Origin of the sequence: Variovorax sp. J2L1-78, assembly GCF_030317205.1 — a bacterium.
GTDB lineage: Bacteria > Pseudomonadota > Gammaproteobacteria > Burkholderiales > Burkholderiaceae_C > Variovorax > Variovorax arabinosiphilus.
In genome coordinates, this window is record NZ_JASZYB010000003.1 from 451,785 (window position 1) to 507,445 (window position 55,661).

Consider the following 55,661-nt stretch of genomic DNA (forward strand, 5'->3'; position numbering starts at 1 on the left):
GATTTGCATAGACGATTCGTTGTGTGACCTGGCCGTTCGCGTCGTAGACGTACTCGGTCAGACGCCAGGTCCCATCGATTTCTGCGACAAGGCGGCCGGCTTCGTCGTAGAGCATGCCGGTGCGCACGCCGGTGGGATCTACCCGCATGTACGGTCGTCCCAGTGGGTCGTACAAAAAAGTCGTCTCGCCCAGAGAGTTGCCGCCCGGGTCGCGTTGCCAGACGCCGATCAGGCGACCCGCGCTGTCGTAGGCGCTGGTGGTCGCCAGGCCATTGGCAGAGGTCACCGTCGTTCGACCGCCGGCGTCGTCGTAGCTGGTGAGCGTGCTGTTATTCAGGGCATCCCGTGCCGCGATTTGCCGTCCCAGTCCGTCGTAGGCGTACTGCGTGAGGCCGCCGTTCGCATTCACCGTGCTCAGCAACAGGCCCGAGCGGTCGTAGACGTACTCGTTCACACTCTGAGTTCCATCGACGACACCGGTGCCATCGGCATTCAGCCCGGCGTAGGTCGTGGAGCGCTGCAACTGGCCTCGGGCGTCGTAGGCGAAATCGGTACGGCTGCTTTGCGTGCGCTGCGAGGTGCTCGCGGCCCAACTGCTCATCTGGGCCTCGGAGGGCACGGTCGTGCTGTTCAGTGCTGTGGTGTCGTACAGGGCACTGCCGGTGTAGTCGATGGCGCTGGTTTTCTGCCCGTAGCTGTCATAGCGATACTCCGTCACGCGGCCCGACGGACTCACAACAAAGCGCAGGAGATTCCTGGCACTGCCGTCGTACACGTAGCGGGTGGTCTCGGGGGCGCCGGCCTGAGCGCTGCCGGCGCCGTCCGGATCCGCGATCGCGTACACGGTTTCCGTCAGCAGTTGATTGTGCGTGTCGAATGTGCGCGAAATGGTGTTGCCCGCGGCATCCCGCTGCAGCACCTGGTTGCCGTTCGCGTCGTACTGCATCGTGACGGCCTGGCCCTTGCCGTCGATCACCTGGAGCACGTCCCCGTTGCTGTTGTAGCTGAAGGTGGTCGTCGCCGAGACGCCGCCGGTCGCCGGCGCCTTGACCTCGACCAGGCGTCCTTCGGGGTCGTAGGTATACACGGTGACCAGCCCCATGGGGTCGATCACGTTGGTTCGGCGATTCACCGTGTCGTAGTTGTAGTACGTGACGCCGCCCATACCGTCGGTCACCGTGGCCACCCGGTATTGGCCGCCGGTCTGCACGTAGGTGAACTGCAGGCTGGTACCGTCGCTCTGTGTGACCGAGGCAATACGCTTGCTCGTGCCGTCGTAGGTGTAGGCCGTGAGGTAACGGCTGCCGTCGGAAACCGAGTTGTCCTCCGGGCTCAGATCGACACTCACGCTGGAGAGCCGGTTCGCGGCGTCGTAGACGTAGCGCACGCGCGTGAGCGTGGAGCCGCCCGCAGCGACCGTGCGGATCTGGGTGAGGTTTGTACCGGTGTAGTCGAAGTAGGTCACCTCGCCGTTGGCGCTGCTCATGCTTTGCAGCGTGCCGTTGGCGTTGTAGGCATAGCTGACCGTGTTCCCGCTCGGGTCCACCACGGACATCAAGCGGCCTGCACCACTGGTCTCGTATCGCTCGATCAGCCCGCTGCTGCCATCGGTCCAGATCCAGCGACCCGTAGCGGCATCGTGCGCCACGGTGTCGAAAGCGCCAGCACCCGCTGTGCTGACGTACTTGCTGCGGCTGCTGTCCCAGGCGTAGACGGCCTGGGCACCGTCGCGGTCGGTCCTTGTCACCGTGCTGCCTGTCGCGCCCATGGTGCCGGTCAGCAACATGCTTTGACCGAACGCGCCGACATTCCAGTTGTCGCCGTTGTCGTCCGTGAACAGGCCCTGGCTGTTGTACGTGCGGACGGCCGCGATGTCGAGGCCGCGTCCCTCGAGTCGGTCATCGAAGTCCTGAAGGACAAGATTTCCGTTGGCGATGTTGACGAAGGACTGCTCGGCGTTGCGTCCCTGTCCTGCCGTCCCTAGGACGCCACGCTGTCCGAGCGTGCTCAAGGAAGTCAAGCTCAGACCAAGGCTGTTTCCGCTGACGATGGCTGCCATTTTCTTGTCCGTCTCTTCGGTTGAAGCGAACCGTCGTTGACTCAGCCTGCCTTGTGCCCCACCTGCCGGTCGGATCTCAAAGCCCAGGGCCATCCCTGGCGGCCGCCGACCCACCAGCAGTGGTTTGGCGCACGGTTCTGGAAATACATCCATGTCTGCCGGTCTTTGTTTAGCGCCGCTCAATGCCGTCAGCAGTTCGCTAAACGAATCGGACGTCGTGCGGATAGATTGATCGACGGCGTGTTCAGGCCATGCGGGCCGTCGTCCGTTCAGGCATCGCCTCCGGAGGCGGCGACGGTGCAGAAGCATACAAATCAGTCGAATCCAAGCTATGGCTTATCTTCTTGTCACGTTGAATCATTTCAAGGTTGTCCAGTCTTGGGCAAGGAGCGCGGGGGCCCGCGTGAACTTGGATGTCGCGACGTTCGAACTCGAGGTGCGCGCCGGCAATCGCATCTACACGCTCTATCCACAGTTCTTCGCTGTCTTCGAGGGTACGTTCGGGCACTCGCCGGTGCTCTCCGCAGCTGCGGACGGCTTCATCGGGTGGTTGCCTTACAAGCCGCTGCGCTGGGAAATGGCCACTGAGAAGCTGTCTTTCAAGCGCTTCCTCGGAACTCACGACGAGCCCACGCCTGCAAACTGGGTCGGTCCAGACGACACGCCAACGGCCGACTTTCTGCTCAAGAGGTCGCGTGGTTCATTCGGCTATGACCTTTTCGGTCCTTATCACGCCGGGACCGATCTTCGGGCGACGCTGGCTGCGGCCAACGGAAGTCGGCCTGCCGAAAGCACACTGTTCGCTGAGCGCTTCGTACCTGGAACCAATCTCAAGGTTTGGTTCTGGGGCGGGGAGGCCTTCTATGCGCACTTGCACCCGTATCCATTCATTGAAGGAGATGGGGGCAGCACGGTCAGAGCGCTTGTCGACCGCCGCCTGGCACTCGTACGGCGTCGCTTTGATGAGTCCGCCGACATGATGATCATGCGTGCGGCACTCGACTACCAGCGGGTCGGGCTCGATGACGTTCTTCCTGCAGGTCAGAAGGTGTGGCTCGACTATCGGTATGGCCGCCGCTACGCGGTCGATCCGACAACCGCGCAAGAGGACAACGCGCTGGCGCGGCTGACAGTCAGTGCCCGGGAGCAGGTAGCACGCATCGGACAGAAACTTGGTGACGCGATGCTCAATGAGCTTGGTGCGCCGGTGCTCTTTTCAGTTGACGGGGTCGTCGACGACGAGGGAAAGGTGTGGTGGTTGGAGATGAACTCGAACCCTGTGATGCCGCCGCAAGGTTATCCCTGGGTCTTCCGTGATCTTTTTGGCATTCCTGTCCCGGCAGAGTTTCTCCCGTCGTCCAGTGCCCTTGCCCCTGCGGCGACGGTCGTGCGATCCACGAGGCAGACCTCCGCAACGATCGCTTCGCCCGAATTGATGGTGGTCCCTTGATGCAGACAATGATCAAGCAGCCGGAGGCTGTCATGCAGGACAGTCACCAGAGCGGGGAGCGCTTTGCGCAGGCATCGGCAGCCGAGGTTGCCGCCAGCTTGGCCGACCGCGCACGGATCTGTCCGGTGTTAGCAGGCGTCGGGTGGCTGTCCGGGGGACGTCTGCGGCTGCGGTTGGCCGGTGGCGACCTGGAGGTCGTGGCGCCTCACCGTCTTCTCAAGCGCGTGCTTGACGTGTGTGACGGTCAAACCACGTTCGATGAACTGGTGCGGCAGACCACTCCGGAAAAGCGCGATGAGTTCGCTTCATTCCTGGAGTTCCTCTTCGCTCAGGGCGCGTTGATCGACTCGATTCACCTCACGCAGAAGGCGGCCGGCTTCGGCTTTCAGAGCAGTCCGATCGGCGAGTCGGCCTCCGAGGAACTGACGGAGCGCTTGCGCAAGCGTGCGACAGGGGCTGACCGATTCGGCAGTACGCACACATGTTCGGTCCGCGAGACTGCCCTCGACAACTGCTTTTCGCAGCGCACATCCGCCTATACGTTCGATGATGCCGCTGTGTCGGCCGAAATGCTGCACGCTTGGCTCTGGAGTGCGGCAGGTATCGTATCGGCGGTACACCCTCAGATCGGCGAGGGACAGCAGCATCGCACCACGGGCTCTGCTGGTGGTATGTACTTGGTTCGCTTCTTCGTGGCTCTGGTCCGTCAGGTCGGCGCCTACTCGCCTGGCGTTTACGTCGTCGAGTATCCGTCGGAACGTACCGTACGGCTGAGCTTGGTCTCCAGCGATGTTGCCTTGTTCTATCGCTGCTTCTTCAAGCCCTGGCAGTTGACGTTTGCCTGCGGCGCGGTATTCGCTGTCGCCGACGTGGAGACTGCAGCACTGCGTTACCGAAATAGAGCCCTGCAGTACGTTTTACTGGAGGCGGGGGCATCCCTCCAGAATCTGGCGCTGACGGGACCGGGACTCGGGCTGGGCACGGCCACGGTCGGAGGCTACTGTGAGGACCATGTGAGCCAGCTCTGCCAGCTCGAGCGTGAAATGGTGCTCGGCAGCGCGATCTTCGGGGCCCAGGCGACGGTCGAGCAGCAGCGTGCCGTCGCGCACAGCCAGCCCATCGACTTCGTGTGGGGCAACTCACTTAAAGATGAGACCCAGCTTCCTTTCCACGTTGCACGTGCGCGCGTCAGAGGAAAGACGGACAGACTGTTCAATACTTTCGGGAAAGATCGGGACCCCCGGCTGGCCTACATCAAAGCCCATGCGGAGACCATCGAGAGACAGGCGGCACGTGAGCCGAAGGGCGTGCGGCTGGGGCGCATCGACGATGTTTCGGATGCAGTTTCGCCTGAATCACTCGTCGCCTACGCGGATCACCAGTACGCCCAAAGAGGCTTTCCATTCCAGCGCTTCCAGCGTGACGTTGTTCAGCGATGGGTTTCAGGAACGGATCTGCTGTCCGGAGAGAGCGTGAGCGTCCTGGCGGATATGGTCTATCTTCGAAAATATCTGGACACTCACTTTGCGGTGCCGGCGGATCAGTACACAGAGATGAATTCGTCCGGTTGCGCTGCCGGGCCCTCTCGCGAGTTCGCCCTGGAAGCTGCCTTGCTGGAACTGATCGAACGCGACGCATTTATGCGGCATTGGTTGACTCAGACGGCGGGACGCCGAGTGGACCCGAAGCTGCTATCGCGCGCAGTCAATTTGCGTGTCCAGGGGATGACGTCCCTCGGGTGTGACGTGTGGGTTCAGCGAATGGACTCGGTCGCGGCCAATGCGGTTCTCGTATCGGCGACCCATGCCCAGAAGCATTTCACGTGCGTGGCTGCGGCGGCACGCTTCGATCTGAACGAGGCAGTCGATTCAGCGTTGGACGAGCTTCAGACGTCCGTGTACACGAGGCTGACAGGCATGAACTACGCGCCCCAGAGGCCGGAAGAGGTCTCCGATCCCGAGGGCCACACCATGCTCTACGCACAGCGGCGCTTCTTCGAACGTGCTCGTGATGTTCTGCAGCCATCTCGCACACTGGACGGTTACCCGCAGGCACAGGCGTCTGACCTTGAAAGCCTGCTGGATGTCCTCGCCGCGCAGCAGTTGCGGCCATGCTTCGTCGACGTCACACCACAACGCAACTGTCTTGACCAGGGACGTCAACCACTTTCGGTGATACGGGCATTCATCCCGACGCTGATCCCGATCTCTTTCGGTTATGCGAAAGAGCCCCGAGCGATGGTGGACCATGTCCATCCTCGCTCCTTCTTCCCCCACCCCTTCCCCTGAAAAGGATGAGTTATGAAATCGTCGACTGACAAGAAACTTGAGAAATCCGAAAGAACGAAGGATCTTCCGGCGCCTCAGAACAAGCAGACCGCACCTGCATGGCAGGCGGTGTTCAGCAAGCGTCTGCCGCATCGCATTGGCGAGCCACTCTCGAGTAGCGGCGGTGGCGACGGCTGTGGCGGCGGCTGACTGATCAGCCGCACACATGGGCGTTACTTCCCAGGAACTCTCTGGCGCCGTGACGGCGCCGGAGAAGCGCATCTGCGATGTTGGCGGGGCCTTCGCCTGTGCCAACGTCTCGGTGCGCATCTACGATGACTTGGTTCCCCACGGGCTCTTTAGCCGGCTTGTAGGGCTACTTGCCTGGGTGCCGATGTATTGTCTCAAGCGGACGGAGCGCGATGCCGCAGCCCATCCCCTGGATCTCTATTGGTATTACCCGGTACTTACGGTCAACGATCGTTACATCGACGACGCCGAGCCCAGCCTCGAAGAACTACCTGAGAACATGTTTCCGGTGCGCGAATTGTGGGGCGTCGTGCGCGGACTTGTAGGAAGCGCTGTTCGGCTCTACGAGATCGAATACACGGCCAATGCGTTCGGTACCGAGGGGCACCCTCACTACGACTCTCCTCGAGAGACGCTCCGGAGCACGCATGTGACCGCGATCGTCTACTGCAACGAAGAGTGGAGGCCTGAATGGGCGGGCGAGACGGCTGTATTCGACGATCGTCAAGATATACACCGTGCCGTCATTCCCAAGCCTGGTCGAATTTGTCTTATTTTTGGCGACCCATTGCATGCTGCAAGGGGCATCGCGCGTATTTGTCCGCATCCTCGACGCGTGCTCGTCTTCAAGATGTGGCTCTCCCCGCAGCAACAATAGATCGCCTACGAACAGCAGCTCGACGGACGCTGAATGATCGGCGAATAGGGTGCGTGAGGCACTCTGAGCGCCCAATCGTCGAATCTCACGCAAGAATGTTATGGGCCTAATCGATGCCGTCTTAGGACGGCGGATCGGCCTCATGGTTTCCTTTTGTCTTGCGCACATTGACAACGTCGGTCGATGACGCTGCCGGCAGCGATCCGCCGGTCGTGCCAGAGCTCGATCAGGCCCTGGTTCTTCAGCATGGCCAGATGCTTCTCGAGCCTGTCGCGGCAGGCCTCGTCGTCGCGCGAGTGCGAGAAGAAGAGTCGTGCCATGGTCGCTCCAGTTCAATGGTCGTCGAGTGCGCGGTCGGTGGCTTCCACCAGGCCCTTGAGAAAACGGATGGCCTTCTCGAGGTCATCCCGCTTCAGGAGGTGAGGGGCCGGGGGCGTTCCGGGGATCACCGGTCTCGAGCGGTGTACGGCGTCGCCGCGCTTGCCGAGCAGGTCGTCGAGCGTCTTGCGGGCGCTGGCGGGGTCGTGGTATAGCCACTTCCAGCCGGCCGTGACGTCAACTTCGAGGTAGTCCAGGAACAGCTTGCGTGTCTTCTCGGCCGTCGGGTTGTGGAGCCGTCGCAGTTCCTCGCCAAGCCTGCTGCTCACGAACTTGCCGAGCGGGCTGCCGTTGACCGCTTTGAGGCGTGTCGTGACGGCCTCGGTCTCGTGCAGCCTGCGCCACCGCCACGCCTCGCTCCCCATCACCTGCTCCAGTTGAATCCAGCGGCGGGAGTGTGCTCGCCGTTGAGGCGCCCCTCGACCAGGCGGCGGCCGACCAGCGGCAGGCCACCCGGGCGCCGCGGCAGGTCCTTCACGCCGAGCAGGGCGCACAGGTGCCGTGCCTGGGCGTGACGCTGGGTGAGCGGGGCGCAGAGCTCGTCGATCTCAGCCGTCGACAGGAAGGCGGTGCTGACGACGGCCGTCACGGCGCTACCTGCCCGGCGGTGTCGGCCATGCTGCGCGCCTTTCCTACATCCCGACCTGGTGCATGCGCAGTACGGTATTCAGACACACCACCCCGAAGGAATGCCATGAACGATCTGATTCGACCAACTTCGAAGCCTGCGCTGGTGACTGATCCCAACGCCCGAAAGGACGCCGAAGAGCCGGAGCTCGACGACGGCAAACCAGGCGAGGACGAGAACGCCGCCGGCTTCCTCAAGAACGCGATCGACAAGCCGGCCAAGGAGTAGCGCGATGCGACTCTCTCACCTGGCGCTGACCGTGATGGAAGACCCGGATCATGAGGGCGCGTACCACTGGCTACTGCTCGAAGCGCACGGTGATGACGGCGTGCGGGAGCACTCGGCATCCGAAGAAGACTTCCCGTCAGCTGCGGAGGCATTCGAGGCCGGCGCGGTGCGCTGGGAACTGTACATGCGGCAGGAGGACGAAGACGCCGACCCGGTAGGCGACAACGTAAACCCATAGCGGAGAAAGGAAGAGCAACATGCCCACCCCGGACAAACTGAAAGAAGCCTTCGAAGCCTGGCACCGCGCCGTCGACGAACACATCGACATGATGCGTAGCGTTACCGCTGGCCAGCCCATTGACGCCGAGGCGATGACGCAGAAGGTCGGCGAGATCGACACCCTGCATGCCACTTGGATGGAAATGGTCATGCGGCGTGATGAAAGGGCCGTCTGACCATGGCCACGGCCTTCGGCACCCCGTTGGATTCGATGGAGGAGTTTCACCGCAGCGGCTTGACGTTCGTCTGCAGCGCCGAGCAACTTCCAGACGGCCTCTATCACCCCGTGGTGAGGTATCGATGTCCGCCGAGTGACGCACTTCGCACGCTGTCGTTCGAACGTGGCAGGTACTGCAGCCCATCGGAGGCGATTCTGGCTGCGAAAGAGCGCGCTGTGGCATGGGTGATTGAACTGGAAGCCGCAGGCCATAACTCTGTCTGAGCGAAATTGACCCCGCTGGGCCCCCTGCACGGCTGTGGACCTGAAGCTTCTAAAAGGAAAAATCCCATGAGAGCCAAGACACATCGCGGTCGTTTTTACGATGCTAGTTCCAAGGTCGAATCGCCAGACGTGTACCGCGGCGTTTTCGATATCGACAGCTCCAGCCCGGAGGTTTCGGATGGAGTGATCAACGAAGTGACGGCCGACACCTATCCGACGCGGGAGGCCGCCGAGGAAGCCGCTGATGCTGCAGCTGTGTGTTGGATCGACGCGGAGATTGACCGAGTCTGACGCTTGCTTCGGCGTTGTCGGGGCGAACCAGCGTTTTCCGAAGGGGGAGTGACGCGCTCTGCGTCTCGTGCTGCAGATTGGAGGAAAGGACAAACCATGGCTGGATCGAGCGCTGGTTTCATTGAAATCAACGGTTACTTCAGCACGATCAACATCGGCGGTTCCGGGGCGAAATGGACTGCCTGGGTGACTTTCGAGCGGGTGAACGACTTCACCGAAGGAAAAGTGCACGTCGCTGCCATGCGGCACAAGGTGCCAGGCGAGTTCAAGTCGCACGCCGACGCCTTGGACGCGGCCTACGAGTACGCGCGCTCGTGCACCGAGGCTGGCGAGGTTGGCCTGTAGCGCCACGGGTTGATCCTCAGAATCGACACGGCCCGCTCGCAGGGATCCGGGGCAATCATCACCCCGCCCGCCCGTGCGCGATCTGCATCGCGAAGATGCACCAGACGGCGCCGGTGGTGACTGCCGATATCAGAAGTCCACCAGGCTCAACCCGATGCTCAGCACCGTGCGCTTGCGGTTGTAGTCGATCAGCGTGTCACCGTAACCATAGAAGAGTTGCGTGTGGAAGCGCAGATTGCTCGTGACCGGGTCGCCGATGGCCTTGAGCCATTCGAGGCGTACCGAGCCCTTGCCGCTGTCGCGCAGGTTGTTGCGCACGGTCACGCCGAGGGTGTTGTCGCGGTTGTAGTTCCAACGGCCCGCGACTTCGGCGCGTCCGATGTAGTTGGCGATGTCCGGGTTGTCATCGTCCTCGGCGCTTTCCTTCCAACGCTGCCAGACACGCGCGGTGACCTGGAAGCGGTCGTCCAGTTCGGCGCCGGCCATCAGGTAGGTGCGGTTCCAGCTGCGCGACAAGGGCAGGGCCTGTCCGTTGGACTGGTGGACGATGCCGATGCCCGCGTAGCGCCAGCGCCAGCCGCCGGGCAGCTTGAAGTCCGTCGGGTAGACGTACATCAGCTCCGGCTCGTGGTCGGTGGTGCGGAAGGGGCGGGAGAGGTCGCCGTTGAACAGCTGCCACGTCGACTGCTGGGTGTAGCCGAACCAGAGCGAATCCTTCTTCTGCGGGTCGCTCTGCGTCAGCATGCCCTGCGCGATCTTCGTGCGCACCGACAGGCCGATGCGCATCTCGTTGGCCTGGTAGTCGGTCGCCACGCCGTCGTGTCCGGCGGCGGGCGAGGTGGGGGTGTCGGGTTTGTGCGTGGCCGCCGAGGCGCCGACGAACAGGGGTCGGTAACCGCGGAAGCCGAAGGTGCCGCAGTCGGTGCCGTTCTCGAGTTCCCAGAAACGGGAGAGCGTCGAATACTGGCGGTCGCGGCAGCCTTGCTCGGTGGCGACGGCGACCACGCGGGTCGCTGGCATGGCGGCATCGACCGGCGGCGCCGGCGTGGTGGCAAGCACCGGCGGCGCGCTGGGGATGACGGCCGCAGGCAGCGACTGCTGCTGCGACCACCGGTCGAAGCACGCCAGGCGCGCCTCGTTGTTGCCGGCCAGCTTCTGGCATTGCTGCCAAGTGAGATCGGAAGTGGCCAGCGGGCTCGCGGGCTTGTCGGCCGGCTGCGCCTGCGCGCAGACGCCGAGCGCGGCGAGCAAGGCCGCAAGGATCGTGCGGTGCAAAGTCATGGTCCGGTCTTTCGAAGAACGAAGGGTTGGGTGCGGTCGTCGCCCGAGTTTCGCCACGTGCCTCGGAACTCGCGGCCACACGAGCCGGGCTGCAGTTCACCGGCCCACACGGCGCTGATGCTCAGGCCGTCTTGGGACTCGTCGAGGATGAGAAAACCCGCGTCGTCGATGTCGCCCGAGAGCTGGGCGCTTCGGCCGTCGCGAACGATGGTGCCACGCACGCTGCCCGGGTACTCGGGATGTTGGCTCATTCGCACGTCAGCCAGCGCCGGAAGATCGCCGAAGCGCGCCTCCCAGCGGCCGTACAGCGCTTCGACAGGCAGGTCGGTGGCGTCCGTCGCGCACGCCGTGGCCGGCTCGGCGGACACGGCCACCGCAGGCAGGGCGCCGCACAGCAGCAGCGCAAGCAGCCAGGGCCGCGCGCTCATGTGTCGGCCGCGCCGGCGGCGGCCGCCGCCGCTGCGCCGTCCTGCACCTTCCGTGCGAACTCCGCGCGCAGCGCCTTGAGTTTCTCGCGCGGGTCTTCTCGGGTCGTCTTCTTGTCCAGCGCCATCTCGGCGATGAAGCGGCTGGGCTGGGCGGCGATCATCTCGCGGCCCTTCTTGCGGCGCTTGGTCCAGCTCACGGCCAGGCTGCGTTGCGCGCGCGTGATGCCCACGTACATCAGGCGGCGCTCTTCCTGCAGGCGCGTGAGCGTGTCGTCGCTCACCTTCTGCTGGCGGCCGTCGTCGTCGTCGAGCTTGAAGGGCAGCAGGCCTTCGTTCACGCCGACCAGCATCACGTGTGGCCACTCGAGGCCCTTCGATGCATGCAGCGTGGACAGCGTCACGACGTTCTGGTCCTGCTCGCGCTCGCTGATGGTCGACAGCAGCGAGATGGTCTGTGCGACTTCGAGCAGGTTCTTGCGCTCGCTCTCGACGTTGGCGCCCGAGGCGTCGTCGATCTCGCCGCCACAGCGTGCGGCCATCCAGTCGCAGAACTCCAGCACGTTGGTCCAGCGGCTGGCCGCGGCCTGCTCGCTGTCCTCGCCGTCGTACAGGTGCTTCTCGTAGTCGATTTCCTTGAGCCACTCGGCCAGGAAGGCGCGCGCGGCCTCGGCGCCGACCGTCTGCTTGGCGCGGTACTGCAGGTCGTTGATGTAGCGGCCGAACTCGTGCAGGCCTTCGAGCGTGCGCTTGGGCATCACGGCGGGCAGCGACGCACTGAAGAGTGCTTCGAACAGGCTCAGCTTGTACTGGCTCGCGAAGGTGCCCAGCGCGGCCAGCGTGGTGTGGCCGATGCCGCGCTTGGGCGTGGTCACGGCGCGCAGGAAGGCCGGGTCGTCGTCGTTGTTGGTCCACAGGCGAAACCAGCCGCACAGGTCTTTGATCTCGGCGCGGTCGAAGAAGCTCTGGCCGCCCGAGACCTTGTACGGGATCTGCGCCTTGCGCAGCGCCTGTTCGAACACGCGCGCCATGTGGTTGGCGCGGTAGAGGATCGCGAAGTCGCGGAACTCCTTGTGCGGCGAGTCCTGCCGCAGGCTCTGGATGCGCGCGACGGCGCGCTCGGCCTCGTGCGCCTCGTTGTCGGCGTCGACGATGCGCACCGGCTCGCCTTCGCCCAGTTCGCTGAACAGCGTCTTCGGGAACAGCTTCGGGTTGGGGCCGATCACGTTGTTGGCCGCGCGCAGGATGGCGCTGGTCGAGCGGTAGTTCTGCTCCAGCTTGATGACCTGCAACGACGGGTAGTCGACCGGCAGCTTCTTGAGGTTGTCGAGCGTGGCGCCGCGCCAGCCGTAGATCGACTGGTCGTCGTCGCCCACCGCGGTGAAATGGCCGCGCGTGCCGACCAGCGCCTTGAGCACCTCGTACTGCGTGGCGTTGGTGTCCTGGTACTCGTCGACCAGCACGTGGCCGAGCGCGGCCTGCCACTTGGCGCGCACCTCGTCGTGCTCGCGCAAGAGCTTGAGCGGCATGCCGATCAAGTCGTCGAAATCTACGCTCTGGTAGGCCGTCAGACGCTCTTCGTAGCGCGCCATGATCTGCGCCGTGATGCGTTCGTTGTCGTCGGCTGCGGCGGCTTCGGCCTGGGCCGCGTTGAGCCCCATGTTCTTCCACTTGCTGATGGTCCACTGCCAGATGCGCGCCGTCGCCGCGTCGGTGGTGCCGCCCGCGTCCTTCAGGATCTTCGTCACGTCGTCGCTGTCGAGGATGCTGAAGGCCGGCTTCAGGCCGAGCACGGCGCCGTCTTCCCGCATCATGCGCACGCCCAGCGCATGGAAGGTGCACACCACCACGTGCTTGGCGTCGCGGCCGATCAGCCCCTTGGCACGCTCGCGCATTTCGGCGGCGGCCTTGTTCGTGAAGGTGATGGCGGCGATGCGCTTGGGCGCCATGCCGGCCTGGATCAGCCGCGCGATCTTGTGCGTGATCACGCGCGTCTTGCCCGAGCCCGCGCCGGCGAGCACGAGGCACGGGCCGTGCAGGTAATTCACGGCGTCCTGCTGGGCGATGTTCAGACCGGAAGACATTCGGTGATCGGGGTGGCGCAGACGCGGCGCACAAGAAGCGGGGGAGGGCGCGGGGTGGGAGACGGGAAGCGCGCAATGATACCGGCCGGCCTTTTGCAGCGGCCCCACCACGGTCTGGCGACAATCGCGGCCGTGCTCCAGATCTTCGCCGTCACCTTTCCCTTCTTCGCGCTCATCGCGGCCGGCTATCTGGCGGCGCGCCGGCGCATCCTGCCGATCGACGCGATTCCCGGGCTCAACGTCTTCGTCCTGTACTTCGCGCTGCCGTGCATGCTCTACCGCTTCGGCGCGCGCACGCCGATCGACAAGCTGCTCGACGGCAGCGTGGCGCTGGTCTGGGGCGTCGGCGCGTTGCTCGTGGTGGCGCTGACGCTGTGGGCCACGCGGCGCGGCCGCATCGGCTGGAACGACGGCGCCTTCGGTGCGTTGGTCGCGGCCTTCCCCAACACCGGCTTCATGGGGGTGCCGCTGCTCGCGACGCTGCTGGGCAGCCAGGCTGTGGCGCCCGCGATCATCAGCATGATCCTCGACATGGTCGTGACCTCGTCGCTGTGCATCGCGCTCTCGCGGCTCGATGCGGCGGGGGAGTCCGGCGCGCGGCATGCGCTGGGCCAGGCCTTTCGCGGCATGGTGATCAACCCGCTGCCGTGGTCGATTCTTTTCGGCGCGTTGGCCTCCGCGCTGCAGTTCACCCTGCCGGGGCCGCTCGATGTCACGGTCGGCCTGCTGGCGGATGCCGCGTCACCGGCCGCGCTGTTCACGATCGGCGCGGTGCTGGCGCGGTCGGCCCTGCTGTCGAAGGGGCGACGCGCTCCTGCGGGCGACGTGCTGCCGATCGTGGCCGCCAAGCTGCTGCTGCATCCGCTGCTGGTCTATGCGCTGGGGCGCGCCGCGATCGCGCTGGGGCTGCCGCTGACCGACGCCGCGCTGACGGTGATCGTGCTGGTGGCGGCGCTGCCGAGCGCCAGCAATGTGTCGATGCTGGCCGAGCGCTTCGGTGCCGACAGCGGGCGCATCGCGCGCATCATCCTCTGGACGACCGTGGCGGCCTTCGTGACCTTTCCGCTGGCCGTGCGCTGGCTGGTCTGAACGGCCGCGCATCGCGCTGGCTTCGACGGTCCGATCGCGCGACAAGGTCGTGAAAGCGGAAAGACATCACGCAATGCCGTGTCGTGTGAGGCGCTCTTCCATGAAGAGGCCGATGAATGGCGCCAAGCGTGAACTAGTTTGAGTGCTTTGGTACTCAGTCGCTGCTAGAGTCGCCCGCAAAACAGGGGGTCACATGACAGCGACGCAAGTTCGCATCGACGGATGCCGGGCGTTCGGCAGGCACGCGTGCCGGCCGGAGCCGCTCGGCCGCACCGCTATCGGCCGGCGCACGCCCGCCTGGCCCGCAACGCAGCGGCGGGCCACATGAAGCGCGTGGCACGTGCACCGAGCCCGCCGGGCGTCACGCCGGCCGCCGCCGGCGCGCCCCGATGGATCGATCCGCCCACGGTGCTGGGCAACATGGTCGATCTGCCGAGCACCGCACCATCGACGACCCACGACGGGCCGATGCTCGGCAGCTTGCACGTCCTGCCTGAAGGTGCACGACTGCTTGACTACGAGATCGTCGGTCTGATCGGGGAAGGCGGTTTCGGTATCGTCTACCTCGCCTACGACGCCTCGCTCGAGCGCCACGTGGCCATCAAGGAGTACCTGCCCGCGGTGCTCGCCTCGCGCGCCAGCTCGCGGGCCGTGATGGTGAAGTCGGAGCGCCATGCCGACGCGTTTCGCACCGGCCTGCGCAGCTTCGTCAACGAGGCCCGGTTGCTGGCGCGCTTCGACCACCCGTCGCTGGTCAAGGTGCTGCGCTTCTGGGAAGGCAACGGCACCGCCTACATGGTCATGCCTTTCTACGAGGGGCCGACACTCGCCCATGCGCTCCAGAGCCTCGGCCGTGCACCGACCGAACAGGAACTGCTCGGCTGGCTGCGACCACTGCTGCATGCGCTGAGCACCTTGCATGCGGTGCGCTGCTATCACCGCGACATCGCGCCGGACAACATCCTGCTGACGCCGACCGGCCCGCTGCTGCTGGACTTCGGCGCTGCGCGTCGCGTCGTCGGACAGTCGGTGGCGACGCCGACGGTGGTGATCAAACCGGGCTATGCGCCGATCGAGCAGTACGGCGAGGCGCCGACGCTCAAGCAGGGACCGTGGACCGACGTCTATGCGCTCGCTGGCGTCGTCTACGCCGCCATTGCCGGTCAGCCGCCGGTGCCTGCCGTCGAGCGCTGGATCGACGACCACCTGACGCCGTTGTCCCAGATCGCGCGCGGCCAATACAGCGAGCACTTCCTGGCGGCCGTCGATTCGGCGCTGGCCTTGCGGCCGGGGGATCGTCCTGAGAGTGCCGCCGCGTTCTGGGCGCAGCTCAGCGGCCCGGCCGGCAAGGCGATGCCGCTGGCTGGGGCCGCCCCGGCAGCGTTCGCCCTGCCGCCCGACGTCGACATGTCCGAGGCTGCGCAACAGGGCGCCGCCGAGGGCGACCCCGCGGTGGTGGTCGCCTCTTCGGTCGTCTTCGCTTCCCCGACCGACGCTGAAGCCGAAGTCTGGGGCGAGACCGAACTCCTGCCGTACGAAGGCCTCGAGGCGACACCCGCGCGTGACGTGGACCTGCTCTCCAAGCTCGCGCCCGTCCATGACGCAGCACCTGCGCCGGACGCGACCCTCGACGTGCCGCCCGACCCGCCGCTCTCGCTTCACACCGGCGCGGTCGCCGACCTGCCGGAAGCGCGCACGGAGGAGGGCATCGCGCCGGCGGTGCCACCGCCGCTGCCGCCGTCCGTGCCGTCATGGGCAGCGCCGCCGTCCCTGGGCACGGTGGCACAGCCCTGGGAGACGCGCAGGCGGCGGTGGCGCTATGTGCTGCTCGCCCTGCTCCTTGCGGCGCTTCTGGCGGGTGGCTGGGCCTTCAATGCCCTGCGCTCCGGCTCGATACCGCCCGTGACCGCACCGCCACCGGCCGTGCTGCCGCCGCCGCGCGAGGCCCTGCCAAAGCCGGCGCCCGCGGCCGTACCGTCCTCAACGCCGCGCGCCGCACCCGAAGCGCCCAAAGTGGGCGCCGCCCCTGCTGCTGTCGCAGCGACGCCTCCTGTGGCACTGCCACCGCCACCGCCGCAGTCGCCGCCGATCACAGCCAAGCCCGCAGCGAATCCGGCGCCCGCCGCCGACGTGCCGCGGACCGCCGCCGTGCCGAAGGCGCCGCTTGCGCCGCCCAGACCGACCGCCGCCGTGCCTGTCCCAGTGCCCGTGCCCGCGGTGCGCGAGGTGCCCGCCCCGGTGCCGGCCGCCACGGCGGAGACGCGCCGCCGGTGTACCGACATTCTTCAGCGGGCCTCGATCGAACCGCTCCGGCCCGCGGAGCTAGCTTTTCTCAAAAGGGAGTGCCGATGATGATGACAACGATCCACCTGACAAAGCGCCGGTTCCAGGCCGCGCTGTCCTCTGCAGCCCTGCTGCTCACGCTGGCCGTCGCGGGCTGTGCGACGCCACCGGCGCCGAGTGCCACAGAACTGCCGTTCGATGAAGCGGTGCTGCAAGCGACCGATGCGCTGATGGCCCAGACCGGCGGCATGGGCGGCTTCCTCTCGAAGCGCAGCGTCGTCCTCGATCCGATGATCCAGGCCGGCACCGGGCAGCAGAACGTCGCCACGCAGACCCTGCAGCGGCGCGTCGCCGACCGCATGAGCACCAAGCATGAGGCCGTGGAGATCCTGCCGTTCCAGAAGGACAACCTGGCCAAGGCGACCTACCTGCTGACCGGCACGCTCACCCGCCGACCCGTGGGCACCGCGTCGGGGCCGTTGAAGATTCAACTGGCACTCACCGACCTGCGCAGCGGCACGGTGGCGGCTCAGTCCTCCGGTCTGGCGCGTGACCAAGGCGTCGACTACACCCCGCTGGTCTACGACCAGGACAGCCCCGTGCTGGCGCAGGACCGCGTCGTCGAAGGCTATGTGCGCACCACCGCCACGCCGGCGGGTCAGCGTGCCGACGCCTACTACCTCGAGCGGCTGGCCATCGCCCCGGTCATTACCGAGGCGGCCTCTCTGTACAACGCGGCTCGGTACCAGGAAGCGCTGGCGCAGTACAACGCCGCGGCGGCTGTACCGGCGGGCGACCAGTTGCGCGTGCTGAGCGGCATCTACCTGAGTTCGGTGAAACTCGACCGACCCGCCGACGCCGAACAGGCGTTCGCCAAGATCGTCGACTACGGCATCCGCAACAAGCAACTCGGCGTCAAGTTCCTGTTCAACCCGGGCTCGACGGTGTTCTGGTCCGACGCGAAGGTCAGCGGTCCGTACGGCATGTGGCTGCAGCAGATCGCCCGTCTCAGCACGCAGGCCGCCGTCTGCCTCGACGTGGTCGGCCACACCAGCCGCACCGGCAGCGAGCCGGTGAATGATGCCCTGTCGCTCCAGCGCGCGAACGCGATCCGCCAGAAGCTGGTGGCCGAATCGGCGGTCCTGGCCGACCGCACGCGGGCCAGCGGCAGGGGCTTCCGCGAGAACATCATCGGCAGCGGCTCCGACGATGCCGTCGATGCGCTCGACCGGCGCGTCGAGTTCAAGATCGTCGGCTGCGGCGCCTGACCGGACCCGCGCCCGCGTCTGCCGGCCTCAGATCTGCTGCGGATCGACGTCGATCAGCCAGCGGATCACGCCCTTGCCCTCGGGCGTGCGGCGCAAGCCGTGCAGCAGCGGCTGCCACTGCGCCAGCAGGCGCTGCAGCGCGGCCCGCGAGTCGCTCTCCACCAGCATCTGCGCCCGCTCGACGTTGGCCACGCGCTGGATGGCGAGCGGCACGGCCGGGTAGCGCGTTACGCGGTCTGCGCCTTCCAACGCGTCGGCTGCGACGCTTGCGGCATTCAGAAAGGCCTGCGCCGCCTCCTGGGTCTTGGCGTCGGCGCGCAGCAGCGCCTGGTAGGCAAAGGGTGGCATCGCCGCCGCGCGGCGCTCGGTCAGTTCGCCCTGGGCGAAGGCCGGATAGTCGTGGCGCCGCAGCGCGGCGAACAGCGGGTGGTCGCGATGGCTGGTCTGGATCCACATCTCGGCGGTCGCGCCCTGCGCGGCCAGGTAGGCCGCATCGCGCCCGGCCCGGCCGGCCGACTGCATCAGCAGGCTGAAGAGCCGCTCCGGCGCGCGGAAGTCGCTCGAGAACAGCGCCCCGTCGGGGTTCACCGCCGCCACCAGCGTGATCCGCCGGAAGTCGTGCCCCTTGGCGATCATCTGCGTGCCGACCAGCACGTCGACGTCGCCGGCATGCACAGCGGCCAGCTGCGATTCGAGCGCGCCCTGCTTGCGCGTGCTGTCGGCGTCGATCCGGGCGACGCGCACCGGGCTGCCGTCGGGCCGATGCACCGGCGCGAGCAGTTCGGCCAGGTGCTCCTCCAACTGTTCCGTGCCGCGGCCGACCGGCGCGATGTCCGGGTTGCCGCAGGCCGGGCAGGCCCGTGGCACGCGCTCGGCGAAGCCGCAGTGGTGGCAGCGCAGCGTGCGGTCGATCTTGTGGAAGACGCGGTAGGCGCTGCAGTGCGGGCACTCGCTCTTCCAGCCGCAGTCGCCGCAGGCCAGCACCGGCGCATAGCCGCGGCGGTTCAGAAAGACCATGCTCTGCTCGCCGCGGGCGATGCGCTGGCCGATGGCGTCGAGCAGCCCGGCCGACAGCACCGTCTTCGGCGGCTGCAGCGCCATGTCGACCAGGCGCACCGCGGGCAGGGCGCCGGCGCCGACACGGGAAGGCATCGCCAGCCGCACGTAGCGGCCGCCCGGGTCGTCGCCTTCGGCGGGGCGGCTCTGGTGCCAGCTCTCCAGCGAGGGCGTGGCGGAGCCGAGGATCACCTTGGCACCCTCGTTCCGGCCGCGCCACACCGCCAGGTCACGGGCCGAGTAGCGCGCGCCCTCCTGCTGCTTGTAGCTGGGGTCGTGCTCCTCGTCGACCACGATGAGCTGCAGCGTCGGCATCGACGCGAACACCGCCATGCGGGTGCCCAGCACGATGCGCGCCTGGCCGGCATGCGCCGCCAGCCAGCTCGCCAGGCGCTGCGGGTTGGTCATGCCGCTGTGCAGCGACACCACCGCCTCGCTGCCGAAACGGGCGCGAAAGCGCGCCTCCAGCTGCGGCGTGAGGTTGATTTCGGGCACCATCACCAGCGCCTGGGCGTCCGGCGCGCGGGCCAGCAGGCGGCCGACGGCCTGCAGGTAGACCTCGGTCTTGCCGCTGCCGGTGCTGCCGAAGAGCAGAAAGGGGCCGGCCTCGGCCTCGATGCGGCGCAGCGCCTCGGCCTGCTCCGGTGTGGCGTCGGCGGCCGGTGCGGCGGTGGCCGCCGCATCCTCGCTGCCAGTGCGCCGCCGCTTCAACCGTCGCGCCAGCTGCACGCCGCTCAGGTCGCGCAACTGGGGCGGCAGCGCGGCGAGGGCGATCTCGCCCAGCGAGCGCTGGTAGTAGCGGGCGGCGAAGGCGACCAGTTCGCGCCAGGCGCTGCCCAGCGGTGGCAGGTCGTCGAGCGCGGCAGCGACCAGTTTGAGCGCCACGGCACCCTGCTCCGACGAGCCGGCCTCCAGCGGCACGGCATCCCACACCACGCCCAGCACCTCGCGCCGCCCCAGCGGCACGCGCACCAGCGTGCCGGGCGGCAGGGCGGCTGGGGCGGTGTAGCTCAGCCGGTCGTCCAGCGCCGCATGCGCGGGCGTGTGGAGCGCGACTTCGACCCGCCAGGCGCCCGGCGTGGTGGCCGGGAAACCTTTCTCAGTTAAAGCGACTTTGAGCAAAATGCCTTAAGTTGTTGATTTGCTTGCGGTTTGCAATTCGTCCAGAGATTGTGTGGATAACTTTGTTGATATCTATGCTCCACACGCCGCCAGCCCTTGAAAATCAAGGCTCCGACTAGACTGCCCGTAAAAAAAGCAGCGGGGCGATTCGTTATGAATCAACGACTTAGCGGCGCTATCGCTTTGGGAGCGGGGGGCGTGATCCCTCGGATCATTTGGCGCACCGCAGCAAAGGTTTTGTGCATAAGTCAACCGCGCAGGGCCGTTTAGCTTGACAAATCTCGAAACGATACTTTCAGCTTACATGCGCTCGAATCGTGAAAAAGTGCAAGCGAGCGCTCATGCTCGTAACAGCCTCGACTGGGCGTGGACGGCGCTGACCAGCGCGGCCACGTGGTCCGGCGGCGTGAACTGGCTGATGCCATGCCCGAGGTTGAAAATGTGCGTCGGGCCGGGCTGGCTGCGGTCCGCGTGCGGCGTGCCGAAGCTCTGCAGCACCTTGGCCACCTCGGCCTCGATCCGGTCCGGCGGCGCGAACAGCACGTTGGGGTCGATGTTGCCCTGCAGCGCCTTGCCCTGCGCGCCTTCGCCCACCTTCGCGCGCGCGGCGCCCAGGTTGACCGTCCAGTCGAGCCCCAGCACTTCGCAGTCCAGCGCGCGCATGGCATCGAGCCACAGGCCGCCGCCCTTGGTGAAGACGATGCGCGGCACCGGCGTGCCGTCCGCGCCGTCGCGCTTGAGCTGCCCCAGCACCCGCGCCGTGTAGGCCAGGCTGAATTCCTGGAAGGCGCCGTCGGCCAGCACGCCGCCCCAGCTGTCGAACAGCATCACGGCCTGGGCGCCGGCGTCGATCTGCGCGTTCAGGTAGGCGGCCACGGCGTCGGCGTTCACCGCCAGCAGCCGATGCATCAGGTCGGGGCGGCTGTACATCAGCGACTTCACCAGCCGGTAGTCGCTCGAGCCGGCGCCTTCGACCATGTAGCAGGCCAGCGTCCACGGGCTGCCGGAAAAGCCGATCAGTGGCACGCGGCCGTTCAGCGCGCGGCGAATGGACGCGACCGCGTCGAACACGTAGCGCAGCTTGTCGAGGTCGGGCACCGCGAGCGCGGCGATGGCCGCCTCGTCGCGCACCGGGCAGGCGAATCGCGGGCCTTCGCCCGCCTCGAAAGACAGGCCGAGGCCCATGGCGTCGGGCACGGTCAGGATGTCGGAGAACAGGATGGCCGCGTCGAGCGGAAAACGCTCCAGCGGCTGCAGCGTGACCTCGGTCGCGTAGTCCACGTTGGTGGCCAGCCCCATGAAGCTCCCCGCCTTGGCACGCGTCGCGACGTACTCCGGCAGGTAGCGGCCAGCCTGGCGCATCAGCCAGACGGGGGTGTGGTCGGTCGCCTGGCGCCAGCAGGCGCGCAGGAAGGTGTCGTTTTGCAGGGGGGCGAAGGGCATCACCCGATTGTCGCAGCCGGCCCTGGCGCCGAGCCCCCTTGGCGCATTGACCACGCGGAGGCGTTGCACCTACCATCCGGGCGCGGTGCAAGCCGCGCCCGGGCCCGCGGGAAGGGTTGAACCCACTTGCTTTCACACGCTGCTGCGCTGTCGCGCGGCGCCATCCACCAGCTCCTTTGTGCAGCCGGATTTGCGGGTCGTCGGCGCTTCATGCACGGAGGTTCTGTGAAACGCATTCCCGCACGGCCCGATCTCGGGCATCTCAAGAAGCAAGCCAAAGAGTTGCTTGCCGGCCATCGACGCGGCGATCCCGCCGCGCTGGCCCGGTTCTGCCAATCGCTGCCCCTGGCCGCGGGTCAGGACATGGCGGCCATCGCCGGGCTCGGCCTGCGCCTGCACGATGCGCAATCGTGCGTGGCGCGCGAGTACGGCTTCCTGTCGTGGGTCGATCTGCACGGCTTCGTCCTGGCCCGTATCGCGCAGGCGAACGACCCGGCCCGCGCGGTGCTGCTGTGGCTGCGCGCCGCCTATGCCGGCGAGATCGCGGGCGGCAACAACCTGGCCCGGCCCGCGGTGGCCGCGCGCCTGCTCGAGGAAACCCCGGGGCTGTTGGGCGATGACCCGCACCTGGCGTGTGCCATCGGCGACGTCGACCTGCTGCGCCAGGCGATGGCGCGCGACCCGGGCTGGGTCCACCGCGCGGGTGGGCCGCTCCTGGTGCCGCCGCTCCATGCGGTGGTTCATTCCAGCCTGGTGAAGCTGCCGGCCTTTCGGGATCGCCTGCACGCTTGCGCCAAGCTGCTGCTCGAAGCTGGCGCCGATCCGAACCAAGCCATCGGTAGCCGATGGCCGCCTGCATCGCTCGCCGCACCGTCCGAGGGGGTCCGCTTGCCCGTGCTGTACGGCGCGGCGGGACTGAACCGCGATGTGGAGCTCACGCGGCTGCTGCTGGAAGCCGGGGCCGACCCGAACGACGGCGAATCGCTCTACCACTCGCTCGATGACCCCGCCTGCACGCGCCTGCTGCTGGCGGCCGGCGCCCGCGTCGGCGGCACGAACGCGCTCTACCGTGTGCTCGACTTCGACCAGCTCGCGTCGCTGCAGCTGCTGCTCGCCCATGGCGGCGATCCGAACGAAGCTGCGCCCGACGGGGTCGCGAGCGACTGGGGACGCCCGCTGCTGTGGGCCATTCGGCGACGGCGTTCGCCTGCCCACGTGGAGGCGCTGCTGGACGCGGGCGCCGATGCATCGGCGCGCACACCCGAAGGCATCGATGCCCACACCCTGGCGCTGCGCTTCGGCCTGACGGACGTCGCCGGGCTGCTCGCGCGGCGGCTCGGCAGCAATGCGCCACTGCCACCCGGCGAGCAGTTCGCAGCCGCCTGCGCGTGCGGCGACGGGCCTGCGGCCCGGCGCCTGCAGCAAGCGCATCCGCAGTTGCTTTCCAGTTTGTCGCCCGTGCAGCTGCGCCTGTTGCCCGAGCTGGCCGCGCAGCCGGGCTGCGGCGCGGCCGTGCGGCTCATGGTCGAACTCGGCTGGCCGATCACCGTGACCGGTGGCGACTGGGAGGCCTCGGCGCTGAACCAGGCCGTGTTCCGCGGCGACGCTGCGCTCACGCGCTTCCTGCTCGAACACGGGGCCACCTGGACCGAGCGGCACGGCTTCGGCGACGACGTGAGCGGCTCGCTGTCGTGGGCCTCGCTCAACCGGCCCACGGAGGACGGCGACTGGGTGGGCTGTGCCGAGGCGCTGGTCGCGAACGGCTTTCCCGACGCGCAGCCCGACCCGGGCGGCTCCGACGGCGTGATCGTCGAGGGGCGGCTCAAGTGGTTCTCCGACGAGGTGACGGAGTGCCTGCTCGCCCGCCGGCCGTGACGACTCGCTAGCTCTTGTACTTGATCGAGCAGCCGTACGGCCGCGTCGCCGCTGCGCTGACCGGCCGGCCGCCGAAGGCCTCGCCCAGCGCCTGGTTCACGTAGTTGGTGGCGGTCTTGATGTCGTCCGGCCGTGCCGACGGGATGCTGTCGATGCCGCCGGCATACACCAGCGTGCCCTTGGGATCGATGATGAAGATGTGCGGCGTGGTGCGCGCGCCGTAGGCCTGGCCGATGGTGCCGTCCTCGTCCATCAGCACGGCGGTCGGCGCGGCCGACTGCGTCTTCATCCAGCTGTCGAGCGCGGCCGGCTGCAGGTAGTCGCTGGCGGCGCGTTCCGTGGAATTGATGGCGAGCCAGACCACGCCCTTGGCCGTCGCGGCCTTCTGCGTCGCCGGCATGTTGCCGCTGCCGTAGTGCTTGCGCACGAAGGGGCAGCCGGGGTTGGTCCACTCCAGCACGACGTATTTGCCGGCGAAGTCGGAGAGCTGGTGCTGCTTGCCGCGGGTGTCCATGGCGACGAAATCGGGGGCCTTCTGGCCGACGGCGGGCGCGGCATGCGCCGGGGCGCCGATGAGCAGCGTGCTGCCCAGGGCGACCGCGGCGGCCATCACGGCACGGCGGGAGGCGCGGCTGAGGGCGGCACCGGCATCGCGGGCGGCTCGGGCCGAGCGTGAGGCGGACGATGACAGGGATGGCATGGTCTGCAGACTCCTGGAAAAAATCGAATGACGGCCGCAGCTTAGGCCGATTTCCTCACCCGCTTGTGACAAGCCGTAGTGCCGTCATGGGCATCGTCTCGGGCAGGTGTCTCAGAGCTGGGCCAGCGCCGCCTTCAGGTCGCTCTTGCTGAGAATCTCGGTCAGTACCACCGGCGCCTTGCCCGGTGCCTGCAGCACGTACACGGGGACGCCGCTGCGCCCCAGCGCGTTGATCGCGGCGGTGATGGCCGGGTCCTGCCGCGTCCAGTCGGCGCGCAGCAACGCGACCTGGCGGGCGTCGAAGTCGGCCAGCAGGTCGGCGTCGCTCAGCGTGGCCTTCTTGTTGTACTGGCAGGTCACGCACCAGGCGGCGGTGAAATCGACGAAGACCGGCCGGCCGGCCGCGTGCAGCTCGGCCACGCGTGCGGCCGACCACGACTGCCAGCGCGCGCCGCTCGCCGCCACTGCCGGCTCGGCAGGTCGCACGATGTTGCCGCCGATCGCGAGCGCCAGCGCCGCAGTGCCTGCCAGCAGCGCGCTGGCGAGGACGATGCGGGTGCGCCCGCGCAGCGTGAACGACCACACCACCGCGGCCAGGCACACCAGCAGGCCGAGCAGCGCGCCGGCACCGTCGATGCCGCTCTGCTGCCCCAGCACCCAGACCAGCCAGGCGACGGTGGCGAACATCGGGAACGCGAGCACGCGGCGCAGCGTGTCCATCCAGGCGCCCGGTCGGGGCAGCAGGTGCGCGACGGCCGGCACGAAGCCTGCCACCAGATAGGGCAGCGCCAGGCCGAAGCCCAGCACCGCGAACAGCATCAGCGCCTGGGCAGCCGGTAGGCCGATCGCGAAGCCGAGCGACGCGCCCATGAAGGGCGCGGTGCAGGGCGAGGCGATGACCACCGCCAGCACGCCGGAGAGAAAGTCGTTCGCCACCGGATGCTTCACCTGCGCGGCACAGAGCGAGCGCGGCACCAGGAAGCCGAACTCGAACATGCCGGCCAGGTTCAGGCCGATGAGCGTGAACAGCGCCGCCAGCACCGCGACCACCACCGGCGATTGCAGCTGGAAGCCCCAGCCCAATTGCTCGCCGGCCGCGCGCAGTGCCAGCATGGCCGCGCCCAGCGCGAGGAAGGTCACCATCACGCCGGCCGTGTAGGCCAGGCCGGCGCTGCGGTGGCCGCGCCGGTCGCTCGCGTGGTTGGCGAAGCCCAGCACCTTGATCGCCAGCACCGGGAACACGCAGGGCATGAGGTTCAGCAGGAGTCCGCCCAACAGCGCGCCAAGCAAGGCCATCGCGAAGCTGCCCGCCGGTTGCGGCAGCGACACCGCCGTGTTCGCTTCGAGCGCCGCCTGCAGCGCCGGCGACACTTGCGCGGCCGCGGCGGTCGCCGGCCAGGTGCCGCTGACAGGCGCCTCGGCGCGCCAGGCAATCGGGGCGCCGTCACGGCGGTCGGCCTCGGCCAGTGCGAGCACCACCGGCATGGTGGTCGGGCTGGCGCTGCGCTGCTCGGCCAGCGGGATCGTCGCCGTCCAGCTGTCGCCTTGCCAGGCCTGGGTCCAGTCCTTGCCGGAGACGGCGGCGGTGCGGATCACCTCCGCGGTCTCGGGGAAGAACTCGAGCGTCTTGCCGCGTGCCGCCGGCGGCAGGCCGTCGACGCGCACGTTCAGCACCTGGTCGGCCACCGCGATGGTGCCCGGCTGCGCGAGCGGCGCCGGCTGCGCCGCGAGGGCCGCGTCGAAGTCGGCCTTGTGCAGCGCGGTCGAACCTTGCGCCGGCAAGGTCAGCGCGAACTCGCCGTCCTCGGGAATGCATTCCTTGCGGCAGACCAGCCACGAGGCCTTCAGCCGGATGTCGATGCCGCCCGCGCCCACCAGGGCGGGCGCCGGCTTGAAGTCGGGCGCGACCGTGACCGGCACCGGCAGCAGCACGGTGTGCTCGTAGCCGTAGTTCGCCAGATTGCCGATCGGGATCTTCTTGGGCACCGGCCAGGCGATATCGCCGGCGGCCAGCCCGGCGGGCAGGGTCCACGTCAGCTCGGTGGGCAGGCCGGAGTCGCCGGCGTTCTTCCAATAGGTGTGCCACTCGGGCTGGTGCGTGATCTGCAGGCCGACCCAGACGGGGGCGCCAGGCGCCACACCGTCCGGCGCATGCGCGATCAGTTCGGCCCGCACATGCGGCGTGGTGACGACCGGCGAGGCTTTGGGCGGCAGCTGCGCGACGGCTGGCAGCACGGCCGCCAGGGCGAGCGCGGCGACGGAGAGTCTGGAGAGGAGGGTGCGAAGCATGCCGGGAGTCGGAGCGGGAGTCGGTGGGAAGGTTCCTGACGGCGGCTCAGGCCGCCCAGCCCAGCACCACCCTGCGGCTGTTGGCACTCTTTTTTTCGATCTTGGTGACGACCACCGCGCCGATCTCCGCTGTGTTCGCCACGTGCGTGCCCCCGCAGGGCTGGAAGTCGATCTGCGCCTCGGCCTCGCCGCCGATGCGGATCGTGCGCACCGTGCCCGTGCCGCGCGGCGGCTGCACGCTCATGCTCTTGACCAGCGACGGGTTGGCGTCGAGTTCGGCGTCGGTGATGGCCCCGACCGCCAGCGGATGCGCCGCGCCGACCAGCCGCGCCAGACCGGCCGTGAGCGCGTCCTTGTCCAGCGGGTCGGTCATGTGGAAGTCGAGCCGCGCGTAGTCCGGCGTGATCGAGCAGCCGTTGACCGGCTGGGCCACCAGGTGGCACAGCAGGTGCGTGGCGGTGTGGAAGCGCATCAGCCGGTGCCGGCGCTCCCAGTCGATGCGGGCCGTCACGGCGTCGCCCGGCGACAGCGTGGCCAGCAGCGTTTCCTGGCCGGGCGCCGGCACGTGGAGGATCTCGTCGGTCGGCCGGCCCTCGGCGTCCTTGGCCTTGCGCGTGTCGGCGATCGCCAGTGTGCGGCCATCGGCCAGCGCCAGCGTGCCCGTGTCGCCGGCCTGCCCGCCACCCAGCGGGTAGAACACCGTGCGGTCGAGCACGATGCCTGCCTCGTCGAGGCGCACGATGCGCGATTCGCAGGTGCGCAGGTAGGCGTCGGCGCGGAACAGGTCGTCGGTCATGCCGCCGATGGTAGCGGCGCCTCGGTTTTCGAGCCGGACCACGCCCGAAAGCGCCCACAGCCGACAGTCGGTGGAAAGACTGTCGCCCAACATCCGTGCCAACGAATCGCACCCCAAGGAGACCTCATGAACCGCTGGACCCGCCTCTGCCTGATCCCCGTGGCCGCCGCCGCCATCGTCGCCTGCGGCGAGACGGCGCGCCTGCCCTTCGAGGCCGGCGTCGGCCCGACACCGCAGCTGCCCGCGCCCAACAAGACCTTCATTCCCACGGTGAAGGTGTCCGAGGCCGTCGGCTGGACCGAAACGGCTGGCCCCAGCGCGCCGGCCGGCTTCAAGGTTACGGCGCTGGCCCGCCAGCTCGACCACCCGCGCTGGGTCTACACCCTGCCCAACGGCGACGTGCTGGTGGCCGAGAGCAACAAACCGCCCAAGGAGCCGGGCGCGCCCGAAGCCAAGAAGGGCCCGATCGGCATGATCAAGGACTTCGTGCAGGGCAAGGTCATGAAGCGCGCCGGCGCCGAGGTGCCCAGCGCCAACCGCATCACGCTGCTGCGCGACACCGATGGCGACGGCGTGGCCGAGACGCGCAACGTCTTCATCCAGGGCCTGCAGTCGCCCTTTGGCATGGTGCTGGTCGGCAACGAACTGTTCATCGCCAACGCCAATGCGCTGGTGAAGGTGCCGTACACCGAGGGCCAGACGGCCGCCGCGGGCGCGCCGGTGAAGGTGACCGATCTGCCCGCCGGCATCAACCACCACTGGACCAAGAACGTCATTGCGAGCGAGGACGGCAGCAAGCTCTACGTGACGGTCGGCTCCAACAGCAACGTCGGCGAGAACGGCCTGGAGGCCGAAGAGGGCCGTGCCGCCATCTGGGAGGTCGACACCAAGAGCGGCGAGAAGCGCCTGTTCGCGAGCGGCCTGCGCAACCCGAACGGCATGGGCTGGGAGCCCGACACCAAGACGCTGTGGACCGTGGTGAACGAGCGCGACGAGATCGGCAGCGACCTGGTGCCCGACTACCTGACCTCGGTGAAGGACGGCGCCTTCTACGGCTGGCCGTGGAGCTACTTCGGCGGCAACGTCGACATCCGCGTGCAGCCGCAGCAGCCCGACAAGGTGGCCAAGGCCATCGCACCGGACTACGCGCTTGGCACGCACGTCGCACCGCTGGGCCTGGCCTTCTCGAGCCCGCGCGGCATGCCGGCGGAATACGCGACCGGCGCCTTCGTCGGCGAGCACGGCTCGTGGAACCGCCAACCACAGTCGGGCTACAAGGTCGTCTTCGTGCCCTTCATCGGCGGCAAGCCGACAGGGCAGCCGAAGGACTTCCTCACCGGCTTCCTGAACGCCGAGGGCGAGGCGCAGGGCCGGCCGGTCGGCGTGGCGCTCGACAAGGCCGGCGCACTGCTGGTGGCCGACGACGTCGGCAACACCGTCTGGCGGGTGGCGAAGGCACCGGGCAGCTGATCGGCCGGTGCGGGACAGGCTCAGAAGCCCTGCAGCACCACCTTGCCCTGCGCCTTGCCGCTCTCGATGAGTGCATGGGCACGGCGCAGGTTGGCGGCGTTGATGGTGCCGAAGCTCGCGTTCGCGGTGGTGCGGATGCGGCCGGCGTCCACCAGCGCCGCGACCTCTGCCAGCAGCTTGCCCTGCTCGGCCATGTCGGGCGTTTCGAAGCGCGAGCGCGCGAACATCATTTCCCAGTGCAGCGACAGGCTCTTGGTCTTGAGCGGCATCGCGTCGAGCACCGCCATGTCGTCGATCACGCCGATCTTGCCTTGTGGCTTGAGGCTCTCGATGATCTGCGCGTAGTGCTGCTGGGTCTGTGTGAGGCTGGCGACCAGGTCGACCTCGCCGATGCCCGCGGCCTTGAGCTCGGCAGCGAGCGGCTTCGAATGGTCGATCACGGCGTGGGCGCCGAGGGCGAGGCACCACTGCCGTGTCTCGGCGCGCGAGGCCGTGGCGACCACGCGCAACTGCGTCAGCTCGCGCGCGAGCTGGATCAGGATCGAACCGACACCGCCCGCGCCGCCGGTGATCAGCAGCGTCTGGCCGGCCCCGCCGCCCTGCGGCACGCCGAAGCGGTCGAACAGGAGTTCCCAGGCGGTGATGGTGGTCAGCGGCAGCGCGGCGGCCTGGGCGTCGTCGAGGCTCGTGGGTGCGCGCGCGGCGATGCGCTCGTCGACCACGTGCAGTTCGGCGTTGGCGCCGGGGCGGGTGATCGAACCGGCGTAGTACACGCGGTCGCCCACCGCGAAACCTTTCACCTGCGCACCGACGGCTTCGACCGTGCCCACCGCGTCCCAGCCCAGCACCTTGGCCTGGCCGGCGTCGGGCGCGGCGTTGCGGCGCACCTTGGTGTCGACCGGATTGACTGAGATCGCGGACACGCGCACCAGCAGGTCGCGCGGACCGGCCACCGGCTCGGGCAGCGTGAGGTCCTGCAGCGCGGCGGGGTCGTCGATGGGGAGCGCGTTGTAGTAGCCGATGGCTTTCATGGCAAACCTTTCAGTGAACGATGCAGTCACTGTATTTGGCTTCTCTCCGTTTGATAAGCTGCCAAAAACCTCTATCAGTTTCAAATGAAGATTGAAAATTTAGCCGACCTGCGCGTGCTGGTGCTTACCGCCCAGGGCGGCACGCTGAGTGCGGCGGGCCGGGCGCTCGGCCTCACGCCCGCCGCGGCGAGCGCGGCGCTCAAGCGGCTGGAGGCGCAGCTCGGCGCGCGGCTGTTCGAGCGCTCGACCCGTGCCATGCGCCTCACGCCCCAGGGCCAGACGCTGCTCGACTACGCCACCCGTGCGCTCGACCTGCTGGCCGAAGGCGAATCGCTGGTGGCGGCCGAGGGCGGCGCGCTGGTCGGCACGGTGCGCGTGGCCTCGCCGTCCGACCTCACGCGCGGCACGCTGCTGCCGTGGTTCGACGACTTCCTCGACGCCCACCCGGGCGTGCAACTCGCACTGTCGGTCGGCGACCGGCCGCTCGATGTGATGCGCGACGAGGTCGACGTCGCCCTGCGCTACGGCCCGCTGGCCGACTCGCGGCTGGTGGCACGCCAGCTCGCGATGAGCCGCCCGCGGTTGTGGGCCTCGCCCGCCTACCTGAAGCAACATGGTTCGCCGCAAAAACCGCAGGACCTGCCGCAGCACAACTGCCTGACCTTCCACCGCGGCGGCCGGCGCCAGCGCGTCTGGCGCTTTGCGAAGCAGGGCCAGTGGACCGAAGTGCGGGTCGACGGCGACCGATTCGCCGATGACGCGTCGCTCGCGCGCCAATGGGCGCTGGCCGGCCGCGGCATCACCTTCAAGTCGGAACTGGACGTGCGGCAGGACGAGGCGGCCGGCACGCTGGTCTGCCTGCTGCCCGACTGGGACACCGAGCCGTACCCGCTGCACGCGCTGCTGCCCAGCGGGCGCTTCGTGCCGGCGCGGGTGCGGGCGCTGGTCGATTTTCTGGCGGAGCGATTCGCTGTCATGGGCGCGCGCGAAAATTGCGTGCAGAGCACCCCATGAAAAAGCGCAAGCCATCGTCCCCCACGTCTTCATCAGCCACCCCGTGCATCCGCGTCTCGCAAAGCGGCGTGCACGGCCTCGGCGCCTTCGCGACCCGCGACCTGCCGGCCGAAGCCTTTCTCGGCCTCTACGACGGGCGCCGCTACACGCCCGCGCAGATCGCCGCCAAAGACTGGAACGACCAGCTCACCTACCTCTTCAAGCTGTCGAATGACGAAACCATCGATGGCGCCAAGGGTGGCAACGCGACGCGGCACCTCAACCATTCGTGCGACCCGAATTGCGAGGCCGTGGAAGACTACGACGAGGGCGGCGAACTGGTGCTCAAGTTCCAGACGCTGGTGGCGGTCGATGCCGGCGACGAGCTGTTCATCGACTACGGCCTGACCGCCGACGACGGTTCGCTCGCCAGCGACTACGTCTGCCACTGCGGGGCCGCCAGCTGCCGCGGCACCATGCTCGCGCCGCCCGACGACGTGCCCAACCCCGCGCTGTCGTCGATGGACTCGCCCTGAGAACCCGTCACACCACGCCGCGGTCGTTCAGGACACCCCCATCCGGAGAAACGGCCAGGCCAAGGCCAGCACGCAGCCCACGCACCCCGCGGCACCCAGCCGCCGGGCCCAGCGCCGACTGGCGACGGGCCACTGGTTCATCGCCAGCACCAGCAGCCAGCCCAGCACCATCCACGCGGCGAGCACCAGCGCCAGGCCTGCCGCCAGCCCGTCTGCTGCCACGGCCGTCGCGCTCTGCAGCACCAGGGTGCCCAGCGCCACGACCCCCGCGCGCCGATGGTTCGCCGGCGCGCCGTCGCCCCAGGCGCGGGTGGGCACCGCGCCTGCCCAGAAGGCGAGGCCCAGCAGCGAGGCCAGTGCGGCGCTGGCGCTGAAGAGTTCGTTCATGCGGCGTTCGGCGGCCGATATGCCGTGGCGCAGGCCGTCACCGCGCACAGCGCCGAGGCCACGACCCACTGCAGCAGCCCCGCCTTGGCCGCCAGGCCGCCATAGCCCAGCGCGGCCAGCACCCACAGCAGCGCGGCGGTGCGTGGCGCCCAGTGGCGCAGCGTGGCGGCGGGCAGCGCCACCCAGAAGGCCAGCAGCAGCCCCAGCATGCCCGACGACCGCGCAGGTTCGGTCGCGACGATGTGGGCCAGACGAAACGACTCCAGCGCCAGCACGCCGCACCACCAGAACGGCAGGTGCGCCGGCACGATGCGCCCGGCCCTTTGGCGCAGGCGCCACCCGCGGTCGGGGGCGGGGCCACCGACCGCGTCCGACGGTGCCACGGCCGCGGTGCGCACGTTCTTGCGCCGGGGCGCCTGCACCCGTCGCGGCCCGATGAAGGCTGCCATGCCGACGCACACCAGCCCCACTGCGGCCAGGCTGGCCAGCATGGCCGGTGCCTGCGCGCTGCCTCGCGCCTGGCCCACGGCACCCGCCACCACCAGCAGCGCGCCCGTGCCGCCCAGCGACACGCGCCACAGCGCCAGCGTGCGCAGGGCCCACGCCGCCAGGGTCGACAGCAGCAGCCACGCACCGATCAACGCCCACACGGTCCACACCGGTCGCTGCGCCAGCGGTGCCAGCCCGGGGGGCGGGCGCAGGTGCACCAACAGGCTCACGATGAGCGCGGCCGGCGCGGTGGCGTGCAGGGCCAGGAAGAAGCGTTGCATGCGTGCCCCGTCAGCCTGCGGCTGCCACGTCGCGCTCGCCGCGTGCCGGGGTGGCCTGGATGTCGCGGCGCCGCTGTCGGCGCGCATCCAGCCAGATCAGCGTGCCCGAGATCGACAGGAACGCGGGCGTCATGCCCAGGACGAAATACAGCCACTTGAGCGCCAGCCCGCCGAAGTCGCCGAAGTGCAGCGGCTCCATGAGACCGTTGACCATCGACCAGAAACCTTGCGTGCGCGGGTCGTGGACCTTCTTGGGCACGCCGGTGACGGCGTCGATGTCCACGCGCGCCGTGCTGGCCAGGTGGCCGCGCAGGTTGCCGGTGAAGCTGACGTCGGCCCCCGCGGTGGTCCAGCGCCGCAGGGAGACATAGCGTGCTTCCAGCCCGGGCACGGCCCGCTGTGCCGTGGCGTACATCGCATCCAGCGACTGCATGGGAGGGGCCGGTGGAGCCGGGCGGGGGGCCTGGGCCTCGGCGCGGCCGGTGGGCGTCATCACGTACCTGTAGCCCTGCTCGAACAGCGGCGCCAGGCCCATCCACGCGCCTGTGGCAGCGATCAGGATGTGAAAGCCCAGGCCCCAGATGCCGGCCGACTTGTGCAGGTCCGACATCACCACGCGAAAGCTGCGTCCCCAGCGCTGGGTGAACAGCTCGGCCAGGATCTTGCGGTGGATGACGATGCCGGTGCCGATGAGCACCAGCATGGCCACGCCCAGAAAGCCCACGATCCAGCGCGGCCCGAAGAAGAGGAACACGTGCAGCATGCGCAGGTACTGGCCGAGCTGGCTGTCCACCGGGCCGACCACCGCGCCCGTGTCCGAGCGCAGCGCGACCTTGGTGCGTGTGCTGGCCGGCGCGCCGCGTTCGCGCACGAAGGCGAAGTAGCTGGGGTTGACCGCGTCGGGCAGCGCGATGGTCTCCACCGTCGCGCCGGGGTAGCGCGCCTGCAATTGCCCGAGCACCACGTCCAGCGGTGCCGGCTGGGCCGAGCGCGGCAATTGCGCCAGCGACGGGTTGGCCCACAGATCGATCTCGTTCTTGAAGACCGCCACCGCGCCCGAGAAGCACACGATGAACATCAGCAGCCCCGTGACGATGCCCGCCCAGGAATGCAGGACGAACAGGCGGTTCAATGTGCGCTGGCTGGTCATGGATCGGCCGGGCCTCAGAAGAAGTACGTCATGCCCACGCTGAAGCTGCGCGGCAGCGCGGGCGAGACCACGTTGGCGTTGATCGCGCCGTCGTAGTACGCCTTGTCGAACACGTTCTTCACGCCCGCCGTGATGCGGTAGTTGTCTCCCACATAGACGATCGAGGCATCGGCCACGAAGTACGACGGCAGCGTGAAGGGGTACGAGCCGACCTGCTCGCTCACATAGCGGCCGCCCAGGCCCAACGTCACGCGCTGGTACTGCGGCAGCCGGTAAGTGGCCCAGGCCGTGAGCACGTGGCGCGGCGTGAGGTTGAGCGGCAGACCCACGATGGCGGCGTTGGTGTCGCGTGTGACCTTGGTCTGGGTGTAGGTGTAGGCGCTGGTGATCTTCCAGCCGTTGCTCAGGTCGGCGCCGAGCTCCACCTCCAGCCCGCGGGCGCGCTGCTCGCCGGTCTGCACGCTGAAGCCGGTGTTCACCGGGTCGGCGGTGGCGACGTTCTGCCGCTCCAGATTGAACACGGCGAGCGCACCGGTGACCTGGCGGTCCGGCGCTTCGTACTTCAGGCCCGCCTCCCATTGCTTGCCGGTTTCGGGCGCAAAGGGCGTGCCGCCAAACGAGAGCCCCGAGACGGGCAAAAAGGATTCGCCGTAGCTGCCGTAGGTCGACCAGCCCGGCTTGAACTCGTACACCAGCCCGGCCGACAGCGTGGTGGCGTTGTCCTTCTGGCGCGTCTGCTTGTGGGCGATGCGGTCGTCGATCTCATCGGTGGACCAGTCACGCCGCAGGCCCACCAGGGCCGTCCAGCCCTGGCCGAACTTGATCTGGTCCTGCGCATACAGGCCCGCCACGGTCAGCTTGTCGGGCGCATCGCTGGTCAGGCCCGTAGGGCAGGTGGCGCGCATGCCGTAAACCGGCGCGAAGAGGTCCAACGCGCCGATGCGGCAGGTGCGGCCGCTCATCAGACTGTGGCCGCTGCGCAGGTCCAGTCCCGTGACCAGCTGGTGCCTGACGCCCAGCGCTTCGAAGCGCGAGAGCAGCGAGGTGTCGGTGGCCAGCAGGTCGTAGTCCATGTACTGGCGTGAGGCGCTGCGGTTCTGCAGCCGCTGGTTGGCTTGCAGCGCCTGGTTGGACACGAAGTTGCCCGTGCCCTTCTCGGTCTCGTAGCGCACGTTCTGACGGAAAGTCATGGCGGGCGAGAGCCGGTGCTCCAGCGCATAGCCCACGGTGGTGGTCTCGATGTCGTACTCGCCGAAGCTCGGGTCGCCGGTGAACAAGGTGCGAGACAGCCTGCCATTGCGGTTGGGCAGCACCGTGCCGTAGGGCGTGATGCCCTGCTGGCGCATCCATTCGCTGCGGCTGTAGGTGGCGAACAGCACCAGGTCGGTTTGCGGGCCCAGGTCGATGGACAGCGACGGCGCGAACCAGCGGTCCTTGCGGTAGACGAAGTGCGTGGGGTCGTCGGCGTTGGACACCTGCGCATTGATGCGCAGCGCCGTCTTGCCCGATTCGGACAGCGGCCGGTTCAGGTCGGCCTGCAGCGTGCGCTGGCCGAAGCTGCCCACCTCCATGCCCACTTCGCTCAGCGCCTCCTTCTTGGGTCGCTTGCTCACCGCGTTGACGATGCCGCCGGGCTGCACCTGCCCATACAGCACCGAGGCGGCGCCCTTGAGCACCTCGAGACGTTCATACCCATAGGGCTGCAGCCGGGTCCACATGCCGGGGCTTTGCACCAGGCCATCGACGAGGACGGACTCCGTGGAACGAAAGCCCCGGATGTTGATGTCGTCGACCCCCCGGCGCCCGAAGTTGACCGGGCTCACGCCCGCCACGGTCTGCAGCGCCTGCTGCAGGTTGGTGACCTGCCGCGACTCCATCTGCTCGCGCGTGACCACGCTCACCGACTGGGGCGTTTCCAGCCGCCGCATGGGCATCTTGCCCGCCGTCTGCGCTTCGGTGGGGGCAAAGCCCATGTCCTTTTCGGTGCTGGCGTTGATGCGCACTTCCTCCAGTTGCGGGGCGGCGGTGCCTGGGCCGGCCGGTGGGGCAGTGGCATCGGCCTGGGCCAGCGCGGCCTGCGCGAGACACAGGGCCAGCGGCGTCAGGACGAAAAAGCCGGCCTTGCGAGCGGAGGAACGTGAGGGTGACGCGACGCAGGAATGGCGGCGTGCGAGCGCGGCGCTCGATGAAAGGGTCGTGCGCGAGGGCAGAGACGACATGGAAGTCCCGAAAAGATGAGCGAACAGACGTTTAAAGACGCTGGCTCACGTCGCTTTTCGGGACGTTGGCTGGCTGGAGCGGCGATTGTAAAGGCGTGCATCCGCGTGAACGCGGCGCGCCACGGCCGGTGCGCGGCGATGTCGGGCAGGTTCTAAGATCCCGCGCATGACCCTTCCGGAAATCTCCACCGCCCCCGCCGCGCCGCGCCGCTTCTGGTCGCAGCTGTCGACCCGCGACTTCGCGGCGCTCGACCCGGCGACCACCGTCGCGGTGCTGCCGCTGGGGGCGACCGAGCAACACGGACCGCACCTGCCGCTGGGCGTCGATTCGGTATTGGTCGACGGCATCGTCGCCGCGGCGCTGCCGCTGCTGCCGGCCGGGTTGCCCGCGTTCTTTCTGCCGAGCCAGCACATCGGCCTGAGCCCCGAGCATGCGAACTTCCCCGGCACGCTCACGCTGTCGTCCGAGACGCTCATTCGCCTGTGGCACGACATCGGCGCCGGCGTGGCGCGCGCCGGCGTGCGCAAGCTGGTGCTCTTCAATGCGCACGGCGGGCATGTCGGCGCGATGGACATCGTGGCGCGCGAGTTGCGTGCGGCGCACGGGCTCATCGTCTACGGCGTCAGCTGGTTCAACCTGCCGCTGGGCGAGGCGGGCACGCAGTTCAGCGCCGACGAACACCGCTTCGGCGTGCACGCCGGCGAGATCGAGACCTCGATGATGCTGGCGCTCGCGCCGGACCAGGTGGCCATGCAGGCCGCGCGGGACTTCGGCTCGGCGTCCCAGGCGCGTGCGGCCGACTACCCGATCCTCGGCAACGGCCGCAGCGCCAAGCTGGGCTGGGCCATGGAGGACTACAACGCCGATGGCGCCGCGGGCAATGCAGCCGCCGCGACCGCGGCGAAGGGCCAGGCAGTGGTCGATGCCGCGGCCCGATCGCTGGCGGCACTGCTGGCGGAAATCTCGCGCCTGCCGCTCTCGATGGTCGGCCAGCCCGCGGGCGGCTGAGTCGGGCTCAGCCGGCGATCACCGGCCCGGCCGGTGCGCCTTCCTCGATGCGGATCGAGCCGTCGGGTCGTTCGCAGGTGCCGATCAGCAGGCCGCTGGCCATCGCGTGCTCGCGCAGCGCGTCGATCAGTTCGTCACGGCCGGGGTTGTCGGAAAACACGGGCACCGCGCGCAGGGCGTAGATCTGGAAGGCGTAGCGGTGAACGCCGTGGCCCGGCGGCGGGTCGGGCGGCAGCCAGGCCGCCTGCAGGTAGGAGTTGCGCCCGACGTGCAGGCCGGCGCCTTCATGGTCGGCACTGGGCAGAGCCCCTTCGGTCAGCGCCCCGTCCTCGGCCGGCAGGCCGACGACGATGGCATGGACCAGGGGATGGGGTGTCGGTGAATCGGCGTCTTCCACCAGCAGCACCAGCGACGCGGCGCCGGCCGGCAGGGCGGTCCATTGCAGGGGCGGCGACAGGCCCTCGCCGTCGGCGGTGTAGCGCGCCGGCAGCGGGGCGTGATCGGCAAAGGCGAGGCTCGTCAGAACGATCGACGCCATGCCCCCGCGCAGGCCGAGCGTGTTGAAGACGATTTCGTCGAGACCGGCGCGCACGCCGTGCAGCGCATGGCCGATGACATCAGGGAGTTTCTCCAGCATGCCGACGGTATAGCGCGTCCTTGTCCGTCAGCATGTAGGACGCGGCAGGACAGCCAACGCCGCCGGACCTCGGCAGAATCCAGGTTCACTTTGCGGTCGCCTGATCGCCGACCTGCACATGCCTGAAGCGCCATCCACCACGACATCTCACTCCCTGACGAATGCGCAACAGTCTCGCGCAAGAACCGGCGTCGCCGGCCTCGACAATGTGCTCGGCGGGGGCCTGCCCAGCGGCCATCTCTACCTGGTGGAGGGCACGCCGGGTGCCGGCAAGACCACGCTGGGGCTGCAGTTCCTGCTCGAGGGGCGTGCGCGCGGCGAGAAGGGGCTCTACGTCACCCTGTCCGAGACGGCCGCCGAACTGGGCATCGTGGCGCAGTCGCATGGCTGGTCGCTCGACGGCATCGAGCTGTACGAGCTGGTCACCGAAGAGGGCCTGAGCGCCTCGGCCGAGCAGTCGATCCTGTACCCCGCCGAGGTCGAGCTCGGCGAGACGACGCGCGACGTGATGGCGGCGGTCACCCGCCTGTCGCCGACGCGGGTGGTGTTCGACAGCCTGTCCGAGATGCGCCTGCTGGCGCAGGACCCGTTGCGCTACCGGCGCCAGATCCTGGCGCTCAAGCATTTCTTCGCGTCGCGCGAGTGCACCGTGCTGATGCTCGACGACATGAGTTCACAGGGCGGCGACCTGCAGCTGCACAGCATCGCCCACGGCGTGCTGGGCCTGGACCAAGCCACCGGTGACTACGGGCCGGTTCGGCGCCATCTGCGCATCGTCAAGATGCGGGGCGTGCGCTACCGCGGCGGCGAGCATGACGTGCACCTCGACACCGGGGGGCTGCAGGTCTTTCCGCGGCTGATCGCCGCCGAGCATCGCACGGACTTCGAAGCGGCGACGGCCACCACCGGCACACCCGCGCTCGATCTGCTGCTGGGCGGCGGCCTCGCCCGCGGAAGCAACACCCTGTTCATCGGCCCGTCGGGCGTCGGCAAGACGACGACCGCGATGTCCGCGGTGGTGGCTGCCCTGCAGCGTGGCGAGAAGGCGTCGTACTACCTGTTCGACGAGGGCATCGGCACGCTGCTGCACCGCTGCCGATCGCTCGGCCTGCCGGTGGAGGAATTCATCGCCAACGGGCAGCTGGAGGTGCTGCCCCTCGACCCGGCGGAAATGTCCCCCGGCCAGTTCTCGAACATGGTGCGGCTGGCGGTGCAGGAGCGCGAGGCCTCCCTCATCGTGATCGACAGCCTCAACGCCTATCTGCAGGCGATGCCGGGCGCCAAGTTCCTGCTGCTGCAGATGCACGAACTGCTGAGCTTCCTGAACCAGCAGGGCGTCGTCACCCTGCTGGTGCTGGGCCAGCACGGCATCATCGGCGACGTGCGCAGCGACCTCGACCTGTCGTACCTGTCGGACGCCATCGTGCTGTTCCGCTTCTTCGAAGCGCGCGGCAGCCTCCTGAAGGCGGTGTCGGTGGTGAAGAGTCGCACCAACCGGCACGAGCTCAGCATCCGGGAGTTCCGCTTGGGCAGCCGGGGCGTGGAGGTCGGCCCGGCGCTCACCGATTTCGAAGGCGTGCTCAGCGGTGTGCCAACCTACCGTGGCGGCATCCCGTTGCTGGGCGACGAGTCGCCCATCGCCAGGACCTGAGGTGGAGCGTCGGGTTCTCATCCACGCACCGCGCGGACGTGACGCGGCCGTGGTGCAGCAGGTGTTGCAGGACATCGACCTGGTGGCCGTTGTCTGTGCGTCGGCCGATGCCATGCTGGCCGACCTCGACCGGGGAGCCGCGGCCGCCATCCTGACCGAAGAGTCGCTGCTGCAGGTGCCCGAGGCGCCCTTGCGTGCGTGGCTGATGGCGCAGCCGAGCTGGTCCGATTTCCCTTTCATCGTGCTGGCCTCGCGCGACGCCGGCGGCCGTTCGCGCCAGGCGCTCGCGCTGCTGCAGACGCTCGGCAATGCCTTCGTGCTGGAGCGACCGGTGCACACCGAGACGCTGGCGCGCGCTGCCGACGCCGCCGTGCGGGCCCGCCGGCGCCAGTACGCCACGCGGCTGCACCTGCAGCAGCTCGAGGACACCCGCGCCGAGGTCGAGCGCCTCAACACGGAGCTGGAGGTGCGCATCGCCGCGCGCACGCGCGAGCTGGCCGGCGCCAACGACCGGTTGATGGCCGAGATCGCCGAGCGCGAGCGCGCCCAGGCGGCGCTGATCCAGGTGCAGAAGATGGAGGCCATCGGCCGGCTGACCGGCGGCATCGCGCACGACTTCAACAACCTGCTGCACGTGGTCAACATGAACCTCGACCTGGTGGCGCGCGTGGCCAAGGACGAAAAGGTGCTGGGCATCGCCTCGCGCGCCAAGGGCGCGGTGGGTCGGGGCGCGAAGCTCACCGGCCAACTGCTGTCCTTTGCGCGCAACCAGTCGCTGCTGCCGCGCCTGACCGACGTGAACGGGCTGCTGGACGGCATGCGCGAACTGGTGGCGGTGTCGGTCGGGCCGTCGGTGCAGGTCGAACTCGCCCTGTGTGCGGAGCCGGCCTGGGCCGTGCTGGATGCCAACCAGCTCGAGATGGCGGTGCTCAATCTGGCCGTGAATGCGCGCGACGCCATGCCCAACGGCGGTGTTCTGTCGATCTCGACGCGGCTGTGTGGCAGCGTCGGCGAACTGCCCCCTGGCGACTATGTCGCCGTGTCGATCCACGACAACGGCATGGGCATTCCGCCCCACCTGCTCTCCAAGGTGTTCGATCCCTTCTTCACCACCAAGCCGGTGGGGAGTGGAACCGGGCTGGGCCTGAGCCAGGTGTATGGCTTCGCGCGCCAGTCGGGCGGCCTGGCGCTGGTGCGCAGCGAGGAAGGCCACGGCACGCAGGTCGAGATGGTGTTCCCGGCGTCGCGCGAGCGGGCGTCGGCCGTCAGCACGCCGGTCGCGAGTGCGCCGCAGGACCATGCCTCGCGGCGGCAGCGGGTGCTGGTGATCGAGGACGACGCCGAGGTGCGCCGCGCCATCGTCGAGAGTCTGTCGATGCTGGGCTACGTGGTCAGCGAAGCGGCCGACGGTGCCGCCGGCCTGAGCGCGCTGAGTGCGGCGTCGCACGACCTGCTGGTGGTCGACTACGCGATGCCGGGCCTGAACGGCGCCGAGGTGATCGCCAAGGCCCGCGAGATGGTCGGCGACATTCCGGTCATCCTCGCCACCGGCTACGCCGACATGGCCGAGGTGGGGCGCGTGCTCGGCACCCAGTCCATCCTCATCAAGCCCTTCGACATCTCGACGCTGGCGAGCGCGGTCTCGAAGGCCCTGCCGCAGCCGGCGCCGATATCATGAGCCGGCGGTGCGGCAACAACCACTTTCTTTCAAGCCCACCGTTTTTCACTTCAAGGGAATCACCATGAGCATCGTCTGGACCATTCTGATCGGCTTCATCGCAGGGCTCGTGGCGCGCGCCATCAAGCCGGGCAACGACTCGGCCGGCTTCATCGTCACCACGCTGATCGGCATCGCCGGTTCCCTGATCGCCACGTACTTGGGGCAGGCGATGGGCTGGTACACGGCCGGGCAGGGCGCGGGCTTCATTGCCTCGGTCGTCGGCGCCATCGTGCTGCTGTTCATCTGGGGCATGCTGAAGAGGAAGTAGCCCCACCCCCGAAGCGCCTGCGGCGCCTCCCCCTCAAGGGGGCGATACCAGCGGCCCGGCGAAGCCGGTTCCGCGGTATCTCTCGAGAAGACCTGGTGCTGCTTAGCGTGGACACTATGTCCCATGAAGCGCCCGCACTACCACGTCTATGTCGTCGCACTCGACGACCGCGTGTGGAACAACGCCCGCTTCCGGCGGGCCAATCCTGACTACGTGCTGGGCAAGCCCTTCGTCTATGTCGGCATGACCGGGCTCGACCCGGACGTGCGCTTCGACAAGCACAAGGCCGGGCTGCAGGCCAACCGCTTCGTGACCGACTACGGGCTGCATCTGCTGCCCGCGATCTACGAACGCTACAACCCGATGCGCTACGACGAGGCGAGGTCGATGGAAGTCGAACTCGGCATTCGCCTGCGCGCGCTCGGCTACGGAGTCTGGCAGGCTTAGCGGCGGAGCGTTCCGATCGCCTCTCTCCAGAGAGAGGCATGGTTGCCATGGCGCGGTAACGAGGCGTGAACATCATTCGGGCTCTGCCCTGCAGGCGCGCCGCCGCGCGTACCGCCTGCGATTCCCGATTGACCTACTCCTCGGTATGAACTTTCTCTCTCCCACCACGCTGGGCGGGCGTGCACTGCTCGTGACCGCCGCCGCCGTTTCCATGCTCGTCGCCTGTGGCGGCGGAAGCGATTCGACGGTCGCGCAAGCGCCTGCCACCCCTCCGGCCCAGACGCCGCCCGCGACCCCGCCCGCCACGCCACCTGTCGAAGCCAAGCCTGGCGTGCAGATCGCCTTCATGCCCGACATCCATTTTCACGATGTCTATGCGACCTTCAAGGATGGCTCGTTTCCCGGCGTGTTCAACCCCAAGACGGGGCTGCAGGCGACCATCCGCCTGATGCACGCGCAGATGACGTCGACGCGCCTGTTCAACGAGAACTACTTCGCGTTCCTGGCTGCGCTCGACGATGCCGTGGCGCGCGGTGTGAAGCTCATCGCCCTGCCCGGCGACTTCTCCGACGACGGCCAACCAGTGCATATGCGCGGACTGAAGAAGGTGCTGGACGACTACGCGGCCAAACATGGCCTGCAGTTCTTCGCCGCGCCCGGGAACCACGACCCGAACCGGCCGCTGGAGCGTGCCGGCGGGAAGTCCGATTACCTCGGCCTCGACCCGAACTCGGGGCGCGTCGGCTTCCCGCAGCCCATCTACAGCAAAGGTGGCAACGGCGACTGTGCGGCGGGCAATTACACCGGCGCCTGGGCAAAGGTCAACTACTCGTACTGCACCGAGGAAGTCAAGGAGATGGGCTACGCCGGCATCACCGAGGCACTCGACCAGCATGGCTTGATGCCGAAGGCGGCCTACAAGTATTTCGAGACGCCGTACAGCACCTACAGCTACCAGAACTACACGCTCGACCAGGCGAAGGCCCAGGCCGTCTGGAGCCGGCGCGAATTCGAGATCTGCGCGCAGGGCGCCGGCGGCACCTACAAGCAGAGCGGCTACACCTTCTGCCGCAACACGCCCGACACCAGCTACCTGGTGGAGCCGGTCGAGGGCGTCTGGCTGGTGGGCATCGACGCGAACGTGTATGTACCGACCGGTGCGGGCGCGAACGATTTCAACGGATCGGGCGATGCCGGCTACAACAAGATGCTGACGTACAAGCCGCACGTGATCGCCTGGCTCAAGGACGTCGTCGCGCGCGGCAAGGCGCAGGGTAAGCAGGTCATCGCCTTCAGCCACTTCCCGATGAGCGAGTTCTTCAACGGTGCCTCCGACGACATCGTGGCCCTGCTGGGCGCCGGCAAGATGCAGATGGCGCGCCGGCCCACGGAAGACGTGACCAAGGCACTCGCCGACACGGGCCTGCAGGTCCATGTGGGCGGACACATGCACTTCAACGACACGGCGATCCGCAAGTACGACGATGGCCACGGGCTGGTGAACATCCAGGCGCCGTCGATGGCCGCCTACGTGCCGGCCTACAAGCTGCTGACGCTCCAGGACGCGACCCACATCGACGTGCAGACCGTGCGGCTCGACGACGTGCCGCGCTACGACGAGATGTTCGACCTGTACCGCCAGGAGCACAGCTACTTCAGCGACTACGGCTTCATGCTGCCCGGCGGCAGCAACGGCGTGCTGTGGGACAAGAGCATCCTCGATGCCAAGAGCTACGGCGAGTTCAGCACGCGCTACATGTCGGAGCTCGTGCGCCTGCGGCTGCTGAACGACGACTGGCGCTGCGAGATGCGCGAGCTGGTGAAGAGCCCGCTGTACGGCTCCGACCTGCTGGTGCTCTCGCAATTGAAGACGGCCGTCACGCTCAAGCAACTGGCCAACACCGGCAACCGCAGCCTGTTCAGCACCGCCTTCTTCGGCTGTCTTTCCGAGGGGGGTGGCGACGGCAGCGCGCAGGCCGTCTATGCGACCGACCTGGCGGCGGCGCAAGCCAAGGCACGGGCCCTGGCGAACGCGGCAGGCCTGCGCCTGGAGGACTTCAACGACTGGAAGGCGATCGACCTCGCCGGCGATTTCGTACGCCTGGCCAACGCTGGCGACCTGGCCTTCAGCGACATCCCGGCCGCTCGTGCCGCGCAATACAAGCTGCTCGCCCAGGCACTGGAAGCCACCAACGCCACGCTCGGCCTGGACGGCACCCAGGTGCGCAACGACAACGTGGTGGGCGCCGTGTTCCAGGCGCGCTTCAAGCCGCTGATGGAGATCTTGCTCAAGCTGGCCAAGGGTGCGCCCACCCAGCATTTCGTGATCGACCTCAAGGCCAACACCCTGACCGACCTGACCACCACTGCAGCGCCTTTCTGAAGAGTTTCGACATGAACGACAAGAACCAAGATTCGGGCCTCGTGCCTTTCGGTCCCGTCACGCGTCCTCCCGACGCCGGGCGGCGCGGTGTGCTGCGCAGCGGCGTGGGCATGACGGCGTTCTCGCTGCTGGGCGCGAGCAGCGCCTTGCTGAGCGCCTGCGGGGGTGGCGGCGACGGCGGCACCCCGGCGCCTGCGCCGTCCCCCGCACCGGCACCGCCTGCACCGGCGCCGCAGCCCCCCGCGCCGGTGCCCGCACCGGAGGTCAGCGCGCCCACGCTCACTGGCCATGCCGTCTTGCCGGCCGACAGTTTCGTCGCCGGGCCGACCTCCGGGCAGTTCGTCTCGGGCGGCGACCTCGACCGTGCCAAGAACACCTACGGCTACACCCTGCCGTTCACGTCCAAGCAACCGATGCAGGGCTTTTCGGCGATGGTGCCGGGGCCGGTGGTCGGCACCTTCTACGTGATGCAGGACAACGGTTTCGGCGGCCGGGCCGCATCGCCCGATGCCCTGCTGCACATCTACGCGATCAAGTTCGACTGGGACAACCGTGCAGTCGTCCCGGTGAACTTCCAGACCGGCGCCGCGCTGGCATCGTTCACGTCCGAGAGCTACATCCGGCTGAGCGACCCGTATCGCAACCTGGGCTACCCGGCGGTGGCCGACATGGTGAACTACCCCGGCACGACCCAGTCGCCGGCAGGCCAGACCGTCGCGGTGGACCCGGCCATCATCTCGGGTCGATTGCTCACCGGTTACGACATCGACCCCGAGTCGATGCAGATCGATGCCCAGGGAAACCTGTGGATCGGCGACGAGTTCGGCCCCTTCCTGCTGAAGTTCGATCGCCAGGGTCGGCTGCTGTCGCGCGAGATCCAGATCCCGAACCTGCGCCGCCTGGGCAGCAATGCACTGATCCAGACGCCGAACAACCCTTACATCCAGGGCAACACGTCGGTGGCCAACCTCGGCGGCTCGGGCGGGTTGGAGAGCATGGCGATCAACGCCAGCCGGACCAAGCTTTACGTGATGTTCGAGAAGGAAATCTCGGGCGACGACAACCGCTACCGCACCATCAGTGTGTTCGACATCGCGACCCAGAACTTCGAGGCCAAGACCTTCATCTACCGCGTCGGCGTCGGCCAGCGCATCAACGGCGACGGCAACCTCGAGACCGAGGTCTACACGCCCAACGACATGGTCGCCATCAACGACACCCAGTTCCTCGTGATGGAGAAGGACAGCGGCGCGGGCGACGTGCGCACCGGCAAGTTCGCGGCGTCGGGCACCTGGCGCAACGCGGCGCGGTTCAAGCGTGTCTTCAAGATCGACCTGACGCGGGTCGATTCGTCCGGCGTGCTCATCAAGGAAGAGGTGGCCGACCTGATGCAACTGCTCGACCCGACGGGCATCGGCCGTGAAGCCACCATCGATGGCGTCTTCACTTTCCCCATGGAATGTGTGGAGGTCGTCACCATCGTCGACGCGCAGACGCTCATGTTCGTCAACGACAACAACTACCCGGGCGGCTCGCCCTCGCGCCTGACGACCAAGCCGGACGACAACGAGTTCATCCGCGTTCGCCTGCCCAAGCCGCTCGCCACGCCCTGAGCGCAACGCCGCCTGACGTCGCGGTCGAGCGGCGTCAGGCGTAGCTGACCAGGTCCTCGTCCGCCGGCCCGTCGAGGTGCGGCAGGGCGTTGAAGGTTAGCAGCACGTGCCGCTTGGGCGTGAAGACGAACTCGGTCACGGCCGTGTTGCGGATGCGCATGTTCAGCTCGATGGTGGTTTCGGGGCTCGTTCCGAGCACGTGGCCGACCGCGGTGCTGATTGGCCCGCCGCTCGACACCACCAGCACCTTCGCACCGTGGTGCCGGGCGCGCACATGGTCGAGCGCGGTGGTCACGCCGGCCAGGAAATCCACGTAGCTGGGCATGCCGACCGGGGTGGTGCGGCCCTGCATCCAGGCGCCCAGGCCGTCCCGCAGCAGCCGGAAATGATGACGGTAGAGCTCGGGCGTGTCGGGCTTCTGCAGCTTCTCGGGGTGGATGGTGGCGATCACCGCCTCGCTGTCGTACTCGTTCAGACCTGGCCAGGTCAGCACGTCATCCCGCGTCAGGCCCAAGCCCTTGGCGATGCCCTCCCAGGTCTGGCGATGGCGCTTCAAGGTGCCCGTGAGCACCGCGTCGAAGTGCATGCCGCGCTCGCGCCAGTACTCGCCGAGGCGCTCGGCTTGCCGGTGACCGAGCGCGCTCAGGTTGTCGTAGTCGGCCGAACCGAAGCTGGCTTGCCCATGGCGCACGAGATAGAGGGACCCCATGCAGCGGATTGTTGCCAAGCGAGTGGATCCGGCTTGTCCCTCTGGCGACGAATACTATTGTTTTAACAACAATCGGCGCGCACAAGATTCTCCATTCGTGGAGAAATGTGCACTTTATGCTTATCCATTGACGGCGCCTGCTCGGAAAAATGAGATCGCGTGTAACACTAAGCTACTCATTGTTATCGCAATCTCGTCAAAGAGCACAAAGATGAATACTTCGTTTCGCAGCGTCTGGAATCCCGCATTGTCCGCCTGGGTGGCCGTCTCGGAAATCGCGCGTGCTCGCGGGAAATCCACGGCCAGTGCGGTGGGCATCGCCTCCGTGATCCTGTGTCTGGGGGCGCCCCCCGCGCTGGCCGGCGAGGGCGGCGCAGGCGGTAATCCGGCGACAGCCACCGAGCTCTACGCCGGCGATGGCGGTGCCGACAACGCGGGCGGGGCCGGCGCCTTCAACGACAACGTCTACAACGGCTTCGGCGGCGCGGGCGGTGCTGCCAGCACGACCGGTGCCACCGCCGGCGGCGCAGGCGACCCGGGCGGCTTTCCGCCGGGCTTTGGTTCGGGTGCGCCGGGCGGTGCGGCCGGAACCGCCGTCGCTCGGGATGGGCAGGCCGGCAGCGGCTTCGATGCCAACGATCCCTCCAGCAACGGCTATGGCGGCGGTGGCGGCGCGGGTTACTTCGGAGGCACCGGCGCCTCGGGCACCAACAGCGCGCCGGTGGTCGGTGGCAACGGCGGCGCCGGGGGCGTCGGCGTCTGGGCGGCGGGCGGCGGTGGTGCAGGCGGCTACGGCATCGTGCTGGCGCCGGCCGTCACGGCCTTCTCGAACACCAGCACGATCGCCGGCGGCAGCGGTGGCGCCGGTGGCGCCGCCTTTGCACAGGCCGGCGGCGGCGGCGGTGGCGGCAGCGCGCTCTACCAAGGCAGCGGAGACGTCATCAACACGGGCACCCTCCAGGGCGGGAACGGCGGCGTCGGCGGCGCGGGCGGCGCCTGGATGAACGGGCCCAGCGGTGGCGGCGGCGGCGGTGGCGGCAATGGCGTGGTGATGACCGGCGGGACGCTGCGCAACGAAGCTGGCGCATCCATCGTCGGCGGTAACGGTGGCAATGGCGGCAATGCCGGCACCACGACGAACCTGGTCGGCGTGGCCGGTGGCGCCGGCGGCGGCGGCGATGGGGTCCGGGTGACGGCCAGCGGCATCCGTGTCTTCAATGCAGGCAGCATCGCAGGGGGAACCGGCGGCGCAGGGGGCGTGGCCAACGCCGGCCTGACCGGCGCCGCGGGGGCCGGCGGCGTGGGCGTTCGCCTGACGGGTGACAACAACACGCTGGTCAACGCCGGCGCCATTGCGGGCGGCCTGTCGGGCGACAACGTGCGCGCCGATGCGGTGACGGTCACGGGTGCCGCCAACACGGTCGAACTTCGCGACGGCTACAGCTTCGCCGGCAACGTGGTGGCCAGCGGCGCGGGCAACGTGCTGGCGCTGGGCGGTGGCACATCGCCGGCAGCGCCTTTCGATGTGGCTGCGATCGGCACCACGATTCAGGGCTTCACGGCGTACGACAAGACCGGCCTCAGCACCTGGACGCTGACCGGTACGACGCCAGCGCTCACGCCGTGGACGGTGCGCGGCGGCGTGCTCCAGATCAGCAACGATGCCAACCTGGGGGCGCCGGCGGGCAACGTCACCTTCGACGGCGGCACCATCCGCCTGTTCGGCGCGCCGGCCGACTGGACCACCTCCCGCGCGGTGTCGGTGCTGGCCGGTGGCGGCACGCTCGACCTCGACCAGCACAGCGCCACCTTCAACGGCGCGCTCTCGGGTGCGGGTGCCTTGACGGTGACCTCGAACACCGTCGCGCCCGGGAACCTCGGCGGCGTGCTCAACCTCAACGGGGCCGGGACGCGTACCGGTACGACGACGCTCAGCAACGGCGTGAACGTCAACGTCAACGTCAGCAACGCGCTGGGGTCGGGCGACGTGAGCCTGGTGAACGGGTGGAACCGGCTCAACTTCAACGGCACGGCCAGTGCGGGCGTGTCGCAGGTCTACACGGTCGGTGGCCTGGGCGCGACCGAGACGAACAACGGCATCACCTTCAACGATGCGTCCAGCGCCGGCACGGCGGTCTTCAACCTGAGCGGCGCCGATGCCCAGACCTCGCTCAACACCATCGATTTCAAGGGCACGTCGAGCGCGGAAGGTGCGCAGATTCTCAGCCGCGGCGGCGTCGTCACTTTCGCCGACAGCAGCACCGCCGGCGCCTCGACGCTGGTCAACGATGGCGCCGGTGACCTGGTGTTCACCGACGCGTCGAACGGCGGCACGGCCAGCATCGCCAACCAGGGTGCATCGCAACTGCGGGTCCTCGGCGATGCGCAACTGGCGACGGCACGGGTCGCCAATCTCGACAGTTCGAAGGTCGACATTTCAGGCGCCAACGCCGGTGTCGCCATCGGTTCGTTGCGCGGTGCCGGTTCGGTCTCGCTCGGCGCCAACGCACTCACGCTGGGCGGCCTGAACCTCGACGATGCCATCTCGGGTGCCATCGACGGCACCGGTGCGCTCAACAAGACCGGCACCGGCACGCTGACGCTCTCGGGCCCCAACAGCTACACAGGTACCACTACCGTGGCCAGCGGCACGCTGCGGGCCGGTGCCGTCAACACGCTGAGCGCGGCCTCCGCCCACAGCGTGGCCGCAGGCGCCACGCTCGACCTGGCCGGCGCGAGCCAGACGGTCGCGTCGCTCGCCAACGGCGGCACCGTGTCGCTCGTCGGCAGCACGCCCGGCACGCGGCTGACCGTCACCGGCGCCTACGTCGGCAACAACGGCACGCTGCGCCTGGGCACCGCGCTCGGCGACAGCAGCAGCGCGACCGACCGCCTGGTGCTCGACGGCGCCGGTGCCAGCGCCAGCGGCCGCACCACGGTACAGGTGACCAACCTCGGCGGCCTGGGCGCGCAGACCACCGGCAGCGGCATCGAAGTGGTGAGCGCGCTCAACGGCGCGACGACCACCGCGCAGAGCACCAAGAGCGCGTTCACGCTGGCCGGCGGCCACGTGGATGCCGGTGCCTTCGAGTACACGCTGCATGCGGCCGACGCGAGCGGTGCTGGCGACAACTGGTACCTGCGTTCGGAGACCACCGTGCCGACGCCGTCGCAAGCGCTCACGCCCGGCGCGCCGGCGGCCGCTACCCCGTCCAACCCCGTCCCCGCCGCGACCTACCGCGTCGAAGTCCCTCTCTTCGCCGCGCTGCCGCAGCAACTGCGCCAGGCCGACTGGGCCATGCTCGGCAACCTGCACCAACGCATGGGCGACGAGCCAGTGGCCGGCGCCGCCAGCACCGGCACACGCAACGCGTGGGGCCGTGTCATCAGCACCGGCATCGAGGTCAAGCAGCAGGGCGACGCGTCGCCGGACAGCAAGGGCCGCCTCGACGGCTTCCAGGTGGGCACCGACCTGTGGGCCGACGGCAACTGGCATGCCGGCATCTACGTCGGCCAGCTCGACGGCGACATCAGCGTGAACGGCTTCGCCAGTGGTGTGCAACGCAGCGTCGGCCGCAACGATCTGCGCTCGCGTTACCTTGGTGCCTACGCAACCTGGTACGGTGACAACGGCTTCTACGCCGACGCCGTGCTGCAGGCCGGCGACCACCGCTACACCGTCCAGCCGCAGGGCAACCCCTTCGCGTCGGGCAAGGGCGACAGCCAGACCGCCTCCATCGAAGTCGGGCAGTCACTTGCGCTGGGCCAGGGCTGGACGATCGAGCCGCAGCTGCAGCTCATCTACCAGCGCGTCGACCTCGACGACGTGTCGATCTCCAATGGGCGGGTGCAGCAGGACAGCGACAACGGCTGGGTCGCCCGTGCTGGCGTGCGCGTGAAGGGGGCGATGAGCACCTCGCTCGGCGCTTTGCAGCCCTATGGTCGCGTGAACCTTTATCGTGCGTCGAACGGCACCGACATCGCTCGCTTTACCGGCCCGAACGGTAAGGTCACGCCGATCGCCACGCGCACCGGCGGCACCTGGGGTGAAGTGGCTGGCGGCCTGACGCTGGCCCTGAACCCGACCTGGAGCGTCTACGGCGAAGTCGGCCAGATGTTCGCCGTCGGCGGTAGCGCGCGCATCAAGAGCGGCGTGCAGGGCTCGATCGGCGTCAAGGCGCGCTGGTAAGCACCCGGGCGTAGACGGCGGCATCGACATTGCCGCCGGTCAGGGCGATGCCGACCGTCCGCCCGGTCCAGCGGTCGCGCTGCTGCAGCGCGGCTGCCAGTGCCGCAGCACCGGCGCCCTCGGCCACGTTGTGCGTGTCGGTGAAGAGGATGCGCATCGCGACGGACACTTCGTCGTCGCTCACCGCAACCACGTCGTCGGCCTCGCACAGCAGCACCTCGACCGATTCGGGGACTGGCGTGCGGCAGGCCATCCCGTCGGCCAGCAGCGTCGTCACCGGCGCTTCGATGGGGCGACCTGCACGGAAAGAGTCGCGATAGGCGGTGGCGTGCGAGGACACCACGCCGACCAGCTTCGTGCGCACACCGCAATGCCGCCGTGCGACCGCAGCCGCTGCAAACCCCGACCCCAGTCCGACGGGCACGAAGAGCACGTCGGGCACCTCGCCCGCGCGCTGCAGCGCCTCGAAGAATTCGACGTACGCGGTCGCGACGCCGCGCACCAGGTCGCGCGCGAACGAGGGCACGCGGTGCAGCCCCTGTTCCGCGGCCAGCATCACGGCATGCTCGCTGGCTGCCTGGAAATCGTCGCCGTGCTCGACGAGCTGCACGCCCAGCGCACGCATCGCAGCATTCTTCTCGACCGAGTTGCCGTGCGGAACGACGATGGTCGCGGTCAGCCCATGGCGCGCCGCGGCGAAGCCGATCGACTGTCCATGGTTGCCGCGCGTGGCGCTCACCACATGGCGCACGCCGGGCTTTTCGTGCACCAGCGCCTCCATGTAGGTCAGCCCGCCGCGCACCTTGAAGGCGCCCAGCGGCGTGTGGTTCTCATGCTTGGCCCACAGCCGGCAGCCCAGCCGCGCGCCGAGCTGCGGCCAGGCGTACTGTGGCGTCGGCGGCATGGCCGCATAGACGGTGCGTTGCGCGGCTTCGATGTCCTCGCGCGTGAAGTTCATGCGCTCGCCTTGCGCGTGTCGACCGCGATGCGCACCGCCAGCAGCGCGAGCACGCTGCCCATCACGTAGCGCTGCGCGCGCAGCCAGCCTTCGCTGCGCGAGAGCACCGCGGTGATCGACGCGGCGCCGAGCACCAGCATCAGGTTGACCAGGCCACTGACCGAGATCTGGATGGCACCGAGCGCCGCGCTCTGCCACAGCACCGAGCCGCGCTCGGGGTGGATGAACTGCGGGAAGAAGGAGAGATAGAACATCGCGACCTTCGGGTTCAGCACGTTGGTGAGAAAGCCCATGCGGAACAGCCTGGCCGGCGGGTCGATCGGCAGCGTGCGCGCCGCAAACGGGGCCTGGCCACCAGGCTTGACGGCCTGCCATGCCATCCACAGCAGGTAGGCCGCACCGGCCAGGCGCACCGCGTCGAAGGCGAAGGGCACGGCCGCGAGCAGCGCCGTCAGGCCAAGCGTCGCGGCGACCAGGTGCACCAGGAAGCCGACCAGCACGCCGGCCAGCGACACGATGCCGGCGCCGCGCCCCTGGCACAGCGCGCGTGACACGCAATAGATCATGTTCGGCCCGGGCGTCAGCACCAGCAGCAGCGAGGCGAGCGAGAACCAGGCGAGTTCGGCGGTTGTGAGCACGGGTCAGATCCCTTTCGATTCGAGCGTGACCGGCCCGCGCGGCGTCTGCAGCAGGGCCACCAGGTTGGGCGGGCCGGCCCGTACCTCCATCGAGGCGAGGCCCAGCGCGGCGAGCGCGTCCTGCAGCACCGCGGGCCGCGGGTGGCTGGCGTGCAGCGCGCTCAACGCGACGCCCGACGACGGCATCGTGTCGGTCGGATGCACGGCCCCCCACTCGATCACCGTGGGCAGCGCGCCGTAGAGCAGGCGCTGGCCGTCGTCGCGCACGCTGATCTTCCAGTCGAGCCGGCCAGCCGCCGTGTCGCGCGACGCTTCGACGAGCGGGCCGCGGTCGATGGGCGTGGGGCCCGCGGCGAGCGCGTGCAGCGCTGCCGCCGCGTCGGGCACGCGGGCGACGAAGTGGATCAGCCGCGGCCCGTGCTGCGCCAGCTCGGCCTGCAGTGCGGCGTCGTCGAGGTCGAACCAGCGGTGCAGGCCCGCGGCACGCGTGGGCTGCTTCGCGGGATCGATCGCGATGACTTCGAGGTAGGCCTGTGGAAACGCCGTGGTCGCGATCGAGATCAGCCGGTTGTGCGTGCCCATCAGCGGATGCGCGCCGCCCGGCCCGGGCGTCACGCCCAGCGTGGCTTCGCACCAGGCCACGCCCTCGTCGAGCGTGCGGGCGGCGATGACGAGGTGGTCGATCTGTGCGGGCATGGGCGATGTCTCAGAGGTGCACGCTGCCTTCGATGCAGGTCACGGCATCGCCGCCGACCCACACCTGGCCGTCGGCGTCGCGTTCGATGTGCACCCGCCCGTCGCGGCCCATGCACTGGCCCTGACCGGCGACGTAGCGCTCGGGCACGTGGCCGTCGGCGATGAGCCATTGCGCGACGCTGGCATTGAAGCTGCCGGTGACCGGGTCTTCCTCGACGCCGATGGGCGCCGCGAAGGCGCGCACCTCGAGGCCGACCGGCGCGGGCTGCGCGCGGGCGCCGAAGGCACGCGCTTCGCGGTTCGAGCGGCCGATGAGCGCGGGCGCCTCGTTCGCCACGTTCGGCACCGCCGCCACGCCGACCTTCTGCCGCAGCTCCTTGAGCGCACGGTGGTCCGGCTTGAGCGCCAGCACCGTGTCGACGTCGTCGAGCAGCAGCCCCATCCACACCGGCCCGTTGTCGAGCATCTGCGCCCCGCGGATCTGTGCCGCCTTCAGGCCGAGCGCGGCGGCCACGCGTGCCAGCACGCTCGGGCTCGGCGCGCTGCGCGTCACCGGCGGCGCCGCGAAGGCGAGGCGTTCGCCATCGCGGCGGATCGGCACCAGGCCGACGGCGCTCTGCTGCACGATGCGGGCGGGCGACTTTGGCGTGCCGCCGGCGCGCAGCCAGGCATGGCAGCTGCCGATGGTCGGGTGGCCGGCGAAGGGCAGCTCGCTGCCGGGCGTGAAGATGCGCACGCGGTAGTCCGCGGCCGGGTCGGTCGGCGGCAGCAGGAAGGTCGTTTCCGACAGGTTGGTCCACTGCGCGAAGCGCTGCAGCTCGGCGTCGTCCAGGTCCGTGCCGTCGAGCACCACCGCGAGCGGGTTGCCGCGGTAGGGGACGGCGGTGAACACGTCGACTTGCTGGAAGGGGCGGGTCTTCATCATCTTCTCTGCATCATTCCAAAGGGAGGTCGAGCACGCCGCGCGCGGCGGAGCGTGCCTTCAGGTCGGCGAACCAGCGCTCGACGTTCGGCCAGGCCGGCCGGGTGTAGTCGGTGGGCGGCAGGCCGAACCAGCGGTGCGCCTCGCAACCGACCGGGATGTCGGCCATGGTGAAGGCGTCGCCCATCATGAAGGCGCGCGTGGCCAGGTGCGCGTCGAGCAGCGCGAACAGCGGCTCGGTGGCCTGCACCGAGCGCTCGATGACCGCGCTGTCGCGCTCGGCCGCCGGCGTGCGGATCCACTGCTTGAAGGCGCCACCGCTCGCCGGGTTCAGGGCGGTCTGCTGCCAGTCCATCCAGCGCTCGGCGTCGAAGCGCCCGTGCAGCGTCTCGGGGTAGAGCGTGCCCGGCGAATGCTTGGCGCAGAGGTAGCGCACGATCACGTTCGACTCCCACAGCACCAGGCGCGCCTCGCCTTCGCCGTCGTCGATGCAGGGCACCAGCGCGTTCGGATTGAGCGCCAGGTAGTCGAGTGTCTGCACCACGCCGAACTTTCCGCCGGCCTCGGTGCGCTGGAAGTCGAGCCCGAGCTCCTGCGCGCACCAGACGACCTTGCGCACGTTGATCGAACTGATGCGGCCCCAGATGTTGAGCATGTCTTTTCTCTTTCTTGATTCGTTGTCGTGTGAGCTGACGGTGGCTCAGCGCGGCGCCGGGCGGTCCAGCATCAGCAGCCGCAGCGCCAGGCCGAGCATCGCCACGGCCAGCAGCCGGTGTTGCAGGCGCGCGGCACCGGGGCGGCGCTGCAGCCATCGGCCCACCTGGCCGCTGAAGGCGCCCAGCAGCGTGTTGAAGGCCAGCGCCGCGAGCGAGAGCATGCCGCCCAGCAGCACCAGCTGCAGTGTGACGTGGCCGAGCGCGGGGTCGACGAACTGCGGCAGGAACAGCATGAAGAACAGCAGCGCCTTCGGATTCACCAGGTTGTTAAGCCAGGCCTGCCGCACGATGCGCGCGAACGGCGCGGGCGATGCCGCGCCGACCACGGCCGCGCCGCCGTCGCGCCAGGCCTTGGCCGCGAGCCAGAACAGGTACGCCGCGCCGGCGTAGCGCAGCAGATCGAAGGCCGGCGCCCAGGCCGCGACCAGCGCGGTGATGCCGGTGGCGGCGCACAGCGTGTGCACCAGGTCGGCCGCCGAGATGCCGATCGCCGCCGCGAAACCGCCGCGCGGTCCCCGCGCCACGCCGTGCGCGAGCACGAAGGCCATGTTCGGCCCGGGCGAGAGAAACAGGGCCAGGACGGCGAGCAGGAACAGCCCCAGGGTGGTGAGGTCGATCATGGTGCTCGCGTGGCGCCCCGTTCCGTGGTGCTCAGGTCGCGGCCAGCTCGCGCTGCACGCGGGCAGCCGCGTCGTGCGCCAGCTGCTCGCGCAGGGTCGCGGCCAGCGCGGCGATGGCGGTGTCGATCTCCTCGACGCTGGCGGTCACGAAGGACAGGCGCAGCGTGCGCGGGTCGCCCTGGCCGTCGGCATAGAAGGGCGCGCCGGGCACGAAAGCCACGCCGCGCGCGACCGCCTTGGGCAGCAGCTTCACGGTGTCGATGCCCTCGGGCAGCCGTGCCCACATGAACATGCCGCCGATGGGCGCGTTGAACGTCACGTCCAGGCCCTTCATCTCGCGCGTGAGGGCGGCGGCCATGGCGTCGCGCTGGCGCTTGTACAGCGCGCGGATGGTCGGCACGTGGCGCGCCAGGAAGCCGTCCTTCATCACTTCGACCACCATGCGCTGCGTGAAGATCGGCGTGTGCAGGTCGACCGCCTGCTTGGCCTGCAGCAGCTTCGGGTAGATCGCCTTCGGCGCCACCAGGAAGCCCAGGCGCAGGCCGGGCGCCAGCACCTTCGAGAAGGAGCCGAGGTAGATGCAGCCTTCGGGGTTGCGCGCGGTCAGCGGCAGCGGCGGCGCTTCGTCGAACCACAGGTCGCCGTAGGGGTTGTCCTCGATGATCGGCAGGTTGGCGGCTTTCGCGGCGGCCGACACGGCAGCGCGGCGCGCCTCGCTCATCGTGCGGCCGGTGGGGTTCTGGAAGTTGGGGAGCAGGTAGATGAAGCGCGCCGCGTCTTCGGAAGCAGCCCCTGCGGTGCCGCGTGCCTTCGCCACCAGGTCCTCGACGATCACGCCCTCGTCATCGCTCGCCACGCTCACCGGGGTCGGCTCCATCGGCGAGAAGGCCTGCAGCGCGCCGAGGTAGGTCGGCGTCTCGACCAGCACGCGGCTGCCGGGGTCG

At 68.6% G+C, this 55,661-nt stretch carries 51 protein-coding genes (2 of these 51 cut by a window edge); 25 read left to right on the plus strand and 26 right to left on the minus strand.

From position 1 onward, the window contains the following. On the minus strand, positions 1–2,059 hold the 5' end (the start) of the coding sequence (locus tag QTH86_RS20630; RefSeq protein ID WP_286648014.1) for a LysM peptidoglycan-binding domain-containing protein. It extends 12,836 nt beyond the left edge of the window; only the first 2,059 of its 14,895 coding nucleotides appear in the window; its start codon is at positions 2,057–2,059; its stop codon lies beyond the left edge, outside the window. Positions 2,060–2,390: 331 nt separating this feature from the next. Here QTH86_RS20630 and QTH86_RS20635 point away from each other — a divergent pair, with 331 nt between their 5' ends. From QTH86_RS20635 to QTH86_RS20650, 4 genes are read left to right on the plus strand one after another with little or no spacing between them, the layout of a single operon-like run. Continuing rightward, complete coding sequence (locus QTH86_RS20635) at positions 2,391–3,509, plus strand: hypothetical protein (RefSeq protein ID WP_286648015.1); 1,119 nt, start codon at positions 2,391–2,393, stop codon at positions 3,507–3,509. Then, positions 3,509–5,797 carry a YcaO-like family protein gene (locus QTH86_RS20640; RefSeq protein ID WP_286648016.1) on the plus strand — a complete coding sequence of 763 codons (2,289 nt, stop codon included), beginning with the start codon at positions 3,509–3,511 and terminating at the stop codon, positions 5,795–5,797. The genes QTH86_RS20635 and QTH86_RS20640 overlap by 1 nt, the downstream gene beginning before the upstream one ends. A 12-nt stretch (positions 5,798–5,809) precedes the next feature. Continuing rightward, entirely contained in the window at positions 5,810–5,986 is a 177-nt protein-coding gene (locus QTH86_RS20645) for a hypothetical protein (protein ID WP_286648017.1), read from the plus strand. 16 nt (positions 5,987–6,002) lie between these two features. Next, positions 6,003–6,683, plus strand: coding sequence for a 2OG-Fe(II) oxygenase (locus QTH86_RS20650; RefSeq protein WP_286648018.1), 681 nt, complete (start codon positions 6,003–6,005; stop codon positions 6,681–6,683). Positions 6,684–6,823: 140 nt separating this feature from the next. Here QTH86_RS20650 and QTH86_RS20655 read toward each other — a convergent pair whose 3' ends face one another. The 3 genes from QTH86_RS20655 to QTH86_RS20665 are packed head-to-tail and all read right to left on the minus strand — an operon-like array spanning position 6,824 to position 7,650. Next, the gene (locus QTH86_RS20655) at positions 6,824–7,003 is read right to left on the minus strand and encodes a hypothetical protein (protein WP_286648019.1); all 180 of its coding nucleotides are present in this window, start codon (positions 7,001–7,003) and stop codon (positions 6,824–6,826) included. Positions 7,004–7,015: 12 nt separating this feature from the next. Next, on the minus strand, positions 7,016–7,426 hold the full coding sequence (locus QTH86_RS20660) for a HEPN domain-containing protein (protein ID WP_286648020.1): 411 nt from the start codon (positions 7,424–7,426) through the stop codon (positions 7,016–7,018). Then, positions 7,426–7,650 carry a hypothetical protein gene (locus QTH86_RS20665; RefSeq protein WP_286648021.1) on the minus strand — a complete coding sequence of 75 codons (225 nt, stop codon included), beginning with the start codon at positions 7,648–7,650 and terminating at the stop codon, positions 7,426–7,428. Before QTH86_RS20665 ends, QTH86_RS20660 begins: the two co-directional genes overlap by 1 nt. A gap of 105 nt (positions 7,651–7,755) precedes the next feature. On the opposite strand from QTH86_RS20665, the gene QTH86_RS20670 reads away from it, so the two are divergent. The 6 genes from QTH86_RS20670 to QTH86_RS20695 all read left to right on the plus strand — a co-directional run bounded on the left by QTH86_RS20670 (position 7,756) and on the right by QTH86_RS20695 (position 9,274). Then, positions 7,756–7,917 carry a hypothetical protein gene (locus QTH86_RS20670; RefSeq protein WP_286648022.1) on the plus strand — a complete coding sequence of 54 codons (162 nt, stop codon included), beginning with the start codon at positions 7,756–7,758 and terminating at the stop codon, positions 7,915–7,917. Positions 7,918–7,921: 4 nt separating this feature from the next. After that, on the plus strand, positions 7,922–8,155 hold the full coding sequence (locus QTH86_RS20675) for a hypothetical protein (protein WP_286648023.1): 234 nt from the start codon (positions 7,922–7,924) through the stop codon (positions 8,153–8,155). Positions 8,156–8,174: 19 nt separating this feature from the next. Continuing rightward, the gene (locus QTH86_RS20680) at positions 8,175–8,372 is read left to right on the plus strand and encodes a hypothetical protein (RefSeq protein WP_286648024.1); all 198 of its coding nucleotides are present in this window, start codon (positions 8,175–8,177) and stop codon (positions 8,370–8,372) included. A 2-nt stretch (positions 8,373–8,374) separates the two neighbouring features. Then, entirely contained in the window at positions 8,375–8,638 is a 264-nt protein-coding gene (locus tag QTH86_RS20685) for a hypothetical protein (protein ID WP_286648025.1), read from the plus strand. 66 nt (positions 8,639–8,704) lie between these two features. Beyond that, complete coding sequence (locus QTH86_RS20690) at positions 8,705–8,929, plus strand: hypothetical protein (protein ID WP_286648026.1); 225 nt, start codon at positions 8,705–8,707, stop codon at positions 8,927–8,929. A 96-nt stretch (positions 8,930–9,025) separates the two neighbouring features. Next, positions 9,026–9,274 carry a hypothetical protein gene (locus QTH86_RS20695; RefSeq protein ID WP_286648027.1) on the plus strand — a complete coding sequence of 83 codons (249 nt, stop codon included), beginning with the start codon at positions 9,026–9,028 and terminating at the stop codon, positions 9,272–9,274. A gap of 129 nt (positions 9,275–9,403) precedes the next feature. Here QTH86_RS20695 and QTH86_RS20700 read toward each other — a convergent pair whose 3' ends face one another. From QTH86_RS20700 to QTH86_RS20710, 3 genes are read right to left on the minus strand one after another with little or no spacing between them, the layout of a single operon-like run. Next, on the minus strand, positions 9,404–10,555 hold the full coding sequence (locus tag QTH86_RS20700) for a phospholipase A (protein ID WP_286648028.1): 1,152 nt from the start codon (positions 10,553–10,555) through the stop codon (positions 9,404–9,406). After that, entirely contained in the window at positions 10,552–10,983 is a 432-nt protein-coding gene (locus QTH86_RS20705; RefSeq protein WP_286648029.1) for a hypothetical protein, read from the minus strand. Before QTH86_RS20705 ends, QTH86_RS20700 begins: the two co-directional genes overlap by 4 nt. Continuing rightward, the gene (locus QTH86_RS20710; protein ID WP_286648030.1) at positions 10,980–13,064 is read right to left on the minus strand and encodes an ATP-dependent helicase; all 2,085 of its coding nucleotides are present in this window, start codon (positions 13,062–13,064) and stop codon (positions 10,980–10,982) included. The genes QTH86_RS20705 and QTH86_RS20710 overlap by 4 nt, the downstream gene beginning before the upstream one ends. A 132-nt stretch (positions 13,065–13,196) precedes the next feature. Here QTH86_RS20710 and QTH86_RS20715 point away from each other — a divergent pair, with 132 nt between their 5' ends. The 3 genes from QTH86_RS20715 (at position 13,197) to QTH86_RS20725 (ending at position 17,704) form a co-directional block, all read left to right on the plus strand. Beyond that, complete coding sequence (locus QTH86_RS20715) at positions 13,197–14,153, plus strand: AEC family transporter (protein WP_286648031.1); 957 nt, start codon at positions 13,197–13,199, stop codon at positions 14,151–14,153. Between the two features lie 324 nt (positions 14,154–14,477). After that, positions 14,478–16,505 (plus strand): serine/threonine-protein kinase, encoded by a 2,028-nt coding sequence (locus QTH86_RS20720; RefSeq protein WP_286648032.1) that lies wholly within the window; start codon positions 14,478–14,480, stop codon positions 16,503–16,505. Beyond that, the gene (locus QTH86_RS20725) at positions 16,502–17,704 is read left to right on the plus strand and encodes an OmpA family protein (RefSeq protein WP_286649394.1); all 1,203 of its coding nucleotides are present in this window, start codon (positions 16,502–16,504) and stop codon (positions 17,702–17,704) included. The genes QTH86_RS20720 and QTH86_RS20725 overlap by 4 nt, the downstream gene beginning before the upstream one ends. Before the next feature lie 27 nt (positions 17,705–17,731). On the opposite strand, the gene priA is transcribed toward QTH86_RS20725, so the two are convergent. Further along, positions 17,732–19,882, minus strand: coding sequence for a replication restart helicase PriA (priA, locus tag QTH86_RS20730; protein ID WP_286648034.1), 2,151 nt, complete (start codon positions 19,880–19,882; stop codon positions 17,732–17,734). A 339-nt stretch (positions 19,883–20,221) separates the two neighbouring features. After that, complete coding sequence (gene hemE / locus QTH86_RS20735) at positions 20,222–21,325, minus strand: uroporphyrinogen decarboxylase (RefSeq protein ID WP_286648035.1); 1,104 nt, start codon at positions 21,323–21,325, stop codon at positions 20,222–20,224. A 225-nt stretch (positions 21,326–21,550) separates the two neighbouring features. Between hemE and QTH86_RS20740 the strand changes: the two genes are divergently transcribed. Next, the gene (locus tag QTH86_RS20740; RefSeq protein ID WP_286648036.1) at positions 21,551–23,200 is read left to right on the plus strand and encodes an ankyrin repeat domain-containing protein; all 1,650 of its coding nucleotides are present in this window, start codon (positions 21,551–21,553) and stop codon (positions 23,198–23,200) included. Positions 23,201–23,207: 7 nt separating this feature from the next. On the opposite strand, the gene QTH86_RS20745 is transcribed toward QTH86_RS20740, so the two are convergent. The 3 genes from QTH86_RS20745 to QTH86_RS20755 form a co-directional block, all read right to left on the minus strand. After that, positions 23,208–23,900, minus strand: a complete 693-nt coding sequence (locus QTH86_RS20745; RefSeq protein WP_286648037.1) for a thioredoxin family protein — start codon at positions 23,898–23,900, stop codon at positions 23,208–23,210. A gap of 111 nt (positions 23,901–24,011) precedes the next feature. Next, on the minus strand, positions 24,012–26,189 hold the full coding sequence (locus QTH86_RS20750; protein ID WP_286648038.1) for a protein-disulfide reductase DsbD family protein: 2,178 nt from the start codon (positions 26,187–26,189) through the stop codon (positions 24,012–24,014). 46 nt (positions 26,190–26,235) lie between these two features. Next, entirely contained in the window at positions 26,236–26,985 is a 750-nt protein-coding gene (locus tag QTH86_RS20755; RefSeq protein WP_286648039.1) for an alanyl-tRNA editing protein, read from the minus strand. A gap of 126 nt (positions 26,986–27,111) precedes the next feature. Between QTH86_RS20755 and QTH86_RS20760 the strand changes: the two genes are divergently transcribed. Then, the gene (locus tag QTH86_RS20760; RefSeq protein WP_286648040.1) at positions 27,112–28,455 is read left to right on the plus strand and encodes a PQQ-dependent sugar dehydrogenase; all 1,344 of its coding nucleotides are present in this window, start codon (positions 27,112–27,114) and stop codon (positions 28,453–28,455) included. A gap of 20 nt (positions 28,456–28,475) precedes the next feature. Here the strand turns inward: QTH86_RS20760 and QTH86_RS20765 are convergent, their stop codons facing one another. Next, positions 28,476–29,486: a zinc-binding alcohol dehydrogenase family protein gene (locus tag QTH86_RS20765; protein ID WP_286648041.1), complete on the minus strand. Its 1,011-nt coding sequence runs from the start codon at positions 29,484–29,486 to the stop codon at positions 28,476–28,478. An 84-nt stretch (positions 29,487–29,570) separates the two neighbouring features. Between QTH86_RS20765 and QTH86_RS20770 the strand changes: the two genes are divergently transcribed. Both QTH86_RS20770 and QTH86_RS20775 read left to right on the plus strand, forming a co-directional pair. Further along, positions 29,571–30,500, plus strand: a complete 930-nt coding sequence (locus QTH86_RS20770) for a LysR family transcriptional regulator (RefSeq protein ID WP_286648042.1) — start codon at positions 29,571–29,573, stop codon at positions 30,498–30,500. Beyond that, positions 30,497–31,015: an SET domain-containing protein gene (locus QTH86_RS20775; RefSeq protein WP_286648043.1), complete on the plus strand. Its 519-nt coding sequence runs from the start codon at positions 30,497–30,499 to the stop codon at positions 31,013–31,015. Before QTH86_RS20770 ends, QTH86_RS20775 begins: the two co-directional genes overlap by 4 nt. A 27-nt stretch (positions 31,016–31,042) precedes the next feature. On the opposite strand, the gene QTH86_RS20780 is transcribed toward QTH86_RS20775, so the two are convergent. Genes QTH86_RS20780 through QTH86_RS20795 form a run of 4 tightly spaced genes read right to left on the minus strand, consistent with a single transcriptional unit; the run spans position 31,043 to position 35,541 of the window. Continuing rightward, positions 31,043–31,402, minus strand: coding sequence for a hypothetical protein (locus QTH86_RS20780; RefSeq protein WP_286648044.1), 360 nt, complete (start codon positions 31,400–31,402; stop codon positions 31,043–31,045). Continuing rightward, positions 31,399–32,172, minus strand: a complete 774-nt coding sequence (locus QTH86_RS20785) for a hypothetical protein (protein WP_286648045.1) — start codon at positions 32,170–32,172, stop codon at positions 31,399–31,401. The genes QTH86_RS20780 and QTH86_RS20785 overlap by 4 nt, the downstream gene beginning before the upstream one ends. 10 nt (positions 32,173–32,182) lie before the next feature. After that, entirely contained in the window at positions 32,183–33,322 is a 1,140-nt protein-coding gene (locus QTH86_RS20790) for a PepSY-associated TM helix domain-containing protein (protein ID WP_286648046.1), read from the minus strand. A 14-nt stretch (positions 33,323–33,336) separates the two neighbouring features. Then, positions 33,337–35,541, minus strand: coding sequence for a TonB-dependent siderophore receptor (locus QTH86_RS20795; protein WP_286648047.1), 2,205 nt, complete (start codon positions 35,539–35,541; stop codon positions 33,337–33,339). Between the two features lie 166 nt (positions 35,542–35,707). On the opposite strand from QTH86_RS20795, the gene QTH86_RS20800 reads away from it, so the two are divergent. Then, positions 35,708–36,550 (plus strand): creatininase family protein, encoded by an 843-nt coding sequence (locus QTH86_RS20800; protein ID WP_286648048.1) that lies wholly within the window; start codon positions 35,708–35,710, stop codon positions 36,548–36,550. A 7-nt stretch (positions 36,551–36,557) separates the two neighbouring features. On the opposite strand, the gene QTH86_RS20805 is transcribed toward QTH86_RS20800, so the two are convergent. Then, the gene (locus QTH86_RS20805; protein WP_286648049.1) at positions 36,558–37,187 is read right to left on the minus strand and encodes a YbhB/YbcL family Raf kinase inhibitor-like protein; all 630 of its coding nucleotides are present in this window, start codon (positions 37,185–37,187) and stop codon (positions 36,558–36,560) included. 118 nt (positions 37,188–37,305) lie between these two features. Here QTH86_RS20805 and QTH86_RS20810 point away from each other — a divergent pair, with 118 nt between their 5' ends. From QTH86_RS20810 to QTH86_RS20835, 6 genes are all read left to right on the plus strand, one after another. After that, positions 37,306–38,838, plus strand: coding sequence for an ATPase domain-containing protein (locus QTH86_RS20810; RefSeq protein ID WP_286648050.1), 1,533 nt, complete (start codon positions 37,306–37,308; stop codon positions 38,836–38,838). A 1-nt stretch (position 38,839) separates the two neighbouring features. Then, positions 38,840–40,516 carry a response regulator gene (locus tag QTH86_RS20815; RefSeq protein ID WP_286648051.1) on the plus strand — a complete coding sequence of 559 codons (1,677 nt, stop codon included), beginning with the start codon at positions 38,840–38,842 and terminating at the stop codon, positions 40,514–40,516. A gap of 64 nt (positions 40,517–40,580) precedes the next feature. Further along, on the plus strand, positions 40,581–40,826 hold the full coding sequence (locus tag QTH86_RS20820; RefSeq protein WP_286648052.1) for a GlsB/YeaQ/YmgE family stress response membrane protein: 246 nt from the start codon (positions 40,581–40,583) through the stop codon (positions 40,824–40,826). A gap of 123 nt (positions 40,827–40,949) precedes the next feature. Then, the gene (locus QTH86_RS20825) at positions 40,950–41,273 is read left to right on the plus strand and encodes a hypothetical protein (RefSeq protein WP_286648053.1); all 324 of its coding nucleotides are present in this window, start codon (positions 40,950–40,952) and stop codon (positions 41,271–41,273) included. A gap of 145 nt (positions 41,274–41,418) precedes the next feature. After that, positions 41,419–43,656, plus strand: a complete 2,238-nt coding sequence (locus QTH86_RS20830; protein ID WP_286648054.1) for a metallophosphoesterase — start codon at positions 41,419–41,421, stop codon at positions 43,654–43,656. Between the two features lie 11 nt (positions 43,657–43,667). After that, positions 43,668–45,269, plus strand: a complete 1,602-nt coding sequence (locus tag QTH86_RS20835; RefSeq protein ID WP_286648055.1) for an esterase-like activity of phytase family protein — start codon at positions 43,668–43,670, stop codon at positions 45,267–45,269. A 34-nt stretch (positions 45,270–45,303) separates the two neighbouring features. Here QTH86_RS20835 and QTH86_RS20840 read toward each other — a convergent pair whose 3' ends face one another. After that, positions 45,304–45,978, minus strand: a complete 675-nt coding sequence (locus QTH86_RS20840) for a histidine phosphatase family protein (RefSeq protein WP_286648056.1) — start codon at positions 45,976–45,978, stop codon at positions 45,304–45,306. A gap of 211 nt (positions 45,979–46,189) precedes the next feature. On the opposite strand from QTH86_RS20840, the gene QTH86_RS20845 reads away from it, so the two are divergent. Further along, positions 46,190–50,167 carry an autotransporter outer membrane beta-barrel domain-containing protein gene (locus QTH86_RS20845; RefSeq protein ID WP_286648057.1) on the plus strand — a complete coding sequence of 1,326 codons (3,978 nt, stop codon included), beginning with the start codon at positions 46,190–46,192 and terminating at the stop codon, positions 50,165–50,167. Here QTH86_RS20845 and QTH86_RS20850 read toward each other — a convergent pair. The 7 genes in view from QTH86_RS20850 to QTH86_RS20880 are tightly spaced (at most 45 nt apart) and all read right to left on the minus strand, a layout consistent with a single transcriptional unit that may run on beyond the window. Then, on the minus strand, positions 50,151–51,125 hold the full coding sequence (locus QTH86_RS20850; protein ID WP_286648058.1) for a threonine dehydratase: 975 nt from the start codon (positions 51,123–51,125) through the stop codon (positions 50,151–50,153). The two genes, QTH86_RS20845 and QTH86_RS20850, sit on opposite strands and share 17 nt — an antisense overlap. Further along, a complete protein-coding gene (locus QTH86_RS20855) occupies positions 51,122–51,763 on the minus strand; it encodes a LysE family translocator (protein WP_286648059.1) in 642 nt (213 codons plus the stop codon). Before QTH86_RS20855 ends, QTH86_RS20850 begins: the two co-directional genes overlap by 4 nt. A gap of 3 nt (positions 51,764–51,766) precedes the next feature. Next, positions 51,767–52,459: a VOC family protein gene (locus tag QTH86_RS20860; protein WP_286648060.1), complete on the minus strand. Its 693-nt coding sequence runs from the start codon at positions 52,457–52,459 to the stop codon at positions 51,767–51,769. 10 nt (positions 52,460–52,469) lie between these two features. Continuing rightward, a complete protein-coding gene (locus tag QTH86_RS20865; RefSeq protein ID WP_286648061.1) occupies positions 52,470–53,381 on the minus strand; it encodes a PhzF family phenazine biosynthesis protein in 912 nt (303 codons plus the stop codon). Between the two features lie 13 nt (positions 53,382–53,394). Further along, positions 53,395–54,036, minus strand: a complete 642-nt coding sequence (locus tag QTH86_RS20870) for a glutathione S-transferase family protein (protein ID WP_286648062.1) — start codon at positions 54,034–54,036, stop codon at positions 53,395–53,397. Between the two features lie 45 nt (positions 54,037–54,081). Then, positions 54,082–54,717: a LysE family translocator gene (locus QTH86_RS20875; RefSeq protein WP_286648063.1), complete on the minus strand. Its 636-nt coding sequence runs from the start codon at positions 54,715–54,717 to the stop codon at positions 54,082–54,084. Between the two features lie 31 nt (positions 54,718–54,748). Then, positions 54,749–55,661: the 3' portion of an aminotransferase-like domain-containing protein gene (locus QTH86_RS20880; RefSeq protein ID WP_286648064.1), read on the minus strand. The gene runs 329 nt beyond the window's last position; 913 of the gene's 1,242 nt are visible here — the last part of the coding sequence; its start codon lies beyond the right edge, outside the window; it ends in the stop codon at positions 54,749–54,751.

Excerpts from the sequence above, each read along its gene's own strand:
- QTH86_RS20635 (WP_286648015.1), top strand. The coding sequence starts at position 2,391 with ATGGCTTATCTTCTTGTCACGTTGAATCATTTCAAGGTTGTCCAGTCT.
- QTH86_RS20640 (WP_286648016.1), top strand. The coding sequence starts at position 3,509 with ATGCAGACAATGATCAAGCAGCCGGAGGCTGTCATGCAGGACAGTCAC.
- QTH86_RS20645 (WP_286648017.1), top strand. The coding sequence starts at position 5,810 with ATGAAATCGTCGACTGACAAGAAACTTGAGAAATCCGAAAGAACGAAG.
- QTH86_RS20650 (WP_286648018.1), top strand. The coding sequence starts at position 6,003 with ATGGGCGTTACTTCCCAGGAACTCTCTGGCGCCGTGACGGCGCCGGAG.
- QTH86_RS20655 (WP_286648019.1), bottom strand. The coding sequence starts at position 7,003 with ATGGCACGACTCTTCTTCTCGCACTCGCGCGACGACGAGGCCTGCCGC.
- QTH86_RS20660 (WP_286648020.1), bottom strand. The coding sequence starts at position 7,426 with ATGGGGAGCGAGGCGTGGCGGTGGCGCAGGCTGCACGAGACCGAGGCC.
- QTH86_RS20670 (WP_286648022.1), top strand. The coding sequence starts at position 7,756 with ATGAACGATCTGATTCGACCAACTTCGAAGCCTGCGCTGGTGACTGAT.
- QTH86_RS20675 (WP_286648023.1), top strand. The coding sequence starts at position 7,922 with ATGCGACTCTCTCACCTGGCGCTGACCGTGATGGAAGACCCGGATCAT.
- QTH86_RS20680 (WP_286648024.1), top strand. The coding sequence starts at position 8,175 with ATGCCCACCCCGGACAAACTGAAAGAAGCCTTCGAAGCCTGGCACCGC.
- QTH86_RS20685 (WP_286648025.1), top strand. The coding sequence starts at position 8,375 with ATGGCCACGGCCTTCGGCACCCCGTTGGATTCGATGGAGGAGTTTCAC.
- QTH86_RS20690 (WP_286648026.1), top strand. The coding sequence starts at position 8,705 with ATGAGAGCCAAGACACATCGCGGTCGTTTTTACGATGCTAGTTCCAAG.
- QTH86_RS20695 (WP_286648027.1), top strand. The coding sequence starts at position 9,026 with ATGGCTGGATCGAGCGCTGGTTTCATTGAAATCAACGGTTACTTCAGC.
- QTH86_RS20700 (WP_286648028.1), bottom strand. The coding sequence starts at position 10,555 with ATGACTTTGCACCGCACGATCCTTGCGGCCTTGCTCGCCGCGCTCGGC.
- QTH86_RS20705 (WP_286648029.1), bottom strand. The coding sequence starts at position 10,983 with ATGAGCGCGCGGCCCTGGCTGCTTGCGCTGCTGCTGTGCGGCGCCCTG.
- QTH86_RS20710 (WP_286648030.1), bottom strand. The coding sequence starts at position 13,064 with ATGTCTTCCGGTCTGAACATCGCCCAGCAGGACGCCGTGAATTACCTG.
- QTH86_RS20720 (WP_286648032.1), top strand. The coding sequence starts at position 14,478 with ATGAAGCGCGTGGCACGTGCACCGAGCCCGCCGGGCGTCACGCCGGCC.
- QTH86_RS20725 (WP_286649394.1), top strand. The coding sequence starts at position 16,502 with ATGATGATGACAACGATCCACCTGACAAAGCGCCGGTTCCAGGCCGCG.
- hemE (WP_286648035.1), bottom strand. The coding sequence starts at position 21,325 with ATGCCCTTCGCCCCCCTGCAAAACGACACCTTCCTGCGCGCCTGCTGG.
- QTH86_RS20745 (WP_286648037.1), bottom strand. The coding sequence starts at position 23,900 with ATGCCATCCCTGTCATCGTCCGCCTCACGCTCGGCCCGAGCCGCCCGC.
- QTH86_RS20750 (WP_286648038.1), bottom strand. The coding sequence starts at position 26,189 with ATGCTTCGCACCCTCCTCTCCAGACTCTCCGTCGCCGCGCTCGCCCTG.
- QTH86_RS20755 (WP_286648039.1), bottom strand. The coding sequence starts at position 26,985 with ATGACCGACGACCTGTTCCGCGCCGACGCCTACCTGCGCACCTGCGAA.
- QTH86_RS20760 (WP_286648040.1), top strand. The coding sequence starts at position 27,112 with ATGAACCGCTGGACCCGCCTCTGCCTGATCCCCGTGGCCGCCGCCGCC.
- QTH86_RS20765 (WP_286648041.1), bottom strand. The coding sequence starts at position 29,486 with ATGAAAGCCATCGGCTACTACAACGCGCTCCCCATCGACGACCCCGCC.
- QTH86_RS20770 (WP_286648042.1), top strand. The coding sequence starts at position 29,571 with ATGAAGATTGAAAATTTAGCCGACCTGCGCGTGCTGGTGCTTACCGCC.
- QTH86_RS20775 (WP_286648043.1), top strand. The coding sequence starts at position 30,497 with ATGAAAAAGCGCAAGCCATCGTCCCCCACGTCTTCATCAGCCACCCCG.
- QTH86_RS20780 (WP_286648044.1), bottom strand. The coding sequence starts at position 31,402 with ATGAACGAACTCTTCAGCGCCAGCGCCGCACTGGCCTCGCTGCTGGGC.
- QTH86_RS20785 (WP_286648045.1), bottom strand. The coding sequence starts at position 32,172 with ATGCAACGCTTCTTCCTGGCCCTGCACGCCACCGCGCCGGCCGCGCTC.
- QTH86_RS20790 (WP_286648046.1), bottom strand. The coding sequence starts at position 33,322 with ATGACCAGCCAGCGCACATTGAACCGCCTGTTCGTCCTGCATTCCTGG.
- QTH86_RS20795 (WP_286648047.1), bottom strand. The coding sequence starts at position 35,541 with ATGTCGTCTCTGCCCTCGCGCACGACCCTTTCATCGAGCGCCGCGCTC.
- QTH86_RS20800 (WP_286648048.1), top strand. The coding sequence starts at position 35,708 with ATGACCCTTCCGGAAATCTCCACCGCCCCCGCCGCGCCGCGCCGCTTC.
- QTH86_RS20805 (WP_286648049.1), bottom strand. The coding sequence starts at position 37,187 with ATGCTGGAGAAACTCCCTGATGTCATCGGCCATGCGCTGCACGGCGTG.
- QTH86_RS20810 (WP_286648050.1), top strand. The coding sequence starts at position 37,306 with ATGCCTGAAGCGCCATCCACCACGACATCTCACTCCCTGACGAATGCG.
- QTH86_RS20820 (WP_286648052.1), top strand. The coding sequence starts at position 40,581 with ATGAGCATCGTCTGGACCATTCTGATCGGCTTCATCGCAGGGCTCGTG.
- QTH86_RS20825 (WP_286648053.1), top strand. The coding sequence starts at position 40,950 with ATGAAGCGCCCGCACTACCACGTCTATGTCGTCGCACTCGACGACCGC.
- QTH86_RS20830 (WP_286648054.1), top strand. The coding sequence starts at position 41,419 with ATGAACTTTCTCTCTCCCACCACGCTGGGCGGGCGTGCACTGCTCGTG.
- QTH86_RS20835 (WP_286648055.1), top strand. The coding sequence starts at position 43,668 with ATGAACGACAAGAACCAAGATTCGGGCCTCGTGCCTTTCGGTCCCGTC.
- QTH86_RS20840 (WP_286648056.1), bottom strand. The coding sequence starts at position 45,978 with ATGGGGTCCCTCTATCTCGTGCGCCATGGGCAAGCCAGCTTCGGTTCG.
- QTH86_RS20845 (WP_286648057.1), top strand. The coding sequence starts at position 46,190 with ATGAATACTTCGTTTCGCAGCGTCTGGAATCCCGCATTGTCCGCCTGG.
- QTH86_RS20850 (WP_286648058.1), bottom strand. The coding sequence starts at position 51,125 with ATGAACTTCACGCGCGAGGACATCGAAGCCGCGCAACGCACCGTCTAT.
- QTH86_RS20860 (WP_286648060.1), bottom strand. The coding sequence starts at position 52,459 with ATGCCCGCACAGATCGACCACCTCGTCATCGCCGCCCGCACGCTCGAC.
- QTH86_RS20865 (WP_286648061.1), bottom strand. The coding sequence starts at position 53,381 with ATGAAGACCCGCCCCTTCCAGCAAGTCGACGTGTTCACCGCCGTCCCC.
- QTH86_RS20870 (WP_286648062.1), bottom strand. The coding sequence starts at position 54,036 with ATGCTCAACATCTGGGGCCGCATCAGTTCGATCAACGTGCGCAAGGTC.
- QTH86_RS20875 (WP_286648063.1), bottom strand. The coding sequence starts at position 54,717 with ATGATCGACCTCACCACCCTGGGGCTGTTCCTGCTCGCCGTCCTGGCC.